Source organism: Pseudomonas sp. GL_117 (assembly GCF_057835125.1).
The window spans coordinates 3,496,103-3,552,804 of sequence record NZ_CM174418.1 but is presented as its reverse complement, the minus strand read 5'-3'; the positions used below and the strand labels follow the sequence as shown (position 1 = coordinate 3,552,804).

At 61.2% G+C, this 56,702-nt stretch carries 48 protein-coding genes and 2 pseudogenes (1 of these 50 cut by a window edge); 25 read left to right on the top strand and 25 right to left on the bottom strand.

All coding sequences use genetic code 11. From position 1 onward, the window contains the following. Positions 1-7 precede the first annotated feature (7 nt). From AC3ISR_RS15945 to AC3ISR_RS15930, 4 genes and pseudogenes are all read right to left on the bottom strand, one after another. Positions 8-1,354 (bottom strand): 4Fe-4S binding protein, encoded by a 1,347-nt coding sequence (locus tag AC3ISR_RS15945; RefSeq protein WP_463984974.1) that lies wholly within the window; start codon positions 1,352-1,354, stop codon positions 8-10. Continuing rightward, positions 1,351-2,190, bottom strand: a pseudogene (locus tag AC3ISR_RS15940) (FTR1 family iron permease). Before AC3ISR_RS15940 ends, AC3ISR_RS15945 begins: the two are co-directional and overlap by 4 nt. A 9-nt stretch (positions 2,191-2,199) precedes the next feature. Continuing rightward, positions 2,200-2,523 carry a cupredoxin domain-containing protein gene (locus AC3ISR_RS15935; protein ID WP_463984976.1) on the bottom strand — a complete coding sequence of 108 codons (324 nt, stop codon included), beginning with the start codon at positions 2,521-2,523 and terminating at the stop codon, positions 2,200-2,202. Continuing rightward, on the bottom strand, positions 2,523-3,053 hold the full coding sequence (locus tag AC3ISR_RS15930; protein ID WP_463984977.1) for an iron transporter: 531 nt from the start codon (positions 3,051-3,053) through the stop codon (positions 2,523-2,525). Before AC3ISR_RS15930 ends, AC3ISR_RS15935 begins: the two co-directional genes overlap by 1 nt. A gap of 179 nt (positions 3,054-3,232) precedes the next feature. On the opposite strand from AC3ISR_RS15930, the gene AC3ISR_RS15925 reads away from it, so the two are divergent. Next, complete coding sequence (locus tag AC3ISR_RS15925; RefSeq protein WP_226457772.1) at positions 3,233-3,442, top strand: DUF3079 domain-containing protein; 210 nt, start codon at positions 3,233-3,235, stop codon at positions 3,440-3,442. A gap of 14 nt (positions 3,443-3,456) precedes the next feature. Here the strand turns inward: AC3ISR_RS15925 and AC3ISR_RS15920 are convergent, their stop codons facing one another. After that, positions 3,457-3,933 (bottom strand): PA2171 family ribosome-binding persister protein, encoded by a 477-nt coding sequence (locus tag AC3ISR_RS15920; RefSeq protein WP_192300800.1) that lies wholly within the window; start codon positions 3,931-3,933, stop codon positions 3,457-3,459. A gap of 266 nt (positions 3,934-4,199) precedes the next feature. Between AC3ISR_RS15920 and AC3ISR_RS15915 the strand changes: the two genes are divergently transcribed. Further along, the gene (locus tag AC3ISR_RS15915) at positions 4,200-4,406 is read left to right on the top strand and encodes a PLDc N-terminal domain-containing protein (RefSeq protein WP_192300721.1); all 207 of its coding nucleotides are present in this window, start codon (positions 4,200-4,202) and stop codon (positions 4,404-4,406) included. A gap of 51 nt (positions 4,407-4,457) precedes the next feature. On the opposite strand, the gene AC3ISR_RS15910 is transcribed toward AC3ISR_RS15915, so the two are convergent. Further along, positions 4,458-5,243, bottom strand: coding sequence for a DeoR/GlpR family DNA-binding transcription regulator (locus AC3ISR_RS15910; RefSeq protein WP_192300720.1), 786 nt, complete (start codon positions 5,241-5,243; stop codon positions 4,458-4,460). Positions 5,244-5,364: 121 nt separating this feature from the next. On the opposite strand from AC3ISR_RS15910, the gene AC3ISR_RS15905 reads away from it, so the two are divergent. Then, positions 5,365-6,540, top strand: coding sequence for an alpha-hydroxy acid oxidase (locus AC3ISR_RS15905; RefSeq protein ID WP_463984978.1), 1,176 nt, complete (start codon positions 5,365-5,367; stop codon positions 6,538-6,540). 177 nt (positions 6,541-6,717) lie between these two features. On the opposite strand, the gene AC3ISR_RS15900 is transcribed toward AC3ISR_RS15905, so the two are convergent. After that, entirely contained in the window at positions 6,718-7,644 is a 927-nt protein-coding gene (locus AC3ISR_RS15900; protein WP_463984979.1) for an alpha/beta hydrolase, read from the bottom strand. A 162-nt stretch (positions 7,645-7,806) separates the two neighbouring features. Between AC3ISR_RS15900 and AC3ISR_RS15895 the strand changes: the two genes are divergently transcribed. Beyond that, on the top strand, positions 7,807-8,652 hold the full coding sequence (locus tag AC3ISR_RS15895) for an SDR family NAD(P)-dependent oxidoreductase (RefSeq protein ID WP_226457769.1): 846 nt from the start codon (positions 7,807-7,809) through the stop codon (positions 8,650-8,652). Here the strand turns inward: AC3ISR_RS15895 and AC3ISR_RS15890 are convergent. Then, on the bottom strand, positions 8,649-9,800 hold the full coding sequence (locus tag AC3ISR_RS15890; RefSeq protein WP_463984984.1) for a GGDEF domain-containing protein: 1,152 nt from the start codon (positions 9,798-9,800) through the stop codon (positions 8,649-8,651). The two genes, AC3ISR_RS15895 and AC3ISR_RS15890, sit on opposite strands and share 4 nt — an antisense overlap. Before the next feature lie 114 nt (positions 9,801-9,914). Here AC3ISR_RS15890 and AC3ISR_RS15885 point away from each other — a divergent pair, with 114 nt between their 5' ends. Further along, complete coding sequence (locus tag AC3ISR_RS15885) at positions 9,915-10,502, top strand: NUDIX domain-containing protein (RefSeq protein WP_192300717.1); 588 nt, start codon at positions 9,915-9,917, stop codon at positions 10,500-10,502. A gap of 88 nt (positions 10,503-10,590) precedes the next feature. Here the strand turns inward: AC3ISR_RS15885 and AC3ISR_RS15880 are convergent, their stop codons facing one another. From AC3ISR_RS15880 to AC3ISR_RS15855, 6 genes and pseudogenes are all read right to left on the bottom strand, one after another. Beyond that, positions 10,591-10,914, bottom strand: a complete 324-nt coding sequence (locus tag AC3ISR_RS15880; protein ID WP_463984980.1) for a contact-dependent growth inhibition system immunity protein — start codon at positions 10,912-10,914, stop codon at positions 10,591-10,593. 343 nt (positions 10,915-11,257) lie between these two features. Continuing rightward, on the bottom strand, positions 11,258-11,671 hold the full coding sequence (locus tag AC3ISR_RS15875; protein ID WP_463984981.1) for a hypothetical protein: 414 nt from the start codon (positions 11,669-11,671) through the stop codon (positions 11,258-11,260). A 138-nt stretch (positions 11,672-11,809) separates the two neighbouring features. Further along, complete coding sequence (locus AC3ISR_RS15870) at positions 11,810-12,196, bottom strand: hypothetical protein (protein WP_463984982.1); 387 nt, start codon at positions 12,194-12,196, stop codon at positions 11,810-11,812. Next, positions 12,193-12,918: pseudogene (locus AC3ISR_RS15865) on the bottom strand (RHS repeat-associated core domain-containing protein); the annotation flags it as partial. The pseudogene AC3ISR_RS15865 and the gene AC3ISR_RS15870, both read right to left, overlap by 4 nt. A gap of 435 nt (positions 12,919-13,353) precedes the next feature. Then, positions 13,354-13,788: a hypothetical protein gene (locus AC3ISR_RS15860; protein ID WP_192300710.1), complete on the bottom strand. Its 435-nt coding sequence runs from the start codon at positions 13,786-13,788 to the stop codon at positions 13,354-13,356. Further along, on the bottom strand, positions 13,785-18,527 hold the full coding sequence (locus AC3ISR_RS15855; protein ID WP_489324849.1) for an RHS repeat-associated core domain-containing protein: 4,743 nt from the start codon (positions 18,525-18,527) through the stop codon (positions 13,785-13,787). The genes AC3ISR_RS15860 and AC3ISR_RS15855 overlap by 4 nt, the downstream gene beginning before the upstream one ends. A 250-nt stretch (positions 18,528-18,777) precedes the next feature. Between AC3ISR_RS15855 and lexA the strand changes: the two genes are divergently transcribed. The 7 genes from lexA to AC3ISR_RS15820 all read left to right on the top strand — a co-directional run bounded on the left by lexA (position 18,778) and on the right by AC3ISR_RS15820 (position 29,194). Then, positions 18,778-19,395 carry a transcriptional repressor LexA gene (gene lexA / locus AC3ISR_RS15850; protein WP_192300805.1) on the top strand — a complete coding sequence of 206 codons (618 nt, stop codon included), beginning with the start codon at positions 18,778-18,780 and terminating at the stop codon, positions 19,393-19,395. Beyond that, on the top strand, positions 19,395-20,009 hold the full coding sequence (imuA, locus tag AC3ISR_RS15845; protein ID WP_192300806.1) for a translesion DNA synthesis-associated protein ImuA: 615 nt from the start codon (positions 19,395-19,397) through the stop codon (positions 20,007-20,009). The genes lexA and imuA overlap by 1 nt, the downstream gene beginning before the upstream one ends. A 7-nt stretch (positions 20,010-20,016) precedes the next feature. Beyond that, positions 20,017-21,432: a Y-family DNA polymerase gene (locus AC3ISR_RS15840; RefSeq protein WP_192300807.1), complete on the top strand. Its 1,416-nt coding sequence runs from the start codon at positions 20,017-20,019 to the stop codon at positions 21,430-21,432. Next, on the top strand, positions 21,429-24,500 hold the full coding sequence (locus AC3ISR_RS15835) for an error-prone DNA polymerase (protein ID WP_463984621.1): 3,072 nt from the start codon (positions 21,429-21,431) through the stop codon (positions 24,498-24,500). The genes AC3ISR_RS15840 and AC3ISR_RS15835 overlap by 4 nt, the downstream gene beginning before the upstream one ends. A 109-nt stretch (positions 24,501-24,609) precedes the next feature. Next, positions 24,610-26,310: an ATP-binding protein gene (locus AC3ISR_RS15830; RefSeq protein ID WP_463984620.1), complete on the top strand. Its 1,701-nt coding sequence runs from the start codon at positions 24,610-24,612 to the stop codon at positions 26,308-26,310. Positions 26,311-26,318: 8 nt separating this feature from the next. After that, the gene (gene uvrA / locus AC3ISR_RS15825) at positions 26,319-28,826 is read left to right on the top strand and encodes an excinuclease ABC subunit UvrA (protein ID WP_463984619.1); all 2,508 of its coding nucleotides are present in this window, start codon (positions 26,319-26,321) and stop codon (positions 28,824-28,826) included. A gap of 143 nt (positions 28,827-28,969) precedes the next feature. After that, a complete protein-coding gene (locus tag AC3ISR_RS15820; protein WP_192300811.1) occupies positions 28,970-29,194 on the top strand; it encodes a DUF465 domain-containing protein in 225 nt (74 codons plus the stop codon). Positions 29,195-29,360: 166 nt separating this feature from the next. Here the strand turns inward: AC3ISR_RS15820 and hglS are convergent, their stop codons facing one another. Then, the gene (gene hglS, locus AC3ISR_RS15815; RefSeq protein WP_463984618.1) at positions 29,361-30,737 is read right to left on the bottom strand and encodes a 2-oxoadipate dioxygenase/decarboxylase HglS; all 1,377 of its coding nucleotides are present in this window, start codon (positions 30,735-30,737) and stop codon (positions 29,361-29,363) included. 289 nt (positions 30,738-31,026) lie between these two features. On the opposite strand from hglS, the gene AC3ISR_RS15810 reads away from it, so the two are divergent. Continuing rightward, positions 31,027-32,436 carry an OprD family outer membrane porin gene (locus AC3ISR_RS15810; RefSeq protein WP_192300813.1) on the top strand — a complete coding sequence of 470 codons (1,410 nt, stop codon included), beginning with the start codon at positions 31,027-31,029 and terminating at the stop codon, positions 32,434-32,436. Positions 32,437-32,505: 69 nt separating this feature from the next. Continuing rightward, entirely contained in the window at positions 32,506-35,142 is a 2,637-nt protein-coding gene (locus AC3ISR_RS15805) for an MGH1-like glycoside hydrolase domain-containing protein (protein WP_489324371.1), read from the top strand. A gap of 147 nt (positions 35,143-35,289) precedes the next feature. Here AC3ISR_RS15805 and AC3ISR_RS15800 read toward each other — a convergent pair whose 3' ends face one another. Both AC3ISR_RS15800 and AC3ISR_RS15795 read right to left on the bottom strand, forming a co-directional pair. After that, on the bottom strand, positions 35,290-35,604 hold the full coding sequence (locus tag AC3ISR_RS15800) for an SCP2 sterol-binding domain-containing protein (RefSeq protein WP_192300815.1): 315 nt from the start codon (positions 35,602-35,604) through the stop codon (positions 35,290-35,292). A gap of 56 nt (positions 35,605-35,660) precedes the next feature. After that, a complete protein-coding gene (locus AC3ISR_RS15795) occupies positions 35,661-36,371 on the bottom strand; it encodes a histidine phosphatase family protein (protein WP_192300816.1) in 711 nt (236 codons plus the stop codon). Positions 36,372-36,566: 195 nt separating this feature from the next. On the opposite strand from AC3ISR_RS15795, the gene sohB reads away from it, so the two are divergent. Continuing rightward, positions 36,567-37,592 (top strand): protease SohB, encoded by a 1,026-nt coding sequence (sohB, locus tag AC3ISR_RS15790; RefSeq protein WP_463984616.1) that lies wholly within the window; start codon positions 36,567-36,569, stop codon positions 37,590-37,592. Positions 37,593-37,683: 91 nt separating this feature from the next. Here sohB and AC3ISR_RS15785 read toward each other — a convergent pair whose 3' ends face one another. Beyond that, entirely contained in the window at positions 37,684-39,222 is a 1,539-nt protein-coding gene (locus AC3ISR_RS15785) for an MFS transporter (RefSeq protein WP_463984615.1), read from the bottom strand. A 150-nt stretch (positions 39,223-39,372) separates the two neighbouring features. On the opposite strand from AC3ISR_RS15785, the gene AC3ISR_RS15780 reads away from it, so the two are divergent. Beyond that, positions 39,373-40,248: a LysR family transcriptional regulator gene (locus AC3ISR_RS15780; protein ID WP_192300819.1), complete on the top strand. Its 876-nt coding sequence runs from the start codon at positions 39,373-39,375 to the stop codon at positions 40,246-40,248. Between the two features lie 247 nt (positions 40,249-40,495). Further along, entirely contained in the window at positions 40,496-42,052 is a 1,557-nt protein-coding gene (locus tag AC3ISR_RS15775; RefSeq protein ID WP_463984614.1) for a TerC family protein, read from the top strand. Positions 42,053-42,175: 123 nt separating this feature from the next. Here AC3ISR_RS15775 and AC3ISR_RS15770 read toward each other — a convergent pair whose 3' ends face one another. Both AC3ISR_RS15770 and AC3ISR_RS15765 read right to left on the bottom strand, forming a co-directional pair. Then, positions 42,176-42,505: a thioredoxin family protein gene (locus AC3ISR_RS15770; RefSeq protein WP_463984613.1), complete on the bottom strand. Its 330-nt coding sequence runs from the start codon at positions 42,503-42,505 to the stop codon at positions 42,176-42,178. Between the two features lie 75 nt (positions 42,506-42,580). Continuing rightward, positions 42,581-42,829, bottom strand: a complete 249-nt coding sequence (locus AC3ISR_RS15765; protein ID WP_192300822.1) for a hypothetical protein — start codon at positions 42,827-42,829, stop codon at positions 42,581-42,583. A 333-nt stretch (positions 42,830-43,162) separates the two neighbouring features. On the opposite strand from AC3ISR_RS15765, the gene AC3ISR_RS15760 reads away from it, so the two are divergent. From AC3ISR_RS15760 to AC3ISR_RS15725, 8 genes are all read left to right on the top strand, one after another. Continuing rightward, positions 43,163-44,011: a transporter substrate-binding protein gene (locus AC3ISR_RS15760; protein ID WP_463984612.1), complete on the top strand. Its 849-nt coding sequence runs from the start codon at positions 43,163-43,165 to the stop codon at positions 44,009-44,011. A 52-nt stretch (positions 44,012-44,063) separates the two neighbouring features. Then, a complete protein-coding gene (locus tag AC3ISR_RS15755) occupies positions 44,064-44,726 on the top strand; it encodes an amino acid ABC transporter permease (protein ID WP_192300824.1) in 663 nt (220 codons plus the stop codon). Between the two features lie 11 nt (positions 44,727-44,737). Further along, positions 44,738-45,400, top strand: a complete 663-nt coding sequence (locus AC3ISR_RS15750; RefSeq protein ID WP_017737241.1) for an amino acid ABC transporter permease — start codon at positions 44,738-44,740, stop codon at positions 45,398-45,400. Continuing rightward, positions 45,397-46,179 (top strand): amino acid ABC transporter ATP-binding protein, encoded by a 783-nt coding sequence (locus AC3ISR_RS15745; protein WP_192300825.1) that lies wholly within the window; start codon positions 45,397-45,399, stop codon positions 46,177-46,179. Before AC3ISR_RS15750 ends, AC3ISR_RS15745 begins: the two co-directional genes overlap by 4 nt. A gap of 16 nt (positions 46,180-46,195) precedes the next feature. Beyond that, a complete protein-coding gene (locus AC3ISR_RS15740; RefSeq protein WP_078742925.1) occupies positions 46,196-46,585 on the top strand; it encodes a RidA family protein in 390 nt (129 codons plus the stop codon). 168 nt (positions 46,586-46,753) lie between these two features. After that, a complete protein-coding gene (locus AC3ISR_RS15735) occupies positions 46,754-47,518 on the top strand; it encodes an IclR family transcriptional regulator (protein ID WP_192300826.1) in 765 nt (254 codons plus the stop codon). 9 nt (positions 47,519-47,527) lie between these two features. Further along, positions 47,528-48,736: an amino acid deaminase gene (locus AC3ISR_RS15730; protein ID WP_192300827.1), complete on the top strand. Its 1,209-nt coding sequence runs from the start codon at positions 47,528-47,530 to the stop codon at positions 48,734-48,736. Between the two features lie 132 nt (positions 48,737-48,868). Then, positions 48,869-49,774, top strand: coding sequence for a sugar kinase (locus AC3ISR_RS15725; RefSeq protein ID WP_192300828.1), 906 nt, complete (start codon positions 48,869-48,871; stop codon positions 49,772-49,774). A 120-nt stretch (positions 49,775-49,894) separates the two neighbouring features. Here the strand turns inward: AC3ISR_RS15725 and AC3ISR_RS15720 are convergent, their stop codons facing one another. The 5 genes from AC3ISR_RS15720 to AC3ISR_RS15700 all read right to left on the bottom strand — a co-directional run. Beyond that, positions 49,895-50,170 carry a peptidylprolyl isomerase gene (locus AC3ISR_RS15720; protein WP_046383114.1) on the bottom strand — a complete coding sequence of 92 codons (276 nt, stop codon included), beginning with the start codon at positions 50,168-50,170 and terminating at the stop codon, positions 49,895-49,897. Positions 50,171-50,215: 45 nt separating this feature from the next. Next, positions 50,216-52,711, bottom strand: coding sequence for a PAS domain-containing protein (locus AC3ISR_RS15715; RefSeq protein ID WP_489324370.1), 2,496 nt, complete (start codon positions 52,709-52,711; stop codon positions 50,216-50,218). Between the two features lie 144 nt (positions 52,712-52,855). Then, positions 52,856-54,808, bottom strand: a complete 1,953-nt coding sequence (locus AC3ISR_RS15710) for an acetoacetate--CoA ligase (protein ID WP_192300830.1) — start codon at positions 54,806-54,808, stop codon at positions 52,856-52,858. A gap of 185 nt (positions 54,809-54,993) precedes the next feature. Then, positions 54,994-55,767, bottom strand: a complete 774-nt coding sequence (locus AC3ISR_RS15705; RefSeq protein WP_463984610.1) for a 3-hydroxybutyrate dehydrogenase — start codon at positions 55,765-55,767, stop codon at positions 54,994-54,996. A 7-nt stretch (positions 55,768-55,774) separates the two neighbouring features. After that, positions 55,775-56,702: the 3' portion of a GntP family permease gene (locus tag AC3ISR_RS15700; RefSeq protein WP_192300832.1), read on the bottom strand. 464 nt of this gene lie beyond the right edge of the window; the window shows 928 of its 1,392 coding nt (coding positions 465-1,392); its start codon lies beyond the right edge, outside the window; the stop codon is at positions 55,775-55,777.

Genomic DNA, 56,702 nt, shown 5'->3' with positions numbered 1-56,702 from the left:
GCCTAACTCAACTGGCCCAGCCCCAGAACTGCAGCCACCAGCCATAACCGATCAACCCGGTACTCATCAGCACACACAGCCACGCCCGCCCGCGAGGCAGGCCCTTGAGTTGTTGCCACGCCAACCACAGGCACCAGCCTATCGCCGCCAGCAATATCACCGCCCGCAATGGTTGCACCCATGCCAGCAGCCATCCTTCGTAGCGCAGCAATTTCACCGTGGTCGCCGACAATCCCAAAAACAATCCCGCACCACCCAAGGGCGTGAGGGTCAGGGCCAGGGGCCGAAACAGTGCGCGATCGCCCGCCAAATACGCGGCCAGGCGCAACAGCAGCCAGCCGCCGCCACCGAATAGCAGTGAACTGCCCGCCAGGTACAGCAGGATGCACAGACCATCCAGCCAACTGAAGCTGTCGTTGAGTTGCGGGTAGTGAGTGAGCAGCCACCAGGGTGCGTTGTCTTGCAGCGGCCATAGCCAGTCGCGGCTGATCAACCATTCGGCGAGGTGTTGCTTGAGGGCGATGAACCAGGGGCTGACGGTCCATTGGAAGGCGCCCATGGCCAGGCCGATCACGCCGAACAACAGCAGGCGTGCGTCCCAGGGGTTGGCCGGTTGGCGTGGGGCCTGGAGGATTTCCTGGTTGCACGAGCGGGCGATCAGTTGCACGGCGCCGCGTTGGCCGCTGCAACGCCCGCAAGCGTGGCAATCGCTGGCGCCTTGCAGGCGGCGAATGTCCAGGAGCGGCGCACAGTTGGGCAGTGGCAGGCGCGGTGCGGTGTTGGCTTTCCAGCGTTGTTCATCCACCGCGAAGTGCACCGGCGCCAGGCGCGCGAGCAGGGCGAACACGCCGCTGACCGGGCACAGGTAGCGGCACCACACGCGCTTGCCGCGCACGAACAGCAAGCCGACCACCACGGCGGCCAGGGTCGAGCCGCCGAGGATCAGCAGCGCGGCCTGGGCGTAGTCATACACGCTGATGAGTTGGCCGTAGACGGTGGTCAGGCAAAACCCCACGGTGGGCCAGCCGCCCCAGCGCAGCCAGCGCGGAATGCCGAGGCCGCGCCCGTGGGTGCTGGCCCATTCGCTCAGCGAACCTTCCGGGCACAGCACGCCGCACCACAGGCGCCCGAACAGCGCCATCGACAGCAACACGAACGGCCACCAGATCCCCCAGAACACGAACTGCGCGAGCAGCGTCAGGTTGCCCAGCGCACGCGCCTGGCTGTCCGGCAGTGGCAGCAGCGCCGGCACCACCAGCAGGGCGGCGTACACCAGCACCACAGCCCATTGCACGGCACGGATCAACCGTGCGTGACGGCGCATGCCATCGCCCAACTGTTGCAGGCGGCTCATGCTACGCGCCGCGCCCGGCGCAGGCCGCCGCCCACCAGCAGCCAGTAGCCGAGCAGCACCAATACGCTGACCAGGCTCGGCGCTGCGCGGTAGCCGGCGAAGTCGGCGAGCAAGGCGCCCAGGCCGTGGCTGTCACTGAGCAAGGCGCTGCTGTCCCAGCGGCTGTCGCCAAAGGCCGCATAGACCCAGTCGGGCATGTCCATGGCCAGCAGTTGCCCGCTGATACGGTCCACCGCTGCCACCAGCAAGGCACCGCCGAGCAGCAACAGCAACGCTTCGCTGAGGGCGAAAAATCCCGACCAGGAGATGAACCGTCGGCTGCCGCGCAACAGCAGCACCGTGAGCCCGGCCAGCACCAGGCCGAGCACGCCGCCGATGGCGAACAACCCCAGCGCCTCGTCGTGCAGGCGCGCACCGGCACCTTACAAAAACACCACGGTCTCACTGCCTTCGCGGCTGACCGCCAACAGCGCCAACAGCAGCACCCCCCAGCCGCCGTGACTGGCCAGGCGCTGGTCGGCTTCACTCACCAGGCGGTGTTTGAGGGTGGGCGCGTGGCGATGCATCCAGAACACCATCTGCACCATCAAGCCGCTGGCGATCAGTGTGAGCGCCGCTTGCAGCCATTCGCCCTCGGCACCGCTCATGGTTTCGCCAGCCCACAGCATCAACCCGGCCAAACCGGCGGAGCCGAGCAGCCCCAGCAGCACCCCGGCCCACAGGAAACGCGCCAGGCGCGAATGACCGGCCTGACGGCTGATCCAGGCTTGCAGGATGCCGATCACCAACAGCGCCTCGACGCTTTCGCGCCACACAATGAACATCGATTGATTCATCAACGGCTCCTAGTCGGCGCGGATGCTGCCTTCGGGCAGATGGGGATTGAACTCGTCGAAGAACGGATACACGCCGGGCTGGAGCGGGTGGATCACCACGAAGGTGGTCACGCCGGGCGACAACACCTTCTCCACCCGCAAGGGCGTGCTTTCAAATTCCGCCGGGCCCTGGCCGATATTCTTGAGCACGATCTTGAAGCGCTCGCCAGCCTTGACGGCCAGTTGTGGCGGGTTGAAGTGACCGTCCTGCAGGCTCAGTTCATACACCGGCAACGGCGCCGCCAACGCCGTGCCATTCAGCAGAACGCCGCCCAGCCACAGGGCAGGGCGCATCAATAGCCGCCTTTTTTGCCGATGCCGGCATAGACGAATTCGTAGTGCACTTCACAGCGTTCGAACCACGGGGCGACCCCGGTTTCCTTGTCGGTGTGCAGGCCCAGGGAGTGGTGGCCGGAGGGCGGCAGCACGGTGAAGGTGAGGGTGTATTTACCGGGGCCTTGCAGCTTGACGTTGTCGCCGTAGTGCGGCCCGTCGTTGGCGACCATGGCGTGGAAATCGCCGTTGATGGGTGTTTCGCTGCCGTGTTTTTTCAGGGTGAACGACAGGTTCAGATAGGGGACGAAACTGCCTTCCTGAAAGCCCTGGGCATTGTCCGCGGTGGCGCGCACATCCGCTTCCAGGTGCACATCGGAATCGGCCGTGGCGCGCATCATGCCGGCGGGTGCCATCTCGATCGGTTGCAGGTACACCGCGCCGATTTCAAGCCCTGGGCAGTGTTGCGGTTCGCCGATCGGGTATTCCTTGGCGAGTGCCGCCGAGGTGCTCAGCAGCAGGGCGATGGGCAGCAAAGAAGAGGTACGCATGGAGGCTTCCTGACGGGTGGGGAGAGGGAGCCCGAGTCTAGGAAGGTCTGGCGTGAATAATAATGATTCTTGTCAAGTTTCGAGGATATTTCATGATTGCCGGGCTTGATGCCGGTCAAGGCCAGGTGAGTGCCATCCAGGTACGTTGCAGGCATAGCCAGCCGCCAGGGAACCCGATCATGGCCAAGCCTTTCCCACTGCACCCCAAGCACCCCGAGCGTATCTGCTGGGGCTGTGACCGCTACTGCGCCGCGACCGACCTGGCCTGCGGCAACGGGGCCGATCGTACAATGCACCCGGCGGAGATGCTGGGTGATGACTGGTATGAACATGGCGACTGGGGCGTTGTGCCCGAGCCGCCAGTCACCGATGAGCCGTCAGCTGCCTGAGCAGGTTTGCGCGGTTAAGCCGCCATTGGCTTGCTGGACTGCAATTTCTTGTGCGCCGCTTTCATCGCTTCCATTTCGGCGCCCAGCTCTTCAAGGCGCGCCTTGCCCAGCAGCTTTTTCGCCTGCGGGAACATCTCGGTTTCTTCTTCCTCGATGTGGTGCTCCAACAGTTCCTTGACCACTTTGACGCGTCCGGAGAATTCTGTGGTTGAAGGTTCGGTCTGTTTAAGGTCGGGCAATACCAGGGAGTCGACGGTGCGGTGCTCTTCCTTGGCCTCGTGATACATGATGTCCTGTTCCTTGCCACCGGCTTTCCTGAAAGCCGGGTAGAGGATTTCTTCCTCAAGTTTGGTATGCAAACTGATTTCCGCCTCCAGCTTGGCCAACAGTTCAGTGCGTTTTTTTACCCCGCGTTCAGTGGACTCACTCAATTGAGTCAACAGGGCCTTTACGCGTTCGTGGTCGGCTTTGAGCAGATCAATGGCATTCATGGGTGATACCTCACAGGAGAACCAGGGCGTGTCGAAATGCACGCCTCGTCCCGTACTGGAGTGCATCAGTCGTACCAACCTGAGCGGTTTTAAAATAGTCAGGTAATTCAATTGGATACGGGTTCTGTGAAAGCCAGGCTGTCGTGCAGGTTGCATGGTTGACCGCGTGGCACGTTGCATTCCACAACCCCCGGTTTTTTGTGCAAAGTTTTATGAACCCTGGCGGCCGTTGCTTGACCTAACGCACACGACCTAGGAGGTGAAGCATGGAAATTCAATACATTTGGATCGGTTTGGCAGTGATCCTGCTGCTGTTGGAATTGTGGGCAATCAATATCGTTTTGCGCAGCACAGGGGGCTGGGAGTCGAAAGGATTATGGTTGGTGATTCTGATTTTTGTGCCGCTGTTTGGGCTGATCGCCTGGGCGATGTTCGGGCCGAAACGCGAGATGCCACAACAGGGTAAAAATTGAACCAGGACCGTATAGAAAACAGGCGCCATTGCGGCGCCTGTTTTCGTTGTGCTATTCGACTTCCACTCGCAGCACTTGCAACCCCAACTGTTCATACGCCTCCACACTCGGCACATGCCACTCGGTGATCAGTGTGTGAATACGGCTGCACGGCGCCACCACAAAGGGCTCCACCGCACCGAGCTTGTCGGCCATGGTCACCGCCACCACATGGGAGGCGCTATCGAGCAGGGCCTGTTTGACCGCCACTTCATCGAAATGCAGCGAGCTGATCCCGACCTGCGGGTGCAAGGCGCAGACGCCGGTAAACAGCACGTCAGCCTTGACGCTCTGAATCAGGCGCACGGCTTCCTGGCCGCTGGTGGACAAGGTCGCCGGGTTGAGCTGGCCACCCGCGAGGATCACGTTGACCTGCGGATGGTCCGCCAGCGCGATGGCGATCATCGGCGACGGGGTCACGACGGTCAGGCGGATCGAGCGTGGCAGTGACTGCGCAATCTGCAATGTGGTGGAACCGGAGTCGAACAGCACGATCTGGCCGTCTTCCACCTGTTCTGCGGCCAGTTGCGCGAGCCGGCGCTTGGCCTGATTGGTCTCGCCGACGCGGGTGAAAAAGTCCTTGCCGGTGTCCTTGGGCCGGGGCAGGGCGCCGCCGTGCACCCGTTGCAGCAAGCCGGCGGCGGCGAGTTCGCCGAGGTCACGGCGGATGGTGTCCTGGGACACGGCAAAGTGCTCTACCAATTCCGACGCGGTGACCTTGCCGTCGCGCTCCAGCAGTAACAGGATCTTCTGTTTGCGCAGGGAAGGCAGGTCGATGGCTTCATGGGTGTTGTGCATGTTTGTGCGCTTTTTTGCGGGTTTATGCGAGACTAGTCGCCCGCCGTTGCAAACGCAATGGCTGGTTGCATAGCCGATGGGCGGTTACTCTCTGTGCTCAGTTCAGGGAGAGGTCACTCAGATGTCGTTGATCACCACCATCGAAGATTTACGCAAGCTGGCGCAAAAACGGGTCCCAAGGATGTTCTACGATTACGCCGATTCCGGCTCCTGGACTGAAAGTACTTATCGCGCCAACGAAAGCGATTTTGCCCACATCAAATTCCGCCAACGGGTGGCGCGCAACATCGATGAACGTTCGATCCGCGCGACCATGATCGGCCAGGACATGGCAATGCCCGTTGCCTTGGCGCCGACCGGCCTGGCGGGCATGCAACATGCCGATGGCGAGATCCTCACGGCCCGTGCGGCCGCTGCATTTGGCCTGCGCTATACGTTGTCGACCATGAGCATCTGCTCCCTGGAAGACATCGCTGAACACGTCGGCCAGCCGTTCTGGTTCCAGCTGTACGTGATGCGTGACCGCAGTTTTATCGAGCAATTGATCGAACGCGCCAAGGCTGCCGGAGTGGACGCCCTGGTGTTGACCCTCGACCTGCAGATCCTCGGGCAGCGCCACAAGGATTTGATCAACGGCCTGTCGGCGCCGCCCAAGCTGACCCTGGCGAATATCCTCAACATGGCCACCAAGCCGCGTTGGGTGATGGGCATGCTCGGCACAAAACGCCGGGGCTTCGGCAATATCGTCGGGCATGTCAAAGGCGTGGCGGACATGAGTTCGTTGTCGTCGTGGACCGCCCAGCAATTCGACCCGCGCCTGAGCTGGGACGATGTGGATTGGATCAAGAAGTGCTGGGGCGGCAAGTTGATCATCAAGGGCATCCTTGATGTGGAAGACGCGCGGCTGGCGGCCAACGCCGGTGCGGACGCGCTGGTGGTGAGCAATCACGGTGGCCGCCAGCTGGATGGCGCGCCGTCGAGCATCAGCCAATTGCCGGCGATTGTCGACGCGGTGGGTGAGCGCATCGAAGTGTGGCTCGATGGTGGTATCCGTTCCGGCCAGGACGTGCTCAAGGCGATGGCGCTGGGCGCAAAAGGCACCATGATCGGTCGCCCGCATTTGTACGGTTTGGGGGCGTTGGGCGAGGCGGGCGTGACCAAGGCTCTTGAGATCATCGCCCGTGAACTGGACGTGTCGATGGCGCTGTGTGGCTATAACGATATACGCGATGTGAATCGCGAGATTTTGCTGCCGGGTACATTTCCCGAAAGCCTTTGCTCAGCAAAAAAATCGTAAAAAAGTAAAAAGAGTTGTCCACGAAAACCGTGGGTATCTCTGTGGATAACTTTGCAAGACCCCGGCGGGTATGGCGATTTAACCAAAGGTTAATATTTGATCAACTGCCGGCGCGGGCCAGTATGGCCAGGGTTGGCGCTTGACACGCAAGCGCGAACCCAGTGCCGAAAAGCCGTTTTATGAGTCGCCGTTGCGGCCTGTGGAGTGTGTCACCACCTGGGCTGGCATCTTCGCTTGCATCAATTTGTCCAACGCCTGGCCGTAACTGCGACCGGCCAGGCTCATGCTGTTGTTATGGCTGGCGCCGGGCACCAGCATCAGGCGCTTGGGTTCCTGGGCGGCCTTGAATAACTGCTCGCTGAAACGCGGCGGCACGTAGCGATCATCGAGGCCATGCACCACCAGCAGCGGCATGCGGATGTCGGCAATCTTGTCGATGGAATCGAATTTCTGCGACAGCAACCAACGCACCGGCAACGACGTGTTCGCCACCGCCGTGGCCACATCTGCCAACGAAGTGAACGTGGACTCGATCACCAGTCCCCGTACCGGCAACGGCAGCTGCTTGCCCAACTCCGCTGCCAGGTCGATCGCCACCGCGCCACCGAGGGAGTGCCCGTAGATCAGGCGTTTGCTCGGGTCGGGTTGCAGGGTCTGGAAACGTTCCCAGGCGATGCGCGCATCTTCGTACACCGTGGTTTCCGACGGCAGCTCGCCGTGGCTCTGGCCGAAACCGCGATAGTCGATGGCCAGCACCGAATAGCCCAGCGCGTGCAATTGCTCGATGCGAAACAACTGCCCGGTGAGGTTCCAGCGCACGCCGTGCAGGTAAAGGATGGCGGGGGCGTCCTTCTTGGCTGCCGGGTACCACCAGGCGTGGATGTTCTGTCCCGACTTGAAGCTGGCGGGCTTGAGCTCGAATTCCTGCACCGCCTTGGGCAAGCCGGTGTACCAACCGGCGGTACCCGGTTCGATGCGAAACACCAGCTCGCGCTCTTTGTGTTGCAGCACGCTGCAACCCACCGGCAGGCCGATGATCAACAACGCCATGCACAACAGGGAGAAGCGACGCAGGCGTGGGCGCGACAGAAAACGTGACGACATGAAGGTTCCAGGGCGAAGGTGAAGCAGGGGTTTTAACAGATGGCCTGGGTAGGCAGGAATTAATTCGACCGCCGCGCACGAGTATTTCTTGCAAAGTGTTACCGCGTTGAACAAAACGTGCAGAGATTGTTAGGGTGGGCCGCCGAACAGGAGAGCACACACATGGATTTCACAGGCAAAACCGCCATTGTCACCGGCGGCGCACGCGGGTTGGGACTCAATTACGCGCGGGCACTGGCCCTGGGCGGTGCACGGGTGGTGATCAGCGACATCGGTGCCGACAGCGCGGGCGAAGGCAGCGATGCGACGGTTGTCCAGGCTGCGGCGCAAGCCTTGCAGGCGCAAGGCCTTGCCGTTATCGGCCATGGCGGTGACCTGTCCACGAACGAGGGTTGCCGGCAGTTGGTTGCTTACACCCTCGAGGCCTTCGGCCAACTCGACATCCTGATTCACAACGCCGGCTGGGTGGGTTACCAGAACATCGCTGACCTCGACGCCGCGTTCCTGCAACGTGCCATGGACATCAACCTCTATGCCCCGCTGTGGTTGTGCAAGCACGCCTGGCCGCATCTGCTGCGTTCCCCCGCGCCACGCATCATCCTCACCACCTCCGACCGCGCGATGTACGCGCAGTATGAGCAAACCGGCCTGGTGGCCTACAGCGCCGGCAAGATGGCACAACTGGGGATCATGAACGCATTGAGTCATGAGGGCCTGGAGGGGGGCGTCAAAGTCAATGCGATCTCGCCGGTGGCCAAGACGCGCATGTGGGGGGTGACTGAAGAACCGGACGAACTCAAGCCGGAGTGGGTGACACCAGGGGTGTTGTTCCTCGCCTCCACGCAGTGTGCAGACACCGGCTACATCCTGCGCGCCAGTAACGGCCAGTTCACCGCCACGCGTTTTACGGAAAACCCCGGAGTGGACTACCCGCGCAACCTGGCCCGGATCAAGGCGGGCAGCGCTGAAGAAGTTGCCGCGGCCTGGCCGCGTATCAAACAGGCTTAGACGCTCGCCACCAACTGAACCCGGTTGCGGCCCTGGGCCTTGGCCCGGTACAGCGCCTGGTCGGCCTGGGACAGCAGGTGCGAGAGCGTATGACCGGCTTTGTCAGTGGTGGCAATACCGATGCTCACGCTGAGGAACCCCGGTGCCAGCAGGTCCAACTGCGCAAAGGCCTGACGGATGCGCTCAGCGACGTCGAACGCGATAGCGTCATCAGTGTCGGCCAGCAGGCAGGCGAACTCTTCACCGCCGATACGCGCGAACACGTCGCTCTTGCGCAACATGGCCTGAGACACCTGGGCGAATGCGATCAGCGCCCGGTCGCCCATGGGGTGGCCGAAGCTGTCGTTCAAGCGCTTGAAGTGGTCCAGATCACACAGTAACAGCGCCACGCTTTGCTGGCGCCGGTCGCTGTCCTCCAGCAGTTGTTCCCCCTTGAGCATAAACGCGCGGCGATTGCCGATACCGGTCAATGCGTCACTGAAGGCCGCCGCCTTGAAGCGCAGTTCGGCACGCTCCTTGACCATCGCCAGCGTGACGTAGGCAATGCCAATGGCGTACAGCATGGACTCGAACAACATGAACGAGAAAAACGGTACGCCTTCACCGCCCGAGGTTTGGCCACTTTTGATCGGCAGGCCGGTGTCGGCGAAGGCGCGGATGACATAGAACCCGGTGTGCCACAGGGTCAGCACCAATGCCGGTGCGTAGGCCACTTCCAGGGTGTCGCGCTTGCGCCATAACTCCAGTGCCGACAACACGCCGTAACTGGCGGCCAGCAGCGAATACAGCGTCACCCGCGCCGACAACGAGCCATAGAACTGCGGCACCAGACACATCAGCATCCACAGTCCACAACCGGCGAAGATCCCCGGCACATTGGGCTTGCGCTGCACAAACGCACGCATGGCCGTCCAGTTCATCGCCGCGCTGAGCAGTAACACTACATTGCCGATGATCAACGCGACAAAGTCCATGCCCGCGCCGCGCACCACAACCAACCCGGTGCCCAGTGCCGCCAGCAACAGCATGCTCCCCAGATAACCCAGGGTCGGCTCGCGGCCGCGGCTCCAGGCATGCGCGGTGAGCAGGCCCATCAGGCAAAACACGAACACGGCCACCATCAATAGCGTCGGAATGTGCAGCATCATTTGCTTGAACCCGGAGAAAATCCCTAAGGAGCGCGATTGTATCTGCATGCAACCGGCTTGACGCTGGCCTCGCCATCGCGACATGCTCGCGTTCCTTTGAGCAAAGGCCTGACCATGGACAACAGCCCCGTTCGCATCACCGCCGAAGAGACCCTTTCGAAAAACTGGTACCTGCTTAAAAAATACACCTTCGACCTGCGCCGCCGCGACGGCAGCTGGCAAACCCAGAACCGCGAGGTCTACGACCGCGGCAATGGCGCGACCATCCTGCTGTACAACCGCGAGCAACGCACGGTGCTGCTGACCCGCCAGTTCCGCATGCCCACCTTCGTCAATGATTACCACGGCTACCTGATCGAAGCCGCCGCCGGGTTACTGGACAACGCCAGCCCGGAAGAGCGTATTCGCCTGGAGGCGGAGGAAGAGACGGGGTATCGAGTCGGCCATGTAGAGAAGATCTATGCGGCGTTCATGAGCCCGGGGTCTGTGACGGAGCGGATTCACTTCTTTTTCGGTGAGTATCAACCGTCCGATCAAGTGGGGGCAGGCGGTGGATTGGAGGAGGAGGGCGAGGATATTGAGGTGCTGGAGTTGGGGTTTGAGCAGGCGCTGGGGATGGTGCAGAGTGGGGAGATTGTGGATGGGAAGACGATTATGTTGTTGCAGTGCTTGGAGTTGCGGATGTTGAAGGAGGGGTGGTGAAGCGGTGAGTTTTGGCTCCCACGGATTGTTTTGTTTAAGTAGTTCAATCGGTGGGAGTTGGTTTGTTCTCGAGGAAGGAATTCCTACTTTATTCTTGACGAATATTTTTGTGTTTTAAATATTCGTTGAAGATCTCGATTATGTGCTCAAGCCATAACCTCCCTGACTTCCACTGAGATGCATAGTGGTAGTAGCAGTACTGCTCATGCAGCAGGTTTTTTTGAAGGTCTAATTCATTTGCATGTGAATTTATCAGCTCTAAAATTTCTCCTTTTACGGTAATGATTGTTTCCCTAGGTGAGTCGTGCAGGAATGCGTTAACCACTTCGTCGGCCGAGGAGTGTTCCTCTGTCCAGTCTTGGTTGAAGTACGCCCCCAGAAATTGCTGGAGTTCTGTCAGTGGCTTATTCATTGAACTATTGGGTATCCGGTCAGTAGTAGAAAACTTAGCAAAGGGCGGAAGTCAGCACCTTCAACTCACTGGTGTTGAGCTTTTTTCTCAATGGATAAGTTTTCTAAGGCTGCATCAGTTTCTGTTTCTAAATATCTCATTGAGGAACACCCACTCGGGACCGGCTAACGGGTAATGGTAGTGAGCGAGCTTGCTCGCGCTGGGCTGCGAAGCAGCCCCAACAAGGACAGTCCGGACCGGATTGAATAAACGCGTTGCCTGGGTGGGGGCCGCTGCGCGGCCCGGCGCGAGTAAGCTCGCTCACTACAAACGATGTAGTGTCAGGGGGGGGCGTGTTTATCATTTAGTTAAATTTTTCATAGTCTTGTGCGCCTAACGAAGCCAACCATTTTTTAAAGAATTCAGCTTGTTCTTGAGGATCATTCGTAAGGTTCTCTTCTTCGTAGTCAAATAAGTGAACAATGTTTTCGTTGGTTGCTTGTTTGCCTAAAGTCATTTCATATGCGACCAACCCTGCGCTCATTTGGGATGCCATTCTGGATGGTTTGACATTTATTTTTGCGCCCTTGCATAGAAAGGTTATATTCGGAAACTCTGCTCTAATATTAGCTAGGCAGTCGTAGATGTCTTTGCCTGTGTAGGTTTTTTTAAAATTATCAGCTTCTGAAAATGTCATTGTAAGGTTTGCAGTGTCGTATTTTACGGTGACTTCTGTTTTTTCGTTGTTGATTATTGAGCTTATTTTCTGTGTGTCCATTTTATCCCCTGTTTTGGCTTGGAATTGAATAGCCTTGATTCATGGCGTCGGGTATCCGGTGGTCGAGTTGGAAACCAAATTATGGCGCGCTGCACGAGCAAGCGCGCTCACAGTAATTGATGATTGGTGATTAAGTAGTCACTCCTGTAGCGATTCAGCCCACCGCTGACAGAAGTTATGTTGTTCTTGTATGTCGTTAGTGAGATCTTTTTCCTCGTAATTGAAAATATGTACAAGCTCACCATCGGGCTGTCCCATGGTCAGTTCGTAAGCAACCAAGCCATTTGACATCTGCGAGGACATTCCTGACGTATGGACGTTGATTTTTGCGCCTTTGCATAAAAATTTTATATTTTTCAGGTCAGCTCTTAATAAACCGAAACTATCGTACAGGTCGAGAGCTGAATAGGCTTTTCTTACTCCATTCGCAAGCAGTAGAGTAAGGGTCGGTTTTCCACCCTCATATTCGATCACTGCATTTTCACGGATGCCGTTGTTGATGATGGTTATCTCACGTGATTTCATGGGTACTCCCTATTCGGGTTCAATATTGTGTATCCCTTATAGGTGACGTCTTCATTGACTGGAGATGCACCTAAAATGTCTTTGGGTGCGATACGGCCAGGGATGGCAATTTCTAATTCTTTTTTGTGCTTCGATTTTACGCCCAGCTCTTTGTTTACGTCCCTTCCCGGGATTTTTTTAAGCGTGTAAAGAAAACCCTCCTCGAACCCAAACCCTGTAGCAAATACTAACGCTTGTTTCCTCGAAGTGGAGGTTGGAACAAAGTATCTGGGAGGGCTGGCCTTGTTTAAGGCGTGTAAGTAAAGATCTGTGCTCGTTCCTCTGCTCTCAAATCTTTTTTCAAATATTTCATCTGGCTCTCTTGAGTCTCCGCGGTACAGATAACTCTTCGATTTCTGGGTCGCTGGAACTGGTGGGGACTGCTCATTAACTTTTGCTTGCTTGGTTGGGGTCTGTATTTTTGATTGTGGCTTGCAATCATCCCCACCCGGACACGTGCTCAAACCTAACGCATCCACCCACCCCGTAGGATTGGGCACATACCGATACCCATTAATCCCACCCGCCAACTTCACCGGGTCCGGCGTCAGATAACGCCCAATATCCGGATTGTAGTAGCGATGCCGGTTGTAGTGCAGCCCGCTTTCCGCGTCGAAATATTAGCCTTGAAAATGCAGCGGGTTGTCGATTATTTCCACATCTAGACGGGTGATTTCGCCGTAGATCTGTGGGAGAGGCCTACTGGGAGCGGCTGTAATGTTCAAATATTTGTTGGATACAGGAGTGCTCTGGTTGTCCTTATCTCAACAAATCCTGTTTTTCTAGGGGGCGCCTCGTCAAGCTCAATGAGTTCTATGTGGTAGTGCTCTCCATGATGTCTTGGCGCATAGGGGCCTTTATCTCCTGGATGGCTTTCAAACCTTATTCGAGTGAGCGAACTTGCTCGCGCTGTGCGCAGCAGCCCCAACAAGCACGACTCGGACCTGATTGAAAAACGCGTTGCCTGGGGTGGGGGCCGCTGCGCGACCCAGCGCGAGCAAGCTCGCTCACTACAGGTTTGGTGGTGTTACCAGGTTGATGGGTCTTCTTGGCTGGTTTTTGGCAGGTCTTCTCGCCATCGCTTCAATAGCGAGTTTGTAAACTGAGAAGGGTTGTAGTTAGTTTTTTTCGTTGACACTCTGTTCTGGAGGGTCAACTCTATCGGCACCTATCGAAGTTATCCATTTTTTATAGAATTTATCCTGCTCGTTTGGATCATTCGTGAGGTTGTCAACCTCATAGTCGAATATATTAACTAAGTCTTTTCGCGTTGTGCGTTTTCCTAGGGTTAATTCGTATGCGACCATTCCACCACTCATTTGTGAGGCCATGCTCGACGGTTTAACGTTTATTTTTGCTCCTTTGCATAGGAATTGTATGTGAGGGAAGTCGGCCCTGACTTTTGCCAGGCAAATGTATATATCTGCCGCTTCGTAAATCTTGGAGAAGTTATCTGCTTCAGAAAATTTCAGCTTCCCATGACCAGAGTCATATTTGAAGGTTACGTATGTTTCCATTCCGTTTATTATGGCTTTGACTTTTTGTGTTTTCATTTTGTGCTCCTATTTGGGTTCGGAATCGAATAGCCCACGTAGCTGCCGTCACGCTTAATGGGGGTTGCACCCAAGATGTCCTTTGTGTCGATTTTGCTTTGTATAGCAATCTCTGCTTCCGCGTCAAAAGGCGCGAGTTTTCCTAGCTCTTTATTTACGTCTCTTCCGGGAATTTTTTTCAGTGCGTAGAGAAACCCCTTTTGAGTTCCGTATCTAGTCGCAAAATCGATTCCGATCATTTTAGATGGAGACGTGCTTATGAAGTTGCTTGGGGGGTTGTTGCTATCCAAGGCGTGTAAATACAAGTCATTGCTATCGCCCTTGCTCTTGAACCCATATTGAAAAACATGTTCAGGTTGTTTGTCGTCTCCACGATATAGATATTCGGTGCTATTTGTAGGTTGTCCAGGCTCCCCCTTGTTTACTGTTGATGCTTCCGTGGGGGCTACTGCTTCAGCTTTGGGTTTACATCCATCGCCGCCCGGACACTTACTCAACCCTAACGGATCCACCCACCCCGTAGGATTGGGCACATACCGATACCCATTAATCCCACCCGCCAGCTTCACCGGGTCCGGCGTCAGATAACGCCCAATATCCGGATTGTAGTAGCGATGCCGGTTGTAGTGCAGCCCGCTTTCCGCGTCGAAATATTGGCCCTGGAAACGCAGCGGATTATCGATTATTCCCACATCGAGACGGGCTATTTCCCCGTAGGCACGGTAGTGCGCAGACCAGACGATTTCGCCGTCGGCGCTTGTCAGTTCTTGGGGTGTTCCAAGGTGGTCCAGTTGGTAGTGGTAAGGCTTGGTTTTTGTAGGACCGAAACCTTCCAGCAGGGCCAGCGGGCGAAAACTGTCCGGTTCGTAGAGGTAGCTGCGATGCCGCTCCGCATGGTGTTCGGCGATCAGTTTGTCGCCTTGCCAGAAGAACTCCGTTGTCACGCCTTCAACGGTTTTGCTGATGCGTCGGCCAAACGGGTCGTAGCGGTAGCTGGCGCTTTTCCCGTTGGCGGTGGTGACGCTGATTAATCGATGCTGACAGTCGTAGCGATACTCGGTGACAAGCTGCTGACCCTTGCCGCGACGCTCACGGATCAAATTGCCAAACGGGTCATAGTCGTAGTGCCGGTCCCCCTGGATCATCAACCGATTGCCCGCCACCACGTCCGGGCCGGTGCGGTTTTGCATGAGCAGGTTGCCGGCCGGGTCGTGTACGAAACGTTCCTGGTGGTCCTGGGAATGGTCGGCGCGGGTGAGGCGATTGAGTGGGTCGTAGCTGTAGTGGTGTTCGCCTTTGCGGGTGTCGAGAACGCGGTTCAGGTTGCCGGATTTGTCGTAGTCGTACTGCCGCCGGTAGAGGTGGTTCTGCTGTTGGGTGACGGTGTGGGCATGTAGCCGTTGCTGGTCGTCGTAGTGGTAGTGACTTAGCAGTTGGCCTTGCTGGCGTTGACGTTCCTGGCCGGATTTGAACAGGTGTGAGGTGAGCGTTTGCCCATTCAACTCGACGGTTGAAAGGTGTCCCCCCTTGGCACGGTTGAACACCACCCGGTTGTTGTCCGGCAGGCGCAGGTGGTGCAAGTGGCCGCAGGCATCGTAGGCATAGCGCAAGGTGCCCCAGCCTTGGTGTTCGGCAGTGAGTCGGTTTTGTGCGTCGTACTCGTAGGCCAGCGCCCAGTGCCCGTCGTCGACGCTAAGCAGGTTGCCTTGGGGGTCGTAGGCGTAATCCACTACACCGCCGTCGGGCAGGGTTTTTCGTACGAGGCGCCCGGCGAAGTCGCGCTCGTAACGGGTGATCAGCTGACTGCCGTCATCGCCGTGTTCGGTCTTTTCTTGCAGGTTGCCGTTGAGGTCGTAGGCATATGTCGTGCGCTGGCCGTCAAAGCCGATTTCCTGCTGGATCAGGCCGTTGGGGTAGTACTGCAACCCATAGGTTTCACCGGCTTCGTTTTCGATCGCGGTCAGCAGCAACCGGGTGTTGTCGTAGCGGTAGTTGACCTGGCTGCCATCGGCGTTGATCCGCCGGCTGATCAGGTGCAGGCCATCCGCATATTCATAGCGGGTGATGTGCCCCAGTTCATCGCACTCGGCGGTGACTTTTCCGTAGGCGTTGTAGCTGTATTCGCGGGTGGCGCCGTTCGGCAGTACCACGCGAATCATCCGACCCACGCTGTCCCACTGATACCCGGTCAGCGCGCCATGTTCATCCTCGCGGGAGACCAGGCGGCCTACGTCGTCATAGCGATAGCGCTTGATGCCGCCGTTTGGCAGTTGTTCTTCAACCCGCTGTCCGCGCTCGTTCCACACCAGCCGATGGCAACTGTTATCGGGATACCAAACCCCCGTCAGTTGCCCATGTTTGTTGTAGCTGTAGTCCGTGACATGGCCGTCAGGATCAGTCCGGCGGGTGACATCGCCCTGATCGTTACGCTCGTACTTCCAAACCGCGTCGCCACGCCGGACTACCCGTACGAAGCCGTTGTCATGCTCGTAGGAAGTCGGTTGATCATCCCCGGGAAACACCGCGACCAGGCGTCCGGCGTCGTCATATTGATAGGCGGTCACCGCGCCGAGCGGGTCCTGCTCGACTGTCAGGCGGCCCTTGTCGTCGTAGGATTTGTAGTGCGTTGCGCCCTCCGGATCGACCCGCTGCACCAGCCGTGCACGCCCGTCGTGGACGTAAACCTCCTGGCTGCCATCGGCGTTGAACAGCGTGACGCGGCCGTCGTCGTCCCAGGCATAGCGCGTGTCCATCTGGGAAAAGCTCGCCCAATGCCGGACACAGCGCGCCGCCTTGCCGGAACGTTCCCACGCCCAGAAGAAACTCGCCCCACCGGCCAGGCCACGTTCAAGAATGACGTGGTTGTCGTCGTAGCGATAAACCTCGCTTTCGCCTACGGCGTTGGTTGCCGAAACCAACCGGCCGATGTCGTCATAGGTGTAGGAGACAACGCTGTACTCTGTCACCCAAACGTAGGGGCCAGCCCCCTCGGCGCGCTGAATCTGGTAGTCCACCGCAACAATGCGGTGCGAGGCGTAGCGCAAAAGCAGCGAACGGCCGACACCGTTGTCCAGCCGCTCGATGCGCCCCAGCACATCCCGGCAAATGCGCAGCCGGTTGTCATACGCATCGCTGATGGCTGTCAGCAAACCGTCTTGAAAGTGGTAGAAACGTGAGGCCTGGGCCAGTACCCATTCACCGGGCAAATCACCCAAATAAATGGCCGCTTCGGCCAGGCTATTGGTGATCGCGGGCCGAGAGGCCGTCGGCAAGGGCAACAGCGTCGAGCGGTTTTCATGATCGGTCCACACCACCGAATCACCGGAAACCACCAGCCGGTGGGCCAGCGCATGACTCCAGCCAAACCCCAGCCCGCAGTCCATTTCCACGGCACTGGTGCGATACAGCCGCGTCCACTCGAACGACAACACCCCGTCCAGCACACCGTCGGTGAGGGTCAGCAACTCCTCCCCGGTGACCATTGACACCGGGCAGCCATGGGTCGCGGTTTTATCCGCAGCCGCAGCGGCATCGCCGTTGGGGTTCTTGCCCGCAGCGGGCACATCATCGACAGGTTCCTGCCGCACCAACGTCGTGTGCTGCCTGGACTTGCTCCGCACCGCCGTCACCGGGTTGGAAACCAGCTCGGTCCCGGCCTTCAACTGCGCACTCGGCACCCCCGAAATCGGCGTCGCCGGACTGCCCAACAACACCGGTTTGGCTGCTTCGACATGCTCCGCCAGCCGAGACTTACCGAACTGCCCAGCCACATGCTCCAACCAACTGCGCGCCCGCTGGGACTTGATACCGCCCAGCACCTTCGCGCTCATGCGCACCACCACGCCCATCCCGCCAGTCGCAAGGCACAGCACCAGATTGATCAATACTTCGGCGCCGATCTCCCCCAGCAGCTCGTTCATATACGGCGGGGGCAGCAGGCGCATCCAACTGACCAGCGCCGACAGATAAACAAACAGCAGCGGCTCGTCGCTCAACACCAGCAAACCCTTGGCGATGGCGTCGGTGCCGGCTTTCAGCAGCTGTTCGAACTGGAGGTCGGTCAGGTAATGCAACAGTTGTTCGGCGTGGGCCAGCGGGTCTGCCAGCCACTGGAACAGTTGCTTGAGGGTGTCCCAGAGTGAATACAGTGCCTCGCCAAACCCGCGTGCATAGGCCTCGTGCAGCGATAGGTAGCGCTGCAGGAAGTTGGCTTCGGAGTAGTCCTTCCACAGCGGTTTGAAGGTGGTCTTCCATTCGCTGCGCAGCCAGTCTTCCAGCGGCGCGATCACTGCCTGATACGAGGCGTACAGCGCCTTGAAATGTGCCGTGGAGAGGTTGGGATAGAAGCTGACCTTGTAGCGCTGGTTGCGCTCACACTCGGTGATTTCGAGGATGCCGCTGGGGCCGATGGTCTTGTGAATCGGCTCGCCCAGTGGGCCGCCATTGGGATCAACGCGTTGCAGCATCACCGGCGTGTTGCCGATGGGCACGAATCGCGCAGTCTGGAACATGTGCACCAGGGTCAACGTGCCATTGGCCGGGCAGGTTGCGGTGGTGCTGCTGGGGAGATTGGAGCGGCTGGCGGGTTCGACGAGTGCCACCTCGTTGCCGACTTTAAATACCTGTTCAACCTCCAACGCCGAAACACTGAAGGCGCTTTGCGTCCAGGCGTCATAGGTATTGAGGCAGCGGTTGAAATCGCTGATAACCGCGTCGACGTCCCGCGATTTGGCATCCATGGCCGCCAGCACCAGGTAGCCAATCGCCTGGCTGGTAGCGGAAATCACGACACGGCCCCCTTGATCAGGGCATCCAAAACAACATCCATCTGCAATCCCTCGCATGGTGAAAATCAGGCGAAGGACTTTGCAGAGGTTCTCAAAGCAGGGGAGTAGAGCTAATCCGGCGGTTGCGTGGGAGGTTTCGACAGGGCGGGTCTGATGCCACTCGACTGGTGGCTATTGTCAGAAATTTCTCACAGGAGTACAAATGTACTCCATGACGACTCTGACTCCCCGCCGCACCGCCATCCTGACCTTTATCCGCGACCGTATCGCGCAACAAGGCCAGCCCCCCAGCCTCGCCGAGATCGCCGAGGCCTTCGGTTTTGCCTCGCGCAGCGTGGCGCGCAAGCATGTGCTGGCGTTGACCGAGGCCGGTTTTATCGAGGTCAACCCGAACCAGGCGCGTGGTATTCGCTTGCTCAACCAACCGGCGCGCCCGGAGTGGCTGGATGTGCCGGTGCTCGGCCGGGTGGCCGCAGGCTTGCCCATCGGCGCCGATGCCGAAGTGCACAGCCGCCTGCAACTGGACCCAGCCACCTTCAGCAAAACCCCGGATTACCTGCTGCGGGTGCAGGGCGACTCGATGATCGAAGACGGCATCCTTGACGGCGATCTGGTCGGCGTACGCCGCAGTGCCGAGGCCTTGAACGGGCAGATTGTGGTGGCGCGCCTGGACGGCGAAGTGACCATCAAGCGTTTCGAACGCAGCGGCGACAGCGTGCGCCTGTTGCCGCGCAACCCCGCGTATCAACCGATCGTGGTAGGGCCCGACCGCGACCTGGCCATCGAAGGGGTGTTCTGCGGCCTGGTGAGGCAAGGCTGATGGGTGCCGTCGTTGCGCTGGACACGCTGTTCAATGGCGGCCGCGTGTGGAAAGGCCGGCCCGCCGCGCCACCGTCCAGCGTGCATCCCACCGGGCTGGCGGGGTTGGACGCGGTGTTGCCCAGCGGCGGTTGGCCGGAGGCGGCGTTGAGTGAAATCCTCATGGCCAAGGAGGGCGTCGGCGAGTTGCAGTTGGTGCTGCCGACCCTGGCACGCTTGTCAAAGGCCGGCGAGCGCATTGTGTTGGTGGCGCCGCCCTACACGCCGTATCCCCATGCCTGGCAGAACGCCGGGGTGGATCTGCGTTTGCTCTCGGTGATCCAGGCCGAGGAGCGCGATGCGCTGTGGGCGGTGGAGCAGTGTTTGCGTTCCGGCAGTTGCGGCGCGGTGTTGTGCTGGCCGCGCAAGGCCGATGACCGTGCGCTGCGGCGCTTGCAGGTGGCGGCGGAAACCGGGCAGACCCTGGCGTTCGCCTGGCGCTCCTTGAACGAGGCGATCAACTCATCGCCCGCCGCGTTGCGCCTGGCGGTTGAAGCGAAGCCCGCGCAAGTGCGGGTGCTCAAGTGCCGCGGCGGCCTGGCCCACCCGGCGCCGATTGCCCTGGCCGGGCACTGAGGTTGGCATGCGCTGGGTGTGTATTGTCTTTCCGCAATTGGCGCTGGACGGGGTGCAGCGTGCGCACCCCGAGCCGGACCAACCCCTGGCCCTGTTGGCCGGCACGCCGCAGCGGCGCGTGTTGCAAACCGTCAATGATGCGGCCCGAGCGTTGGGGCTGCGTCCTGGACAATCCCTGACCGCCGCCCATGCCCTGGTCCAGACGTTTGCCAGCGCCGAATACGACCCCGCCGAGATCGAACGCTGGCAGCAATTCCTGGCAGCCTGGGCCTATCGGTTCAGCTCCCAGGTCAGCCTGTATTACCCGCGGGCCTTGTTGTTTGAAATCGAGTCGAGCCTGGGCTTGTTCGGTCCGTGGCCGCAGTTCGAAGCGCGCTTGCGCCAGGAACTGACCGAGCTGGGTTTTCGTCACCGCATCGTCGCCGCGCCCAACCCGGCAGCGGCGCGGGTGCTGGCCAATCTCTACGATGGCCTGGCGGTGGCCGATGACCGCGCCTTGATGCAAGCCCTGGCGCCGCTGCCGATTGACCGCGCCGGCCTCGACCCGCAAGCGGCCACGGCCTTGTCGCGCATGGGCCTGCGCACCCTGGCCCAGGTGCAGGCGTTGCCCCGGCACACCTTGGCGCGGCGGTTTGATGCCAGCCTGCTCAAACACCTCGATGCCTTGACCGGGCAGCGCCCGCTGGCCCTGGCGTTCTATCAACCGCCGGATCAGTTCGATGTGCGCATCGAGTTGAATTTCGACGTGCAATCCCACCAGGCGCTGCTGTTCCCGTTGCGGCGCTTGACCGGCGATCTGTCCGCCTTCCTCTGTGGGCGCGACAGTGGCGTGCAGCGTTTCGACCTGCACCTGGAGCATGCCCAGGCCCCCGACAGCGTGATCAAGGTCGGCCTGCTCAGTGCCGAACGTGAACCGGCGATGCTGTTCGAACTGGCGCGCGGCCGCCTGGAGCAAGTGCAGGTGACATCCCCGGTGCGCGGCTTTCGCCTGGTGGCCCAGGACCTGCCGGTGTTCGTGCCACAGCGCCAGGACCTGTTCGACGACCGCCCGCAACAGACCCTGCCGTGGGAGCAACTGCGCGAACGCCTGCGCGCCCGGCTGGGGGATGACGCGGTGCAGGGCCTGCGCTTTCACGCCGACCATCGCCCCGAATGCGCCTGGCAAGCGGCGGCCGACAGTCGCCCCAGCCCACCCCTGAACAACGTCCGGCGCCCCGGCTGGTTGCTGAGCGAACCGACCCTGCTGGCCGAGCCGGGCATCCAGATCCTCATGGGCCCGGAGCGCATCGAATCCGGCTGGTGGGACGGCGCCGACATCCGCCGCGACTACTACCTGATCCAGACCCGTGCCGGTCAACAAGGCTGGGCCTACCGCACCGTGGGCCAGCGCGATGGGCTGTGGCTGCAAGGCTGGTTTGCATGAGTTACGCCGAGCTGCATTGTCTGTCCAATTTCAGTTTCCAGCGCGGCGCGTCTACGGCGCTGGAGTTGTTCGAACGCGCCAAACGCCAAGGCTACAGCGCCCTGGCGATCACCGATGAATGCACCCTGGCGGGCATTGTGCGCGCCTGGCAGGCGGCCAAAGCGGTACAGTTGCCGCTGATTATCGGCAGCGAGATGCGCATCGAGAACGGCCCGAAACTGGTGCTGTTGGTGGAAAACCTCAGCGGTTACCAGCAGCTGTGCCGCTTGATCACGGTGGCCCGCCGGCGTGCCGAGAAGGGCCGCTACCGCCTGCTGCAAGAGGATTTCGACCAGCCGCTGCCCGGCCTGCTGGCACTGTGGATCGCCGAAGATCGCACCACCCAGGCCGAGATCCAATGGCTGCGCCGCACCTTCGCCGAACGCCTGTGGCTGGCGGTGCAGCTGCATTGCGGCCAGGACGATGCACGCCTGCTGGAACAGCGCCTGCAACTGGCCGCCAGCCTGCAACTGCCTGCCGTGGCCTGTGGCGATGTGCACATGCATGCCCGTGGCCGCCGCGCCCTGCAAGACACCATGACCGCGATCCGCCATCACGTGCCGGTGGCCGAAGCCGGCACGCGCCTGCATCCCAATGGCGAACGGCATCTGCGCAGCCTCGACGCCCTGGCCGCGTTGTACCCGCAAGCCTTGCTCGACGAAACCGCAACCATCGCCCGGCGCTGTACCTTCGACCTCAGCCAGTTGCGCTACCACTACCCGCGCGAATTGGTGCCCGCAGGCCATGACGCCCGCTCCTGGCTGCGCGCCGTGACCGAAGAGGGCATCGCCCGGCGCTGGCCAGAGGGCGTGGATGCGAAGACCTTGCAGCAGATCAACAACGAGCTGGAGCTGATCAGCGAGCTGGGCTACGAAAGCTACTTCCTCACCGTGCACGACATCGTACGTTTTGCCCGCAGCCGTTCGATCCTGTGCCAGGGCCGGGGCTCGGCGGCCAACTCGGCGGTGTGTTTCGCCCTGGGGATCACCGAGATCAACCCGAGCCTGATGAACATGCTGTTCGAACGCTTTCTGTCCAGAGAGCGCAATGAGCCGCCGGACATCGACGTGGACTTCGAACACGAGCGCCGCGAAGAAGTGCTGCAGTACGTGTTCCAGCGCTATGGCCGTACCCGCGCGGCGCTGACGGCGGTGGTCAGCAGCTACCATGCCGCCGGCGCGGTGCGTGACGTGGCCAAGGCCCTGGGTTTGCCGCCGGATCAGATCAACGCCCTGGCTGACTGCTGCGGACGCTGGAGCGACGCTGCGCCGCCACTTGAGCGCCTGCGTGAAGGCGGCTTCGACCCCGACAGCCCGCTGCTGCGTCGGGTACTCACACTGACCCAGCAACTGATCGGCTTCCCCCGGCACCTGTCCCAGCACCCTGGCGGTTTTGTGATTTCCGAATACCCGCTGGACACCCTGGTGCCGGTGGAAAACGCGGCGATGGCCGAGCGCACCATCATTCAATGGGACAAGGACGACCTCGACGCGGTAGGCCTGCTCAAGGTGGATATTCTCGCCCTCGGCATGCTCAGCGCGATCCGCCGCTGCTTCGATCTGCTGCGCCGCCATCGTCACCTCGACCTGGCCTTGGCGACCATTCCCAAGGAAGACCCGGCGACCTACGCGATGATCAGCAAGGCCGACACCATCGGCGTGTTCCAGATCGAGTCGCGGGCGCAGATGTCGATGTTGCCCAGGCTCAAGCCCAAGACTTTTTATGACCTGGTGATCGAGGTGGCGATCGTGCGGCCGGGGCCGATCCAGGGTGGCATGGTGCATCCATACCTGCGGCGGCGGAACAGGGAGGAAGAGACCACCTATCCCTCGCCGCAATTGAAAGCGGTGCTGGAGCGGACCCTGGGCATCCCGCTGTTTCAGGAGCAAGTCATGCAGATCGCCATGGTCGCTGCCGATTACGGCCCCGGCGAGGCGGACCAGTTGCGCCGTTCCATGGCCGCCTGGAAACGCCACGGTGGCCTGGAGCCGCACCAGGAACGGCTGCGCACCGGCATGCTGAAAAACGGCTACAGCGAGGCGTTCGCCGCGCAGATATTCGAGCAGATCAAGGGCTTTGGCAGCTATGGCTTTCCGGAGTCCCACGCGGCCAGTTTCGCCTTGCTGACCTATGCCAGTTGCTGGCTCAAGTGCCATGAACCGGCGGCCTTTGCCTGTGCGCTGATCAACAGCTGGCCCATGGGGTTCTACAGTCCGGACCAGATCCTGCAGGATGCGCGGCGACATCGGTTGCAGATCCGTCCGGTGGATGTGCAGGCCAGTGACTGGGATTGCAGCCTGGAACCTATCGAGGGCGCGCAGCCGGCGATTCGCATGGGCTTGCGCATGATCGCGGGGTTTCGCGAAGAGGAGGGGCGGCGCATCGAAGCGGCGCGTCAACGTCGCCCGTTCAACGATATTGCTGACCTGGACGAGCGCGCAGGCCTGGACGCCCGTGCCCAGGCGTTGCTGGCGGATGCCGGTGCCTTGCGCGCCTTGGCGGGCAACCGGCACACGGCGCGCTGGGCGGTGGCCGGGGTGCACAAGCAACTCGGGTTGTTTGCCGGCTTGCCCAGCCCGGATGAAGACGTGGTGGAACTGCCCGCGCCCACGGTGGGGGAAGACTTGCAGGCCGACTACGCCACCGTCGGCACTACCCTTGGCCCGCATCCGCTGGCGTTGCTGCGTGATGAATTGCGCAGACGGCGCTGCCGCAGCTCCAGGGAGCTGATGGCGGTGGAGCATGGGCGCAATGTCAGCGTCGCGGGTCTGGTGACCGGCCGTCAACGTCCAGGCACGGCGAGCGGGGTGACCTTCGTCACCCTGGAGGACGAGTTTGGCAACCTCAATGTGGTGGTCTGGCGCGACCTGGCCGAGCGCCAACGCCAGGCACTGGTGGGGTCGCGGCTGCTGAAAGTGGACGGACGCTGGGAAGCGGTGGGCGAGGTGCGGCACTTGATTGCCGGGCGGTTGACCGACCTGACACCGCTGCTGGAAGGGATTCACGTGCGCAGTCGGGATTTTCACTGAGACGGGTGGTAGGTGCGTTGTTTAACGCCTAACGTACATAGGTTGAAACCATCTAAGTTTGCTGCGCTCCAAAACTTGCCGATGTCTTCTTTGCGTACTGAGCCAACCGATGCAGTTTTTATCCAACCCCCATGGCTGTGAAGGCTGGGCCGGTGAAATGGCCCAGCGGATCCGTGCCTTCGATTGGTCGGCCACCGACCTGGGCCCCATCGACCGCTGGTCCACCAGCCTGGCCTGCAACGTACAGATGATGTTGGCGTCCCCCGTGCCGATGGTGATGCTGTGGGGGCGCCTGGGTTACATGATCTACAACGACAGCTATTCGCGGTTCGCCGGCGGTCGCCACCCGTACCTGCTGGGCACGCCGGTGGAGCTGGGCTGGCCGGAAGTCGCCGACTTCAACCGGCACGTGGTGGACACCTGCCTGGCGGGCGGCACCTTGTCGTTCAACAACAAGGACCTGGTGCTGCTGCGCAACGGTTTGCCGGAAACCGTGTGGCTGGACCTCTATTACAGCCCGGTCGCCGGCGACAACCAGCAACCGGCGGGCGTATTGGCGATTGTGGTGGAGACCACCGAACTGGTGCAGTCCGAGCGGGTGCGCCAGGAACTCACCCACAACCTCGAACAGCGCGTGGCCGCCGAAGTACAGGCGCGCTCCGCCGCCGAGGAGCAACTGCGCCAGTCGCAGAAGCTGGAAGCCATTGGCGGCCTTACGGGTGGCGTGGCCCATGACTTCAACAACCTGTTGCAAGTGATCGCCGGCAACCTGCACCTGCTGGCCCGCCATGAACCGGACAATGCCCAGGTGCAGCGCCGTGTGGCGGCGGCGATTGCGGCGGTGGAACGCGGCGCCAAGCTGTCGGCGCAACTGCTCGCGTTTGCCCGGCGTCAACCGCTGTCGCCAGCGGTGCACAACCCGCAACGCATTTATGCGGGCCTGGGTGAGTTGCTGCAACGGGCGCTGGGGGAAACCATTCATATCGACGTGCAAATGCCCGAGGACGCCTGGCTTATCAACGTCGATCGCAACCAGTTGGAGAACGCGCTGCTCAACCTGGCGATCAATGCCCGCGACGCGATGAAAGGCGAGGGTGTGATCCGCATCACAGGTGAAAACATCATCCTCAACCCCGGCGATTGTGCGGGCAAAAGCATCAAACCTGGGGAGTATGTGCGCCTGGCGGTCACCGACACCGGGGTGGGCATGTCGGCGCTGACCCTCAAGCGCGCGTTCGAGCCGTTCTTCACCACCAAGCGTGAAGGCCACGGCACCGGCCTGGGCCTGAGCATGGTGTTCGGGTTTGTGCGCCAGAGTGGCGGGCACGTGGAGATGTGGAGCGAGGAGGGCAAGGGCTCGGTGGTGCAGATGTATTTCCCCCACAGCCTGGAGCCGGAAAGCCTGGACGTGCACATCGATCAACTGCCCCACACCGGCGGGCAGGAAACCATCCTGGTGGTGGAGGACAACGAAGGCGTGCGCCTGACCGTGGTCGAATTGCTGCAGCAATCGGGCTACACCGTACTCACTGCCGAAGACGGCGACCGCGCCATGCAGGCCTTGCAAGGCGGATTGCTGCCAGACCTGATTTTTACCGACGTGGTCATGCCTGGCCGCGTCAAAAGCACCGACCTGGCCGCCTGGGCCCGTGCACAACAACCCAGCGTGGCGGTACTGTTCACCTCCGGCCACACTCGCGACATTCTTTCCAGCAATCACTTGCTGAGCCCCGACATTCACCTGCTGAGTAAGCCCTACAGCCCCGAAGCCCTGACGCAACGGGTGCGCAGCGTGCTCACCGCGAGATAAGGTTGACCATGACTTCACAGCGCAACACCCCTCAATTCCACGGTTTCGTGCGGGTGCGTGGCGCCCGCGAACACAACCTGCGCAACGTCGACGTGGACATCCCGCGGGATGCCCTGGTGGTGTTCACCGGGGTGTCGGGCTCGGGCAAGTCGTCCCTGGCGTTTTCCACGGTGTATGCCGAGGCGCAGCGGCGCTATTTCGAATCGGTGGCGCCGTATGCGCGGCGGCTGATCGACCAGGTCGGCGTGCCGGATGTGGACTCCATCGAAGGCCTGCCGCCCGCCGTAGCCCTGCAACAACAGCGCGGTACGCCAAGCGCGCGCTCGTCGGTGGGCAGCGTCACCACCTTGTCGAGCCTGATCCGCATGCTCTACTCCCGCGCCGGTAGTTATCCGCCGGGGCAGGCGATGCTGTATGCCGAGGATTTTTCGCCGAACCTGCCCCAAGGCGCCTGCCCGCAATGCCACGGCCTGGGGCGTGTGTATGAAGTGACCGAGGCGCTGATGGTGCCCGATCCGTCGCTGACCATCCGCCAGCGCGCGGTGGCGTCCTGGCCGTTGGCGTGGCAAGGCCAGAACCAGCGCGACATCCTCGTGACCCTGGGGTATGACGTGGACATCCCGTGGCGTGAGCTGCCGAAAAAGCAGCGCGACTGGATCCTGTTCACCGAAGAAACCCCCACCGTGCCGGTGTATGCAGGGCTCACCCCGGAGCAGACCCGCGAGGCGTTGCAGCGCAAGCTGGAGCCGAGTTACCAGGGCACCTTCAGCGGGGCGCGGCGTTACGTGCTGCACACCTTCACCCACAGCCAAAGCGCGCTGATGAAAAAGCGTGTGTCGCAGTTCATGCAGGGCAGCGCCTGCCCCTTATGCGAGGGCAAGCGGCTGACAAAGGCGGCGCTGTCGGTAAAGTTTGCCGGGGTGGACATTGGCGAGTTGTCGCAACTGTCCTTGACCCAGCTGGCCGAGCTGTTGCGGCCGGTGGCGGCGGGGCAGGACAGCATGCAACTGTCGGTGGAAAAGCGCCTGGCCGCCCAACGCATCGCCCAGGACCTGCTGGAGCGGGTCAGCACCTTGACCGAGCTGGGTTTGGGCTATTTGTCCCTGGAGCGCAGCACGCCGACGTTGTCGTCCGGCGAGTTGCAGCGCTTGCGGCTGGCGACGCAATTGGGCTCGCAGCTGTTTGGTGTGATCTATGTGCTCGACGAGCCGTCGGCGGGGCTGCACCCGGCGGATGGCGAGGCATTGTTCACCGCGCTCGCACGCTTGAAGGCGGCGGGCAACTCGTTGTTTGTGGTCGAGCATGACCTGGAAACCATGCGCCGCGCCGACTGGCTGATCGATGTGGGCCCGGCGGCGGGCGAGCATGGCGGGCAAGTCCTGTACAGCGGGCCACCGGCCGGCCTGGCGCAGGTTGAAGCGTCACAGACCCGGGAATACCTGTTCGCGGAAAAAAGCGCCTTGCCACGGGTGCGTCGCGAGCCCGGCGGCTGGCTGAAACTGGAAGGCGTGACGCGCAACAATCTCCGCGCGCTGAGCGTGGACTTCCCGCTGGGCTGCTTTACCGCGGTTACCGGGATTTCCGGGTCGGGCAAGTCCAGCCTGGTCAGCCAGGCCCTGCTGGATCTGGTGGGCAGTGGCCTAGGGCGCAGCGTGGAAAGTGATGAAGAACAGAGCCTGGAAGACGCCGCCCCGCAAACCAGCGGTGGGCGCATCAGCGCCGGGCTGGAGCAGATCCGTCGCCTGGTGCAGGTGGACCAGAAACCCATCGGCCGCACCCCGCGTTCCAACCTTGCGACCTACACTGGCTTGTTCGATCAGGTGCGCAAACTGTTTGCCGCGACACCGGCGGCGAAAAAACGTGATTACGATGCCGGGCAATTCTCCTTTAACGTCGCCAAGGGCCGTTGCCCGAACTGCGAGGGAGAAGGGTTTGTCAGCGTGGAATTGCTGTTCATGCCCAGCGTCTACGCACCGTGCCCGACCTGCCATGGCGCGCGCTACAACCCCGAGACACTGGCCATCCAATGGCAAGGCCTGAATATCGCCCAGGTGCTGGGGTTGACGGTGGAACAGGCCGTTGACGTATTTGCCGAGCAACCGGGGGTACTGCGGTCGTTGCAGGTTTTGCGTGACATCGGCCTGGGTTACCTGCGCCTGGGACAGCCGGCGACTGAACTGTCCGGCGGCGAGGCGCAACGCATCAAGTTGGCCACCGAACTGCAACGCAATGCCCGGGGCGCGACCCTGTACGTCCTGGACGAACCCACCACCGGCCTGCATCCGCGGGATGTGGACCGCCTGCTCAGCCAACTCAATCAGCTGGTGGAAGCGGGGCACAGCGTCGTGGTGGTGGAACATGAGATGCGTGTGGTGGCGCAAAGTGACTGGGTGATCGACATCGGGCCGGGGGCGGGAGATCTGGGGGGGAATGTGGTGGCGTGTGGCACGCCGCAGCAAGTGGCCAGAAGCAAGACCAGCCGCACCGCGCCGTTCTTGACCCGGGAGCTGGCCTGAGCATCAGCCTTCGCGAGCAAGCCCGCTCCCCCAAAAGCCCGCCCCAGAATTTTGAACAGTGTCGTGACCGCAAACATGACACCCCCCTTGCAATGGTCTAGCTTCAAGGGCGTAAGCCATTGATCAACATGCGGAGGTACGTCATGCCAGTGAAACACGACCTGTATCAGGACTTGGGTTGGAGCAAGGAAGCCGTTCATGAACGCAGGGCGGGCGACAAGCGTCTGGATGCGCTGCTCACTCAATACGACGATGCCGACAAAGAGGTTCTGAAGGCGGAAGCGGCCAGTGCCAGCGATGAGGATGTGGAGAAGCTGAAGAAGAAACGGTTGTTGGTCAAGGATAGGATTGTGGAGCAGTTGGGCTGAATGAAGCCTCACGCCCTACAGAAGGGGCGGACATATTTGTTCAGATTAATCTTACGGACAGCGACCCTGTCGCTGCCTATGATGCCCGTCACCCACCCGGCTCTTGGGGCTCTGGGGGCGAATACGGCGTAAGGATTACGCTGGTGAGCCGGGCGGGTATCTTGTTTCAGGCGAGCAGCGCCTGAGTGCATTCCTCAATCGAGCGCTGCTGCGTCTCGCCATACAGCTCCAACTCGTCAATCGTCCGGCGCCCCAACGCCTTCTCGAACTCCGCCTTGTTTGAATTGGCCGCGTAATGACTCTGCGCGGCATCCCCAAGGTTCGACTGAAAAATCCCCGCCGCGCTCACCGGCAGGAAGTCTTCGTACACCAACGGTTCCACTGTCACATGACCGGCCGCGATCAGTGCCTCCAGTGTGCGTGGTTGATCGGCTTGGCCACGGGCCGCCAGGCCGGCATCGGTGGCGAAGTAGCGAAAGTAGGCGAGACCCTGTTCACGCATGTGTGCGTGGTTGTCGGGGAAGGCCTGGAAGTGCTGTTCCATCAGTTGCATGTAGCGTGCGGCGTTGCCCTCGTTGGGAAACGCGCCCAGCTCATCGCGTGCGGCATTCAATAACTGGTCATACAGCGCGCGGCCTTTGGGGGTCAGGGCTACGCCGCGTTGTTCGATTTCGCCGAAGCGGGCGCTGTGGCTGCCTCTGGCGTCGGTGAAGGCGATGGCTTCGTCGAGGGCCTTGAAGCTGGTCTGGCGCAGCAGGATCGGGCACTGGCGGCGCGGCGGGCCTTCGATCACAGCCTTGGGCGTGATGCCCTTGCCGGGCATGGCGGCCTGGACTTGGTCGATGTCCAGGGTGCGCGGGGTCAGGTGGTTGATGTGCGGGCCCTTGAACGCCACCACGTCGGCGATCAGGCGGTGCTGGTCGCTGAGTTGCTGGTACTGCGCGCGGGTGACAGTGGCGGTGTGATGCCAGCGGAAAGTTTCCAGGGCCTGGAGGATAAATTCCTCGGCATCCACGGCGTTGAGGCCGCCAGCCTTTTCCGCTTGTTCGATCAGCGCCAGGGCGCCAGGGGTGAAGATTGAGCGCTTGGCCAGGGCGGTTTCGGCGAAGGCGCGCAGCTCGGGGTTTTCGATCAGTTCCAGGCGCAGCAGCGAGGTGAACACACGGAACGGGCTGGTTTGCAGCGCCTGCTCATGCACGGCGCGGAACGCGGTGGAATGCACCGGCACGCCGGCTGGGGTCAGGTCGTAGTAGCCCACTGGTTGCATGCCCATCACTGCAAACAGACGGCTGATGGTTGCCAGTTCGAAGGCGGTGCCCAGGCGGATGGCGCCGTGACGTTCCATGTCCAGGCGCTGGATTTCGCCGGTGCGTTGCAGTTGTTGCGCCAGGTCCGGCTGGGCCTCAAGCACGCGGGTGTTGGTCTCGGCCACCAGCGCCATCAGTGCGCCATACAGCGGAACTTCATCTCGGTACATGTCGGACATGGCCTTGGAAAAGCCCTTGCGGATCTCGTCGGGGCTGACATGTGCGGTGCTGGGCATAGAAAAATTCCTGATGACGATGGTGGTGGACGTAGCCGATGCCAGGATTTTGTTGGGCAGGGGGTGTGTGCGCAAACGAAGAATCTTCAGGACTTCATTCTGCAAATGAATGAGATGACGTGAATATGACAAAAAACCGCCAACGAAGAGTTTCATTTTCCGACGGTTTTCCTAACTAATTCTTCACGGAGTCGGCCCCATCCGGCATGAAAGAATCGTCACGTTCGCAGGGATGAAAACGCCGTTTCGCACATCACACACATAAAAAAATGTTCAGGGGCCGTCATTAATGAAAATTTCTACACTGGCGTTATCCATCACCGCCGCCGTTCTTGCACAACAGGCTTGCGCAGATGATTTCGGGCTCGGTTCGCTGGGCACCGGCAACGGACACAGCGGTTTCCTTGAGGACAGCCATGCGTCCGTGAGTTCGCGGACCATGTACTACAGCGCCGATAACCGTTCGGGGACCAACAACGATCTGCGTGAAGCCGCCACCGCGCTGCGCTTTGACTACAAGTCCGGTTTCACCCAGGGCACCGTGGGTGTCGGTTTCGACGTGATGGCCTTTGGCGCCCTGCGCCTGGACGGTGGCGATGGCCATACGGCGGGCGCAGGCCTGGCGGGCAATGGCAACAGTTTCTTCCCTACCAAGAACAACGGCACCGAACCCGCCGATGCGTTTGGACGCGCGGCAGGCAATGTGAAGTTCCGCATTTCCCAGACCGAGTTGCATGTCGGTGGCGGCCTGGCGCCGGTGTTGCCGATCCTGGTGTCCAACGATAGCCGTGTGGCCCCGCAAACCTTTGACGGCGGCATCCTCACCTCCAGCGATATTCCCAACGTCACCTTCACCGGCGGTGAACTGAACCGCGTCGAAGGCCGTGCCTCGAGCAATTCCACAGGTTTGAGCGTGGCGGGTGGCCAGCGCGACAGCGACAGCTTCAAGTTCGGTGGGGTGGACTACAAGCCGTTTGGTTCCTCCGACAACGTCATCGCGAAAAACCTGACGTTGCAGTACTACTACGCCCAACTCCAAGACTTCTACAAACAGAACTACTTCGGCCTGGTCCACGTATTGCCGCTGGGCAATGACCAATCGTTCAAGACCGACCTGCGCTACTTCGACAGCAGCAGTGACGGCAAGAACGGCCAGAGTGGCTACCAGTTCAACAACAACGGTGGTTACGCCAAGCACGCCAACGAAGTGGACAACAAAACCTACAGTGCGGCCTTCACCTACCAACTGGGCGGCAGCAGCCTGATGCTTGGCCATATTGGCGTGGGCGACGACGGCGGCTTTGTGTGGGTGAACCAGGGCAGCCTGGCCGACCCGCATGCGCAGGGTGCTGGCGGCAGCGATTTCTACCTGTTCACCGACGCCGTGGTCGGCCAGTTCTCCCGTGCGGGCGAGCAGGTCAACTTTGGCCAGTACTCGTATGACTTCAAGGCCTACGTGCCCGGCCTGAAGGCTTCCGTGGCTTACCTGGATGGCCGGGACATCAAGTCCAAGGTGGCTGGTGGTCCTGACCAGAAAGAAAACGAAGCCGACTTCCGTCTGGACTACGTTGTGCAGGCCGGTCCTCTGAAAGGTTTCGGGACGACTTTGCGGACCGGCACCTACCACGGCAAGAACACAGGCACTGCCGATCAGGATCAAACCCGCCTGATCTTCAACTACACCTACGCGATCTTCTAAACCTTCATGTGCATACGGGTGTGGATGGGTCCTACACTGCTCCCTACCTTGTAGGCGCCGGAGGACCGCATGACGGCCACGCCCGTAACCCGAATAACCGACACCACCGAAGGCCAGCGCCTGGCGACTCAGGACGCCGAGCGCTGGCGCGAGTGGGGCCCGTATTTAAGCGAGCGCCAGTGGGGCACGGTACGCGAGGACTACAGCGCCGACGGCGACGCCTGGGCGTATTTCCCACACGAACATGCGCGCAGCCGTGCCTACCGTTGGGGCGAGGATGGCCTGGCCGGTTTCAGCGACAACGCGCAACGCTGGTGCCTGGGCCTGGCGCTGTGGAACGAGCGCGACGCGATCATCAAGGAACGTCTGTTCGGCCTGAACAACGCCGAGGGCAACCACGGCGAGGACGTCAAGGAACTGTACTTTTTCGTCGATGGCGTGCCGAGCCATGCCTACATGCGCATGCTGTATAAATACCCGCACGCGGCCTTTCCCTACGCCGACTTGATCGCCGAGAACGCCCGCCGTGGGCTGGGCGATGCCGAATACGAAATCCTCGACACCGGGGTGTTTGAAGACAACCGTTACTGCGATGTCAGCGTCGAATACGCCAAGCATCAGCCCGACGATATTTTCATGCGCGTCACCGTGCACAACCGTTCGGATCAGCCGACACGCTTGCAGGTATTGCCCCAGGCGTGGGCGCGCAACGACTGGAGCTGGACCTTTGATGCGCCAGTGCCGCGCCTGGTGCTCGACGGCGAACAGGTGCTGGCGCGTCATCATGAGCTGCCGGATCGTTACCTCAGTGCCTGGGGCCAGGATGGGGTGGAGTGGTTGTTCTGTGAGAACGAGAGCAACCACCCTCGTTTGGATGGGCTACCGGCGCCGGGGCCTTTCAAGGACGGGATCAACGATTATGTGGTGGGCGGCGTCCAATCGGCGATCCGGCGGGACAGCGGCACCAAGGTCGCTGCGCGGTTCGTCCTCGAATTGGCAGGCTTGCAAAGCACAACCCTCTACCTGCGTTTTGCGCCGGTGGCCGCGCCTGAGGTCAATGCGCGCAAGCTGTTTGAGCTGAGGCGCCAGGAGGCCGACGATTTCTACGCAGCCTTGCAACAGGGCATCGCGTCTGAGGATGCACGCAACGTACAGCGTCAGGCACTGGCCGGTTTGTTGTGGTCCAAGCAGCTGTATTATTTCGACGTCAACCAATGGCTCGACGGCGACCCCGCCCAGCCCGCGCCGCCGGCCGAGCGGTTGCATATCCGCAACAGTCATTGGCGGCACCTGTCCAACTTCGACATCCTGTCCATGCCCGACACCTGGGAGTACCCCTGGTATGCCTCCTGGGACCAGGGCTTCCAGGCGGTGGCGATTGCGCTGATTGATCCGGCCTACGCCAAGAGACAATTGTTGCTGCTGGTCAAAGACCGCTTCATGCACCCCAATGGTCAGTTGCCGGCGTATGAGTGGCGCTTCGACGACGCCAACCCGCCGGTACATGCCTGGGCCAGTTGGCGCGTGTATCAGCAGGATAAGGCGCTGACCGGCGTAGGCGACATGGACTTCCTGGAGCGGATCTTCCACAAGCTGCTGTTGAATTTTTCCTGGTGGGTCAATCGCAAGGATGCCGAGGGGCGCAACCTGTTCCAGGGCGGTTTCCTCGGCTTGGACAACATTGCCTTGTTCGACCGCTCGGCCGCGCTGCCGCCGGGGTATCAGCTGGATCAGGCGGATGGCACGGCGTGGGTCGCGGCATATGCCCTGGACTTGATGCGCATGGCTCTGGAGCTGGCCAGGCGAAATGTGGTGTACGTCGACATCGCGGTGAAGTTTTTCGAGCACTTCCTGTATATCGCTGGCGCCATCAATCGCGTGGATGAAAGCGCCGAAGGTCTGTGGGATGAGCAGGACCTGTTCTTCTACGATGTGCTGCGCCGCCCAGATGGCAACAATGAACCGGTGCGCCTGCGTTCGATAGTCGGGCTGATGCCGCTGTTTGCGGTGCTGGTGCTGGAGCAGCGCGAGCATGAAGGTCTGGAAGGGTTGCGCGAGCGTTTGTTGGGCTTTATGAAGCACCGCCCGGACCTGGCCAAATTGGTCTCGCGCTGGAACGAGCCGGGGCAGGGCAATCGCCTGTTGCTGGCATTGCTGCGCGGCGAGCGCACCAAGGATCTGCTGCGGCGCATGCTGGATGAACGTGAGTTTTTGTCGGCGTTTGGTGTGCGCTCCCTGTCCAAGGCGTTCGCCGAGCAACCGCTGGCCCTGAAGATGAATGGCAACACCCTGTGTGCCAGCTACCAGCCTGGTGAATCCGATTCGCGGTTGTACGGCGGAAATTCCAACTGGCGCGGGCCGTTGTGGATGCCGGTGAATTACATGCTGATCGAATCGCTGCGGGAATTTCACCGCTACTACGCCGACAACTTCTCCGTGGAGTACCCCACGGGCAGTGGTTATCTGGCGTCGCTTGAGGACGTGGCTGACGGGCTCAGTGAGCGGCTGACGGGGTTGTTTCTACGCGATGAAAATGGCCTGCGGCCATCGATGGCGGGGTATGCGCAGTTGCAGGCGGACCCGGCGAGTTGTGACCTGGTGTTGTTCCATGAGTATTTCCATGGAGAGACAGGGCGCGGCCTGGGGGCATCGCATCAGACGGGGTGGAGTGCGTTGGTGGCGTTGTTGCTGCAACCGAAAGCCTAAGGTCTGTGGTGGAGCAAAATGTGGGAGCGGGCTTGCTCGCGAATGCGGTGTATCAGTCACAGATCGATCAACTGATAGTCCGCATTCGCGAGCAAGCCCGCTCCCACACAAGCCAGCCCCCCACAGGGATTCAGGGTTGCCCGTGAATCAGGAAGGGAACAGCTCGCTCAACTTCATTGCCAGCATCATGTCGCCTTCGGTGCGCAGCTTGCCACCCATGAAGGCCTGCATGCCGTCGGTGGAACCGTCAACGATGCCTTCCAGGGTTTCGCTGTCCATGACCAGCGTTACTTGTGCGTCTGGGTTTTCGCCTTCCTGCAGTTCGCAGGTCTTGTCTTTGACGATCAGCGAGAAGTTCTTGGTGTCGTCGATGCGGAAACCGAATACCAGGTCCAGGCCGTCAGCGGCGCTTGGGTTGAATTTGGCTTTCATTGCTTCTACAGCTTTGGCTACGTCAGTCATGGTTTCGATCCTTTTATGGTGAGTCCAGTGACCTTGGGGTCACGGTTGGCCGCAGCTCATCGGAAGGTGATGAGTTGCGGCGCCTTCAACAGTTGCAAGTGGGAGTGGCTGTTGAAGGAAGCCAGGGCCACCTCGCGACCGCGGAATTTCAGCTGGTTGAGCGAGGTGTTAACAATTTGCCAGTTCAGTTCGAAGGCCTGGGCAGCGGGCATCCGGGTAATCAGGTGGAGCAGGGCGGTGATGGTGCCGCCGGAGGTGAACACGGCGATTTTCTGCGCGTTGTCCGCCGCTTCAAGAATGCGTTGCAGGCCCGCCTGGACCCGCTCGACAAACCCCAGCCAGCTTTCCAGGCCCGGCGGATCATAGGTGCCGGCCAGCCAGCGCTCGATGATCAGGGCGAAGATGCGCTGGAATTCGCTGCGGTTCTGCGCGGCATTGCGCAGGATCTCCAGGGCTTCGGGTTCGGTAGTGAGCAGGTCGGGGAGCAGGGCGCGGATGATCGCATCGGCGTCGAACTCGTTGAAGGCGCTGTCTACCTCCAAGGCCGGCACCGGCAGGCCGAGGGCGCTGTATTGATCGAACGCGGCGCTGGCGGTGTGCTGCTGGCGACGCAGGTCGCCGGCGATGCAGCGGTCGAACGTCAGGCCCAGTTCGGCCAGGTGGCGCCCGAGCACTTGCGCTTGTTCCACGCCAACGGGCGACAGGACGTCATAGTCGTCTGCACCGAAGGAGGCTTGGCCATGTCGAATCAGATAGATGCTGCCCACGTCCGTTTTCCCGGTACGTTGAAAGTCTGGCGAGGTTATGGGGATGCCTGCGAGCTGTCAATGGAAAAACATACGCTTGTTTTAAAAGCTCGTTGGAACGCTCCGTTGCTGGCGGTTTGATCACTGGCTCGAACGCGGTGCCGCCGGTATGCTTGGGCAATCCGCGCCTGGCGCACTGCACTTGTAAGGAGAAACATGGATTTCCTGGCCGAATACGCGAGCTTTCTGGCGAAGACCGTCACCCTGGTGGTCGCTATTCTGGTGGTACTGATCAGCTTCGCGGCATTGCGCAGCAAAGGTCGTCGCAAGTCCGCCGGCCAATTGCAGGTCCGCAAACTCAATGATTTCTACAAGGGCCTGCGTGAGCGCCTGGAATCAACCCTGCTCGACAAGGACCAGCTCAAGGCCCTGCGCAAGTCCGAAAGCAAAGCCGAAAAGAAGAACAGCAAGAAAAAGCCCGAGGCCAAGCCACGGGTGTTCGTGCTGGATTTCGACGGCGACATCAAGGCCTCGGCCACCGAGAGCCTGCGCCATGAAATCACCGCGTTGCTCAGCCTCGCCACGCCTAAGGACGAAGTGGTCCTGCGCCTGGAAAGCGGCGGCGGCATGGTGCACAGCTACGGCCTGGCCTCGTCGCAACTGGCGCGGATCCGCCAGGCGGGCGTGCCGTTGACCGTGTGCATCGACAAGGTTGCGGCCAGCGGCGGCTACATGATGGCGTGCATCGGCGAGAAAATTATCAGCGCCCCGTTTGCGATTCTCGGTTCGATTGGCGTGGTGGCGCAGTTGCCCAACGTCAACCGCCTGCTGAAAAAACACGACATCGACTTTGAAGTGCTGACCGCCGGCGAGTACAAGCGCACCCTCACGGTGTTTGGCGAAAACACCGAGAAGGGCCGCGAGAAGTTCCAGGAAGACCTGGACATCACCCATCAATTGTTCAAGAACTTCGTGTCGCGCTATCGCCCACAGTTGGCGATTGATGAAGTTGCGACCGGAGAGGTGTGGCTGGGTGTTGCAGCGCTGGACAAGCAACTGGTCGATGAGCTGCAAACCAGCGACGAATACCTGGCGACCAAGGCCAAGACCGCCGAGGTGTTCCACCTGCACTATGCCGAGCGCAAGAGTTTGCAGGAACGTGTCGGCCTGGCGGCCAGCGGTTCCGTGGACCGGGTGCTGCTGACCTGGTGGAGCCGTCTGACCCAGCAGCGGTTCTGGTAACCCGACCCCTCGGATCCAGGTGATCCCTTGTGGGAGCGGGCTTGCTCGCGAAGGCGGTGTACCAGTCACCGGATTTAGCGACTGACACTCCTCATTCGCGAGCAAGCCCGCTCCCACACACACACGCTCCCATATTGATCGGGTGTCGCATCAACATGCCCACCACCAGCGCCCCTAGCAACCCCAATAATCCTGCGACCCACAACACCCCGCCAAACCCACCGACAAACGCCTGCCGGGCCAACGGTTGCACACTGGCGCGTGCTGGCTCCGGTAACAGCGCCATCGCCGCCGGCATATCGCCCGCCACCACTCGCGACGCTATGCCGGCCACCTGCGCCTGCCACTGGCCACCGATGCTCGCGCTCAACAACTGCTCGCTCTGACTATTGAGCAGCGCGCCATATACCCCAATGGCCAGCATGATCGCGCTGAAACGCATGGTGGTACTCATCCCCGAGGCCATCCCGGCGCGGTCGCGCGGCACGCAGGCCATGATGTTTTTCTGGGTGTCGCCATTGAGCAAACCCGCGCCGGCGCCAGTGATGGCAATCGCCAGGGCGAAGGGCAGGTAGCCCCCCACATTCACTGCCCAGGCGCTGAGCAGATTGCCGCAGCCCACCAGGGTCAAACCGATTGCCATCATGGTCGCAGGCGCAAAGCGTCCGGCCAGGCGTGCGCCGATGCGTGGGCATACCAGCATAGTCAGGGCAAATGGCAGCATGCCCAGGCCCGAAGTGATTGCGGAGAAACCCAAGCCGTTCTGCAGGTAGAACGGCAGTAATGTCATCATCACCTGGGCACAACCGGCGTAGGCAAACATCCCCAGCAACGCACCGATAAAGCGCGGATGGCGAAACAGTTGCAAGTCCACCATCGGTCGCTGTTGCAAGCGTTCGACCAGCACAAACACGCCCAACAGCACTGCACCACCCAGCAGGCGTGCATAGGTCGGCGGGCTGTCCCAACCTATGCGGTTCGCTTCGATCAGTCCCCAGATCAGGCACAACAGGCTGGCACTGAAGGCCAGGCTGCCCCACGGATCGAGCCGGGCGGATTGGGTATCGCGGGATTCCGGGATCGCGCGCAGCACCAGAGCCATCAGCGCCAGGCCCACGGGCAGGTTGAGGTAGAAAATCCAGCGCCAGCCCAGGTACTCGGTGATCAAGCCGCCCAGGGTCGGCGCGGCGGTCATCGCCACTCCCATGCACGCACCCCAGAACGCCCAGGCCTTGGCGCGCTCCACTTCATCGTGGAAGGTATGGCCGATGGACGCCAGTGCCGCGGTCAGCAACAACGCGGCGCCGACGCCTTTGACAGCACGTGCGACATCCAGCAGCAACGCGGTCGGGGCGGCGCCACAGCCTAGGGAGGCGAGGATAAAAATACCCAGGCCCCAGACCAGCGAGCGTTTGCGCCCGAAACGGTCGGCGAGGCTGCCGGCCGGCAACAGCAGCGCGGCGAAGGCGAGCATGTAGGCGCTGACCACCCATTCGATGTCGGCGAAGTTGGCCCCAAGGTCGCGGGCAATACTCGGCAGGCTCACGGCGACGATATTGGTGTCGAGCACAATCAGCGAGCAGACGCCGGAAGCGGTCAACAGGGTCAGGCGCGGGCTGACCGGGTTCATGATCCGATTACCTTGCAGGCAATGAGTGGTTTGAAGTGGATATGCATCGCAAAGGCTCTGTGCTGTTAGGATGGTCCCAGCTTATCGCCAGCACTTGGCGCCTTTGTTAGGCGCCAGGTACAACTTCATTACCTTTGAGCTAACCCTGCGATGGACATCCGCCATTTCCGCTATTTCCTGGCCGTTGCCCGGCACTGCAACTTCACCCGCGCCGCCGAGCAACTGGGGATCGCGCCGCCGACCTTGAGTCGGCAGATCCAGGACATGGAAACCGCTCTGGGTACGCGCTTGTTTATCCGTCAACAGCGTGAGGTCAGCCTGACCGAAGCGGGCACGGCCCTGATGCCGGAAGCCGAAGCTACCGTGCGCCAATTCGAGCTCGCTCAGCGTAAGGCCCAGCGAGCCGGGCGTGGTGAAATCGGCCATATCGAGTTGGGCTATGTGGCGTCCGCGGTGTATAGCGGGCTGTTGCAACGGCAGATGCAGGCGTTCGGCCAGGCATTTGCCGATGTCAGTGTGAATGTGCGCGAGTGCGCCATGGCTACGCTGCCGGGTGCGGTGGCGGATGGGCGCTATGACATCGGCTACGTTCGTTCGCCCATGACCCTGCCCGATGGCGTAGAAGCGGTGCGCCTGGACAGTGAAGGTTTTGTCCTCGCGCTGCCCCAGGATTCCTGGCTGCTGGGCCTGAAGGCCATCGGTTGTGAACACCTGCAAAATGAAACCTTCATCTTGCCCGAGCAGATCAGCGGCACGCTGCATGTCGCGACCCAGGGCGGTTTTGCGCCACGCCTGGGCCCGCAGCCAGGTGGTTTGGTCGCGGTGTTGGCGCTGGTTTCGCTGGGGCAAGGGGTGGCGGTGGTGCCGTCGTCGGTGGTGGGGCATGTGGCCTTGCCGAACGTGGTCTACCGGCCGATTCAAGGCAGTGAGGCGTCGTCGTGGTTGTCGCTGATCCACCGGCGCTTCGAAAAGGCTCCCGCCGTGGCGCGGTTTATCCAGTTGGCCAAGGCGGCCGGCCGGACATGATTACAGATCTTGTAATAGTTTTGCGCTGTAGGAAATTTGCTTTGCGGTTGTACGATTCAAGTCCTTTTCTTGTCGCAGGACTTGCATGAACGCCCTCTCGGAGCCCCCCAGTCGTCTTTCCCCAAGACATCCGCTGCCGCCGTTTCCGCTCAAGCACCCCGTATTTCGACTGCTAGTCTTGTCCCGGTCCACTGACCGCGCATTGCCGTGTCCGGCATTCTGATAATCGAACAAAGAGACTCTATAAATGGAATGGTTAGCGGATCCAACGGCCTGGCTCGGCCTGTTGACTTTGATTGTGCTGGAACTGGTGCTGGGTATCGACAACCTGGTGTTTATCGCCATCCTGGCAGACAAACTGCCGCCGGAGCAGCGTGACCGAGCGCGGTTGATCGGTTTGTCCCTGGCGTTGCTGATGCGCCTGGGCTTGCTGGCGAGTATTTCGTGGTTGGTGACGCTTACCCAGCCGTTGTTCGAAGTGTTCGACAAGAGCTTCTCCGGTCGCGACCTGATCATGCTGTTTGGTGGTGTGTTCCTGTTGTTCAAGGCCACCATGGAATTGCATGAGCGCCTCGAAGGCCATGTGGCCCAGCGTACGGGCAATGTGGCCTACGCGATGTTCTGGCCGATCGTGGCGCAGATCGTGGTGCTCGACGCGGTGTTCTCCCTCGATGCGGTGATCACCGCCGTGGGCATGGTCGATGAGTTGGCGGTGATGATGATCGCGGTGATCATTTCCATCGGCCTGATGATCGTCGCGAGCAAGCCGTTGACCCGCTTCGTCAACGCGCATCCGACGGTGATCATGCTTTGCCTGGGCTTCTTGATGATGATCGGTTTCGCCCTGACCGCCGAAGGCCTGGGCTTCCATATTCCCAAGGGCTACTTGTATGCGGCCATCGGTTTTTCGATCCTGATCGAAGTGTTCAACCAGATTGCCCGTGCCCGCCGCAAGAAGTCGGCGCAAGGTGTGCTGCCGGTGCGTGAGCGCACCGCCCATGCGGTAATGCGTTTGTTGGGCGGTCGCAGCCTGGCGGTGGAAGAGGTCGGTGAAGAGGTGGCCGACTTGCTTGGTGAGCCCGATACCGCCCAGGGCCCGCTGTTTGATCGCCGCGAGCGCGTGATGATCAGCGGTGTGCTGCAATTGGCCGAGCGGCCGATTCGTACGCTGATGACGCCGCGCGCCAAGGTTGATTACATCGATCTGGCGGACGATGCAGAGACGATTCGCCTGAAACTGATGCATTCGTCCTACTCGCGTCTGCCATTGATCCGCAACGGCGCGGTGGATGAACCGCTGGGTTTTGTGCACAAGAAGGAACTGCTCAAGGAATACCTGGCCGGCAACCAGCCGAACCTGGAACACCTGGCACGCCGGGCGATCAACCTGCTGGAGAGTTTTTCGATCCTCAACGCCCTGGAGCAGATGCGCCAGCAGTCCACCCACATCGCCTTCGTGATCAACGAGTTCGGTGACTTCATGGGCGTGTTGAGCATGACCGACATCCTTGAATCCATCGCCGGTGAATTGCCGGATGCCAGCGAAATCGAAGGGCCGGATATTGTCGAGGAGGGCGCCGGGTTCCGTGCCAATGGCGCAATGAACCTGAACCAACTGCGCCAGCGCACCGGCTTTCAGGCGGTGGCGACCGAGGATTGCCAGACCCTCGCCGGCCTGGTGATGAGCCTGCTGGACCGCTTGCCAATGGTCGGCGACAGCCTGGCGTACGAAGGCTGGCGCCTGACCGTGGCCGCGGTCGAAGAGCGACGGGTCACTCAGGTGACGATGGTGCGTGAACCGTAAAGCAGTCCTTGTCTGCGTGTTTTGACACATACAGCGCCCGGTCGGCCCTGAACGGCACCGGGTTGAGGATGTCGCCATCCTCTACCCGGATTCGGCGGAGACTGCCGTCGGGGCGTGCAAGGACTAGGGGGCGTAGCGGGCGAACGTGTCTTCAACGAATTGGTCTTGATCTTCTGGGGCGCCTAAACCCTTGAATGCCTCTTTCAACTCTCCGTTGAGGTAGATCAACCAGGTCGGGGTGCCCTTTACCTCCGGGTGGCGAGGAGTGTTTTCACAGTCAAGCACCATGCTCACGATCTCGGGGTAGTTGGCGGCAATCCTTTCAAACAGCGGCACGGCCTGAGAACAAGCGGGGCAGCGGACTGAAACAAACAGCAAAAATACTGGGCGTGAGCTGCTCAGTACCTGTTGGTAGTCCTCGGCATTGGCAATCGTCGCGGTGGCAAGTCCCATGACAGTCTTCCTCTTGCGCAGCGGTAGTTGTCGCCAACGCTAAATCGAGGATTGAACAGCGTCTACTGTCAACCTTCACAGGTCCCGCTCACGCTCCAAGCGTTCGCGGGCCTTGCGCGCCTGGCTCGCGCATTTCTTGTATTCCAGGTTGTCCCGCGAGGCCTTGGCCTGGCGATAGCCGTGGTGGTTCTGGCTGGTGTAGTTGGTGCTCAAGGTGTCCTTGAGCTTGCGCAGTTCTTCCTTGCAGTCGCGGCGATCGTTGCTGGCGCAGGCGCTGCCGGCCACCAGCAAGGAAAGCAAAACCAGGGTAAGACGAAACTTCATCAGGGCACGGTCCTTGTAGGCGAGCATGTGCAAAGGCTAGCCGAGCGTGGGGATTTTTCCACGGTGCGCGCGCACCGCAACGGTGCGTGGTAACGCTGTTTTGGCGCGCCCGACTGGGGCCCCTCACCGCAGTGTGTGGCCTGGGGTAGCACGGTGGGCGCAGATGCTGGCGTATCGCCGTATTGCCCGCGACGATTTATCTGGCTGATTTATAAAGAATTTATTCCCCGCGTATTTTTCTATTTCAGCGTGTGGCACACTTTCTGCTGTCTATTCCGTTGTTACATACTAAGTTCCGGTATAGCGGAATACACAACTCCTGGAGTGCTTGTCATGCAACACCGACCTTCCGTATTCAAAGCGTGTGTTTTTCTCTTCGCCGCCTCGGCGTCCCTCGCAAGCCAAGTGCAGGCGGCGGACAGCAAGCTCGATGATGTGCTCAAGCGTGGGCACTTGATCGTGGGTACAGGCAGTACCAATGCGCCGTGGCACTTCCAGGGAGCGGATGGCAAGTTGCAGGGGTTTGATATCGACATCGGCCGCATCGTGGCCAAGGGGTTGTTCAACGACCCGAGCAAAGTCGAATTTGTGGTGCAGTCGTCCGACGCACGGATTCCCAACCTGCTGACCAACAAGGTCGACATGAGTTGCCAGTTCATCACCGTCACCGCCAGCCGCGCTCAGCAGGTCGCGTTTACCCTGCCGTACTACCGCGAAGGCGTCGGCCTGCTATTGCCGAACAACAGCAAGTACAAAGAGATTGAAGACCTGCAAGCCGCTGGCGACGGCGTCACCGTGGCGGTGCTGCAAAACGTCTACGCCGAAGAACTGGTGCATCAGGCCCTGCCAAAAGCCAAGGTCGACCAATACGACAGCGTCGACCTGATGTACCAGGCGGTGAACTCCGGCCGCGCCGATGCCGCCGCCACCGACCAGTCCTCGGTCAAATACCTGATGGTGCAGAACCCTGGCCGCTATCGCAGCCCGACCTACGCCTGGAGCCCGCAGACCTACGCGTGCGCGGTCAAGCGTGGCGACCAGGACTGGCTGAACTTCGTCAACACCGCCCTGCATGAAGCCATGACCGGTGTCGAGTTCCCCACCTACCAAGCCTCGTTCAAGCAGTGGTTCGGCGTCGATCTGCCATCGCCGGCGATTGGTTTTCCTGTCGAGTTCAAGTGATTCGTGACAACCGGGGCGCCGCGAACGGCGCCCCTATTAGGTATTGCCGACCATGAACTATCAGTTGAACTTTGCCGCCGTGTGGCGCGATTTCGACACTTTGCTGGCGGGGCTCGGCCTGGGCCTGGAGCTGGCGCTGCTGTCGATCGCCATCGGTTGCGTGATCGGCCTGCTGATGGCGTTTGCCATGCTGTCCAAGCACCGCGCGTTGCGAATCTTCGCCTCGGTGTACGTGACGGTGGTGCGCAACACGCCGATCCTGGTGCTGATCCTGTTGATCTACTTTGCGCTGCCATCGTTGGGCATCCGCCTCGATAAAATCCCGTCCTTCATCATCACGCTGTCGTTGTACGCCGGTGCCTACCTGACCGAAGTATTCCGTGCCGGGCTGTTGAATATTCCCAAGGGGTTGCGTGAAGCCGGCCTGGCCATTGGCCTGGGCGAATGGCGCATCCGGGCCTACATCACCGTGCCAGTGATGCTGCGCAACGTGCTGCCGGCGCTGTCGAACAACTTTATTTCGCTGTTCAAGGACACCTCGCTGGCCGCTGCCATTGCGGTGCCGGAGCTGACCTATTACGCCCGCAAGATCAACGTCGAAAGCTACCGGGTGATTGAAACCTGGCTGGTCACGACGGCGCTCTACGTGGCTGCCTGTTACCTCATTGCCATGCTGCTCCGTTACTTGGAACAGCGTTTGGCGATCCGTCGTTAAGGAGGGTTCCCATGTACGAGTCCCCCAGCTGGTTGCATGAGTTGTGGATCGCCCGGGATACCCTGTGGGCGGGCTTTCAAGCCAGCGTGTATGTGTCGGCGCTGGCGATTATCTTCGGCACCCTGATCGGCATCGTCGCCGGGTTGATCCTGACCTACGGCAAGTTCTGGATGCGGGCGCCGTTTCGCCTGTATGTGGATCTGATCCGTGGCACGCCGGTGTTTGTGCTGGTGCTCGCGTGTTTCTACATGCTGCCGGCGCTCGGTTGGCAAATCAGCGCGTTCCAGGCCGGTGCGGTCGGGTTGACACTGTTTTGCGGTTCTCACGTCTCGGAGATCGTGCGCGGCGCGCTGCAAGCCATCCCCCGTGGGCAACTGGAGGCGGGCAAGGCGATTGGTCTGACATTCCAACAGTCCCTGGCCTACGTGCTGCTGCCACAGGCACTGCGGCAGATCCTGCCGACCTGGGTCAATTCCTCCACGGAAATCGTCAAGGCCTCGACTCTGCTTTCGGTCATCGGCGTGGCCGAGCTGCTGTTGAGTACCCAGCAAGTCATCGCGCGTACCTTCATGACCCTGGAGTTCTATCTGTTCGCCGGGTTTCTGTTTTTTGTCATCAACTACGCCATCGAGTTATTCGGGCGCTACATTGAAAAGCGGGTGGCCTTGCCATGAACCAACCTCAAACAGAGCAAGCACTGCTCAACATTCGCGGCCTGCGTAAACAGTACGGCGACGTGGAAGTACTCAAGGGCGTCGACCTGAGCATGCAGCGCGGCAACGTGGTCACGTTGATCGGCTCCAGCGGCTCGGGCAAGACCACGCTGCTGCGCTGTGTCAACCTGCTGGAAGAGTTCCAGGGCGGGCAGATCACGCTTGACGGCGAGTCCATCGGCTACAGCGAAATCGCCGGCAAGCGCGTGCGTCACCCTGAACGCGTGATCTCCCAGCACCGCGCAATGACCGGCATGGCGTTCCAGCAGTTCAACCTGTTCCCCCATTTGACCGCGTTGCAAAACGTCACCCTCGGCCTGCTCAAGGTCAAGAAGATGGGCAAGGACGAAGCCGTGGCATTGGCGGAAAAATGGCTCGACCGCGTAGGCTTGTTGGAGCGGCGCAACCATTTCCCCGGCCAGCTTTCCGGCGGCCAGCAACAGCGCGTGGCGATTGCCCGGGCGATTGCGATGAACCCCAGCCTGATGCTGTTCGATGAAGTCACCTCGGCCCTCGACCCGGAACTGGTGGGCGAAGTGCTCAGCGTGATCAAGGGCCTGGCGGAAGAGGGCATGACCATGTTGCTGGTCACCCACGAAATGCGCTTCGCCTATGAAGTGTCCGACAAGATCGTTTTCATGAACCAGGGCCGCATTGAAGAGCAGGGCTCGTCGAAGGACATCTTCGAGCGCCCGCAATCGTCGCGCCTGGCGGAATTTCTCAAGAACATTCGTTTTTAATCAGGAGGCTATTTTTATGAGCATTACTCGTTACGGCACCGGCAGCACTGCCGGCGGCGGCCAGCCACGTCCTTTCGCCCGTGCGGTGGAAGCGGACGGCTGGCTCTACGTCTCGGGCCAAGTGCCAGCGGTGGACGGTGAAATCATCAACGGTGGCATCGTCGAGCAAACCCGGCAGACCATGCGCAATGTGGTGGCGATCCTCGAAGAAGCCGGTTACGAACTCAAAGACGTGGTCCGCGTTGGCGTATGGCTGGAAGACCCACGGGACTTCTGGAGTTTCAACAAGGTGTTCGGCGAATACTTCACCCCGGAACACGCACCGGCGCGCGCCTGTGTGCAGGCCAATATGATGGTCGATTGCAAGGTGGAGATCGATTGCGTGGCCTACAAGAAAAAAGGCTAAATGCAGCGATCTGAAGACCCCCGCAGCGCCAATGTGGGAGCTGGCTTGCCTGAGATGACGGAGTGTCAGGCAACCCATGCCTGACTGACCCACCGCTTTCGCGGGCAAGCCCGCTCCCACAGGGGTTCACTGTGCAGCATTACTACTATGACCGGACCGAAAACTGCCATGACCGAAGACACCATCAAACGCCGCGCCAAAGGCCTGGACCGGGCGTTCGATATTCTCGATTTCCTCAAGGAAATCGGCCAGCCCCTGCGCCCGAATGATATTGCCAGCGGCATCGGCAGCCCCAAGTCCACGGTCTACGAACTGGTCGCCTCGCTGCTGGAACGACGCATTCTGGAGACGGTAGGCAAAGACGGTCACGTCTACCTTGGTCGCCAGCTGTATTTTCTCGGCCAGGCGCACCTGCGCCACTTCGACCTGACCCGCGAGGCCGACCACGCCTTGCAGGACATCGTCAGCCAGACCCACGAAACCGCGCAGATGTGCCTGCTCAACGGGCGCAAATACACGGTGGCGCTGATGCGCGAGGGCGAGCGGCATTTCCGTATTTCTTCGGACATCGGCGAAAACGCGCCGATCCCCTGGACGGCCTCCGGGCGCCTGCTGCTGGGGCACCTGAGCGACCAGCAGATCATCGACCTGATCGACCAGGACGATTTCATCCTGCCGGACGGTGAGCGCTTGCCGCTGGAGACCTTCCTGGCACAGATCCGCCAGGCCACCCTCGATGGCTTCTTTTCCTTCGACAGCGTGGCCGACACCTTTACCCACTGTTTTGCCGCCCCGGTGCGGGACGCGCAAGGCATCAGCATTGCGACCCTGTGCATCGTCGCCCCACGGGCCGATGCGCAGAAAAACTACAACGACTATCGCCGGGTGTTGATCGACAGCGCCAACAGCCTGGCCCGTCGCATCAACGAATAGGAGCATTTCATGTCTGCCATCAATGCCGTTGAAAAAGGCGCCGCCGCCGTCGGTGCCCATCTGGTCCGTGACGTCAGCCTGCCGGCCCTGGTGCTGCACCGCGACGCCCTGGAACACAACATCCGCTGGATGCAAACGTTCGTCAGCAACAGTGGCGCCGAGCTGGCGCCCCATGGCAAGACCAGCATGATGCCGGCGCTGTTCCAGCGCCAGATCGCCGCCGGTGCCTGGGGCATTACCCTGGCCAACGCTGTGCAGACCCGTGCCGCCTACGCCGGTGGCGTTCGCCGCGTATTGATGGCCAACCAACTGGTGGGGGCGCCGAACATGGCGTTGATCGCCGACCTGTTGGCGGACAAGGATTTCGATTTCCACTGCATGGTCGATCATCCAGACAACGTCGCCGACCTCGGGCTGTTCTTTGCCGCCCGTGGCCTGCGCCTCAATGTGATGATCGAATACGGCGTGGTCGGCGGCCGTTGCGGCTGCCGCAGTGAGCAGCAAGTGCGCGACCTGGCCAAGGCGATCCAGGCCCAGCCGGCCCTGGCGCTGACCGGTATCGAAGGTTATGAAGGGGTGATCCACGGCGAGCACGCTATCAGCGGTATCCGCGACTTTGCCGCGAGCCTGGTGCGCCTGGCGGTGGATTTGCAGAACAACGGTTCTTTCGACCTGGCCAAGCCGATCATCAGCGCATCGGGGTCGGCCTGGTACGACCTGATCGCCGAGTCGTTCGAAACACAAAACGCCGCCGGCCGCTTCCTCAGCGTGCTGCGTCCCGGCAGTTATGTGGCCCACGACCACGGTATCTACAAAGACGCGCAATGCTGCGTACTCGAGCGTCGCAGCGACCTCAACGAAGGCCTGCGCCCGGCGCTGGAAGTCTGGGCCCACGTGCAATCGCTGCCCGAGCCGGGCTTCGCGGTGGTTGCCCTGGGCAAGCGCGACGTGGCCTACGACGCCGGGTTGCCGGTGCCGCTCAAGCGCTACAAGGCCGGGATCGTGCCCGCCGAAGGCGAGGATGTGAGCGGGTGCAAGGTCACGGCGGTGATGGACCAGCATGCGTTCATGAGCGTGGCGCCGGGGGTTGAGTTGCGTATTGGTGACATTATTTCGTTCGGTACTTCGCACCCGTGCCTGACGTTTGACAAGTGGCAGGTGGGTTGCCTGGTGGATGAGCAGTTGCAGGTGGTCGAGAGCTTGCATACCTGTTTCTAGACCGAGTCGTTCCCTTCGCGAGCAAGCCCGCTCCCACAGTTGACGGTATTCACAAATAGAAATCTGTGAACCCAATCCAATGTGTGTGGGCTTGCTGGCGAAGAGGCCATCAGCCACACCCGAGACCCCATCATGACTGCTCACCCCCACATCGCCCTCATCGGCGAATGCATGATCGAACTGCAACACCGCGCCGATGGCAGCCTGCACCAGAGCTTCGGCGGCGACACCCTCAACACGGCGGTGTACCTGCGCCGCGAGCTGGGCAGCCTGGGCCGCGTCGATTACGTCACCGCCCTGGGCGATGACAGCTTCAGCGACGCCATGTGCCAGCAATGGCGCGACGAAGGCCTCGGCCTGGACATGGTCCAGCGCCTGCCGGGACGTTTGCCGGGGTTGTACTGCATCCAGACCGACGCCAGCGGCGAGCGCAAATTTCTTTACTGGCGCAACGAAGCCGCCGTGCGCGACTGCTTCACCACGCCTGCCGCCGCGCCGATCCTGGCGGCCTTGCCGGGCTACGACGTGGTGTATTTCAGCGGCATTACCCTGGCGGTGCTCGGCGAAGTCGGCCGCGAGCGCTTGCTGCAAGCCCTGGTCGAAACCCGCCGGCGCGGGGGCAAGGTGGTGTTTGACAACAACTACCGGCCGCGTTTGTGGGCCGGCGTCGAAGCGGCGCGTGTGGCCTATCACAAGGTATTGGCCGAGGTGGATATGGCCTTGCTGACCGAAGATGACGAGCGCGGGTTGTTTGGTTATGCCAGCAGTGAGCAGGTGTTCGCGGCGTATCCGGGGATTGACGAAGTGGTGCTCAAGCGTGGCGCGCAGGAATGCCTGATCCGTTTCAAGGGCGAGCACTTTGCCGTGCCGGCTGTGGAGGTCGGGAAGGTGGTGGATACGACGGCGGCAGGGGATTCGTTCAGTGCGGCGTATCTGGCCAGTCGCTTGAAGGGCGGTTCGCCGGAGCAAGCGGCGGTGGCGGGGCATGGGTTGGCGAGTCGGGTGATTCAGGTGCCGGGGGCGTTGATCCCTCGGTGAATGGCCGCCTGCGGCGGATCGCGGGCAAGCCCGGCTCCCACATTCGAGCGCATTCCTTCAAACAAAACGCGGCCGCCTGTGGGAGCTGGCTTGCCTGCGATAGCGGCCTCAAGCCAACCCTCAATCCCGGTAAAACACCTGCACCAGGTGATACCCAAACTTGCTCTTGACCGGCCCATGCACCACCCGCAGCGGCTTCTTGAAGATCACCGCATCAATCGCCCCGACCATCTGCCCCGGCCGGATCTCGCCCAAATCCCCACCGCGCTTGCCCGATGGGCAGGTGGAGTACTTCTTGGCCAGCACGTCAAAGGCTTCGCCCTTGGCAATGCGCTGTTTGAGTTGTTCGGCTTCTTCGCTGGTTTTCACCAGGATATGACGGGCTTGGGCTTTCATTGATCTCTACCAGGTACGTGCAACGGCGCGCGATTATGCCTGAACTCACTCGACGACGCTGATCATGCTGCGGATTTTCGTGGCCAGCAGGTCGATGGAAAACGGCTTGGCCACCATGTCCATGCCGTCCTCCAGGAAGCCTTGGCGCTCGGCGGCCTTTTCCGCGTAACCGGTCATGAACAACACGCGCAGGCCCGGGCGGTGCTGGCGGGCGATCTCGGCCAGTTGCCGGCCGTTCATGCCCGGCAGGCCGACGTCGGTGACCAGCAGGTCCACGCGCAGATCCGATTCCAGCAGCGGCAAGGCGGTGCGTGCATCCGCCGCCTGATGCGCGGTGTAGCCCAATTCGCCGAGCACATTGACCACCAGCATGCGCACCGCCGCGTCATCTTCGACCACCACCACGGCTTCACCCGCCAGGGCCACCGGCGCTTCACCGACGCTGGCCGGCAGGCTGCTTTCCAGCGCGGTGCCATGCAGGCGCGGCAGGTACAGACGCACGCAGGTGCCCTGGCCCGGTTCACTGTGGATGGTCACGTGCCCGCCGGACTGCTGGGCAAAGCCGTAGATCATCGACAGCCCAAGGCCGGTGCCCTGGCCGATGGGTTTGGTGGTGAAGAACGGGTCGAACGCCTTGGCGAGGATTTTCGGCGCCATGCCGGAGCCGTTGTCGCATACGCCGAGCATCACGTAGTCACCGGCTTTGACGGGTTCCAGGGTGGTGATGTCGGTGCCGTCGAGGTAGCTGTTGGCGGTTTCGATCAGCAGTTCACCGCCGTCGGGCATGGCGTCGCGGGCGTTGATCACCAGGTTGAGCAGAGCGTTTTCCAGCTGGCTGGCGTCGGTGTTCACCGGCCAGATGTCGTGGCCCAATTGCACCTTGAGGTTGATATGGGCGCCCTTGGTGCGGCGGAACAACTCTTCGAGTGACGCCACCAGCTGGTTCGGGTCGAGCGGACGGCGGTCCAGGGATTGGCGCCGTGAGAAGGCCAGCAAACGGTGGGTGAGGGCGGCGGCGCGATGGGCGGAGGACACGGCGGCATCGGTAAAACGGCCGATGTCTTCACTGCGCCCGGCGGCGATGTAACGCTGCATCAGGTCCAGGCTGCCGATGATGCCGGTGAGCATATTGTTGAAATCGTGGGCAATGCCGCCCGTGAGCTGGCCGACCGCTTCCATCTTTTGCGCATGGCGCAGCGCATCTTCGGCGCGCTCGCGTTCGAACATTTCGTTTTGCAGGCGCTGGTTGGCCTCGGCCAATGCCTGGGTGCGCTGGGCCACGCGCTCTTCGAGGTTTTCGTTGAGGTGGCGCAGGGCTTCCTCGGTGACTTTGCGTTCGGTCTCGTCGATCACAAAGATGTAGAAGCCGTTCACCGAGCCGTCGTTGCTGAAGCGCGGCAGGTACTTCATCAGCGCATGGCGCGGGCGCCCGTCGCGGTGTGGAGTGATGGTCAGGAAACTGCATGCCTTGCCGTTGAGCGCGGCGTTGATCTGGTCCTGGCGCCCGGCATACACCTCGTCGCCGAGCACTTCGCGGATGGTCTTGCCGTACAGCTCCTGGGGCGTCATGCCGTACCAGTCCAGGTACGCGCTGTTGTTCAGGCGAAAGCGTTGCTCGTGGTCGACATAGCCGATCAGCACCGGCATGGCGTTGATGATCAACTGCAGCTCGGTCTGGCTTTGGCGCAGGGCCTGTTCGGTGTGCTTGCGTTCGGTGAGGTCCAGGGCGGCGCCGAGAAAGCGCGCCGGGCGGCCCTGATGGTCCTTGTAGCAACGCCCGCGGGCGAACACCCAGCGCACGGTGCCGTCGGCTTGTTGCAGGCGGTATTCCTCGGCGTACTCGGTGCCGAAGGTGATGCAGTGCTTGATGCTGCGCGTCACCATGCCACGGTCTTCGGGATGCACGCCGTGCAGGTAGTCGCTGATCGGCAGCAGCTCGGCTGTATCCGGGTCGACGCCGTGCAGGTTGGCGAAGTGGGCGTCGGCAATAAAGCGGTCTTCGGCGATGTCCCAATCCCAGGTGCCGACGGCGTCCGTCGCTGCCAGCGCCAGTTGCAGGCGTTGCTCGGTGTTGTGCTGGGCCTTGCGGCGCTCGTTGGTTTCGATGGCGGTGACCAGGATGCCGGCCACGCTGCCACTTTCATCGCGGATCGGGCTGTAGGTCAGGTCCAGCCAGATTTCCATGTCGCGGTTGTTGCGTTGCAGGACGAAGGGCTGCTCGCTGAACGTGCGCACCTGGCCGCTGAGCACCGCGTCGTAGATCGGTGCGGTAAAGCTGTGCAATTCCGGCCAGGTCTGGTGCGCCGGCTGGCCGAGCGCCTGTGGGTGCTTGTTGCCTGCCAGGGCGGCGAAGCCGTCGTTGTACAGTTGGGTCAGTTGGCTGCCCCACAGCAGGAGCATCGGCATCGGCGAGTGGACGACAATATCCACCGCCGTACGCAGGCTTTGCGGCCAGTTTTTGGCTTCACCGAGAGGGCTTTGCGCCCAGTCCAGCCGTGCGATCAATGCGCCGGCTTCGCTGACGGTGGATGTTCCATTCATGAAAAAGCCCTGAGCGTAACGCTTTGAAATATGACAAACGCCGATTATCCCGTGACAAGGGAACGGCTGACTACCCCTCGGAAAATAGCATGCATTGGGGGTTTGTCTTCAAATGAGTGGGTCAGGGCTGAAACCTTTCATCTTTCAAGCCAGCTCAGGCCGGTCGCGAAACTGCTCCAAGGCCTCGGGATTGGCCAGCGCATCGGTGTTTTTCACCGGCTCGCCGTGTACCACATTGCGCACTGCCAATTCGACGATCTTGCCGCTGATGGTGCGCGGGATGTCGGTGACGGCGAGGATCTTTGCCGGTACATGGCGTGGCGTGGTGTTGGCGCGGATGACGTGGCGGATCTGCTGCTCCAGCGCCTCATCCAGGGCGATGCCGTCGCCCAGGCGTACAAACAGCACCACCCGTACGTCATCCTGCCAACGTTGGCCGATGGCCAGGCTTTCCATGACTTGCGGGACTTTTTCCACCTGGCGATAGATCTCCGCCGTACCGATTCGCACGCCGCCGGGGTTGAGCACGGCGTCGGAGCGCCCATGGATCAGCAGGCTGCCGTTCGGGCGTTGCTCGGCGTAGTCGCCCTGGGCCCAGACGCCAGGGAACTGGCTGAAATACGAGGCGCGCAGCTTCGTCTGGTGCGGATCGTTCCACAAGCCGATGGGCATCGCCGGGAAGTGCCGGGTGCAGACCAACTCGCCTTTTTCACCGATCAACGGCTGGCCGCGGTCGTTCCATACTTCAATGGCCATCGCCAGGCTCTTGCACTGCATCTCGCCACGGCGCACCGGCAGCACCGGGTTGCCGATCACAAAGCAGGACACAATATCGGTGCCGCCAGACATGGACGACAGGCACAGCTCGCCCTTGATCTCGCGGTACACATAGTCGTAGCTCTGCGGCGAGAGGGGCGAGCCGGTGGAGATCAAGCCTTTGAGGCTGCGCAAATCGTGACTCAAGCGCGGTTGCAGACCGGCCTTTTCCAGGGTGGCGAGAAACTTGGGGCTGGTGCCGAACACGCTGATCTTTTCGGCATCGATCAAGTCGAGCAAGCGCTCGGGCCCAGGGTGGAACGGCGAACCGTCATACAGCACCGCTGTGGCGCCGATGGCCAGTACCGACACCAGCCAGTTCCACATCATCCAGCCGCAGGTGGTGTAGTAGAACAGGCAATCCTCACGGCACAGATCGGCATGCAGGCCGTGTTCCTTGAGGTGCGTGAGCAGCACGCCGCCGGTGCCGTGGATGATGCACTTGGGCACCCCGGTGGTGCCGCTGGAATAGAGGATGTACAGCGGATGATCGAACGGCACCGCGACGAATTGCGGATCGCCGCCGGGTCGGTAGAAGTCGTCCCACAGGGCCACGTTGGCTCCGCTCCGGTAGTCCTCGACCCGCGCCTGGGGCTTGGCGTACGGCACCACGATCAGTTGCTCCAGGGACGGCAGGCGTTCGAGGATTTCATTGAGCTTGGCGCTTTGATCGATATCTTTGCCCGCATAGCGATAACCGGCGCAGGTGATCAGCACCTTGGGTTCGATCTGGCCGAAACGGTCGATCACGCCCTGGGTGCCGAAATCCGGCGATGAGCATGACCAGATCGCGCCAAGGCTGGTGGTGGCAAGCATGCCCACCAGGGTTTGCCAGGTATTGGGCATGCACGCGGCGACGCGGTCGCCCTGGGTCACGCCGATGGCCCGCAGGCTTGTTTGCAGGCCCGCGACGTGTGCGGCCAGTTCGGCGTAGGTCAACTGCTCGCGCTGGCCGTCTTCGCTGATGGCGACCACGGCGGGGTGATCGTCGCGGCGGCGCAGCAGGTGCTCGGCAAAATTCAGGGTGGCGCCGGGGAACCATTGGGCGCTGGGCATGGCGCTTTGTTCAATCAGTACGGCACTGGGCGGGCTGCGAAACTGCACGTCGAAAAAGCTGACGATGGCCTGCCAGAAGTCGGGGCGCTGGTCGATGCTCCACTGGTGCAGGGCGGGGTAGTCGTTGAGTTGCACGTTGTAGTGGCTGTTGATGTAGCGGCGGAACTGGTCCATGCGCGTATTGGCGATGCGTTCCGGGGAGGGTTGCCAGAGGATGTCGGACATTGCGAGATCTCTTGTTCTTGTTTGAGTCTGCCAGGCAACACAGGCCCAATGTGGGAGCGGGCTTGCTCGCGAAGGCGGAGTATCAGTCACAGATGCTTGGGCTGAACCACCGCCTTCGCGAGCAAGCCCGCTCCCACACAAGCCCTTGCCTACATTTGTATCTCCAGTGTTGTCCAGGTTTGCGTTTATTGGGCCAACCAGCCGCCATCGATGTTCCACGCCGCGCCACGCACTTGGCTGCCGGCTTCGCTGCACAGGAACAGCACCAACTCACCCAACTGCGGCGGCGTCACAAATTCCAGCGACGGCTGCTTCTCCGCCAGCAAATCATGCTGCGCTTGCTGCGGGTCCACGCCCGTGGCGATACGATCATCAATCTGCTTCTGCACCAGCGGCGTCAATACCCAGCCCGGGCAGATGGCATTGCACGTCACGTTACTGGTCGCGGTTTCCAGGCCCACCACCTTGGTCAGGCCGATCACGCCGTGCTTGGCCGCCACATAGGCCGCCTTGCCCACCGAACCGACCTGGCCGTGTACCGAGGCGATGTTGATGATGCGCCCCCAGCCCTTGGCTTTCATGCCCGGCAGGCTCAAGCGGGTGCTGTGGAACACCGACGACAGGTTGATGGCGATGATCGAATCCCAGCGCTCGGTGGGGAAGTCTTCCACCGCCGCCACATGCTGGATGCCGGCGTTGTTGACCAGGATGTCGACGCCGCCGAACTCGCGCTCGGCGTAGGCGAGCATGTCGGCGATCTGCGCCGGGTCGCTGACGTCGGCCGGGTGATGCCCGACCTTGCCGCCGAACGCCTGCACCTGGGCGATCACCGCGCTGGCGTCGCCGAAGCCGTTGAGGATCAGGTTGGCGCCGGCTTTGGCCAGGCTCAATGCGATGCCCAGGCCGATGCCGCTGGTGGAACCGGTGACCAGGGCGGTCTTGCCGTTCAATGTCGTCATGGAAACCTCACACAATGCCAGTGGCGTAGAAAGTACCGATCACCACGAACACCGCGAGGGTCTTGATAATCGTGATGCCGAAAATGTCCTTGTAGGCTTCGCGGTGGGTCAGGCCGGTGACCGCCAGCAGCGTAATCACCGCGCCGTTGTGGGGCAGGGTGTCCATGCCGCCGCTGGCCATGGCGGCGACGCGGTGCAGCACTTCAAGGGGGATATTGGCCGCATGGGCCGCTGAAATAAAGCTCTCGGACATGGCTGCCAGCGCAATGCTCATACCACCCGACGCGGACCCGGTGATACCGGCCAGCAGCGTCACGGTGATCGCTTCGTTGACCAGCGGGTTGGGAATGCCCTTGAGCCAGTCTGCCAGTACCAAAAAGCCCGGCAGCGAGGCAATTACCGCACCGAAGCCGTATTCCGAGGCGGTGTTCATCGCCGCCAGCAACGCGCCGCTGACCGCACTTTTGCTGCCTTCGGCAAGCTTGCTTTTGATCGCGGAGAAGCCGAACACCAGCACCACGATAATCCCCACCAACAACGCTGCCTGCACCGCCCAGATCGCGGTGAGCTTGGCGATCTCGGTGGTCACCGGCGCGCTCATGCCCGGCAGCGCGAGGCTGTGGGTCTTGCCGTACCACTGCGGGATCCAGTGGGTGAACAGCAGGTTCATCACCCCCACCAGGATCAGCGGCGACAGCGCGATCCACGGGTTGGGCAGCGCCAGGTTTTCGGCGGTTTCCGGCTCATTGCGCAACTCGGTGCCATACCCTTCACCGGCGCGCTGCGCCTTGTTGCGCTGGCGCGCCAGGTAGAGCATGCCGGCGCAGAACACGAAGACCGTGCCGATCAGGCCCAGCCACGGTGCGGCCCAGGCGGTGGTGTTGAAAAAGGTGCTGGGGATGATGTTCTGGATCTGTGGCGTGCCGGGCAGGGCG

Bases quoted from the DNA above. Each gene is read 5' to 3' on its own strand.
- AC3ISR_RS15945 (WP_463984974.1), bottom strand. From the start codon at position 1,354: ATGAGCCGCCTGCAACAGTTGGGCGATGGCATGCGCCGTCACGCACGG.
- AC3ISR_RS15935 (WP_463984976.1), bottom strand. From the start codon at position 2,523: ATGCGCCCTGCCCTGTGGCTGGGCGGCGTTCTGCTGAATGGCACGGCG.
- AC3ISR_RS15930 (WP_463984977.1), bottom strand. From the start codon at position 3,053: ATGCGTACCTCTTCTTTGCTGCCCATCGCCCTGCTGCTGAGCACCTCG.
- AC3ISR_RS15925 (WP_226457772.1), top strand. From the start codon at position 3,233: ATGGCCAAGCCTTTCCCACTGCACCCCAAGCACCCCGAGCGTATCTGC.
- AC3ISR_RS15920 (WP_192300800.1), bottom strand. From the start codon at position 3,933: ATGAATGCCATTGATCTGCTCAAAGCCGACCACGAACGCGTAAAGGCC.
- AC3ISR_RS15915 (WP_192300721.1), top strand. From the start codon at position 4,200: ATGGAAATTCAATACATTTGGATCGGTTTGGCAGTGATCCTGCTGCTG.
- AC3ISR_RS15910 (WP_192300720.1), bottom strand. From the start codon at position 5,243: ATGCACAACACCCATGAAGCCATCGACCTGCCTTCCCTGCGCAAACAG.
- AC3ISR_RS15905 (WP_463984978.1), top strand. From the start codon at position 5,365: ATGTCGTTGATCACCACCATCGAAGATTTACGCAAGCTGGCGCAAAAA.
- AC3ISR_RS15900 (WP_463984979.1), bottom strand. From the start codon at position 7,644: ATGTCGTCACGTTTTCTGTCGCGCCCACGCCTGCGTCGCTTCTCCCTG.
- AC3ISR_RS15895 (WP_226457769.1), top strand. From the start codon at position 7,807: ATGGATTTCACAGGCAAAACCGCCATTGTCACCGGCGGCGCACGCGGG.
- AC3ISR_RS15890 (WP_463984984.1), bottom strand. From the start codon at position 9,800: ATGATGCTGCACATTCCGACGCTATTGATGGTGGCCGTGTTCGTGTTT.
- AC3ISR_RS15885 (WP_192300717.1), top strand. From the start codon at position 9,915: ATGGACAACAGCCCCGTTCGCATCACCGCCGAAGAGACCCTTTCGAAA.
- AC3ISR_RS15880 (WP_463984980.1), bottom strand. From the start codon at position 10,914: ATGAATAAGCCACTGACAGAACTCCAGCAATTTCTGGGGGCGTACTTC.
- AC3ISR_RS15875 (WP_463984981.1), bottom strand. From the start codon at position 11,671: ATGGACACACAGAAAATAAGCTCAATAATCAACAACGAAAAAACAGAA.
- AC3ISR_RS15870 (WP_463984982.1), bottom strand. From the start codon at position 12,196: ATGAAATCACGTGAGATAACCATCATCAACAACGGCATCCGTGAAAAT.
- AC3ISR_RS15860 (WP_192300710.1), bottom strand. From the start codon at position 13,788: ATGAAAACACAAAAAGTCAAAGCCATAATAAACGGAATGGAAACATAC.
- AC3ISR_RS15855 (WP_489324849.1), bottom strand. From the start codon at position 18,527: ATGGATGCCAAATCGCGGGACGTCGACGCGGTTATCAGCGATTTCAAC.
- lexA (WP_192300805.1), top strand. From the start codon at position 18,778: ATGTACTCCATGACGACTCTGACTCCCCGCCGCACCGCCATCCTGACC.
- imuA (WP_192300806.1), top strand. From the start codon at position 19,395: ATGGGTGCCGTCGTTGCGCTGGACACGCTGTTCAATGGCGGCCGCGTG.
- AC3ISR_RS15840 (WP_192300807.1), top strand. From the start codon at position 20,017: ATGCGCTGGGTGTGTATTGTCTTTCCGCAATTGGCGCTGGACGGGGTG.
- AC3ISR_RS15835 (WP_463984621.1), top strand. From the start codon at position 21,429: ATGAGTTACGCCGAGCTGCATTGTCTGTCCAATTTCAGTTTCCAGCGC.
- AC3ISR_RS15830 (WP_463984620.1), top strand. From the start codon at position 24,610: ATGCAGTTTTTATCCAACCCCCATGGCTGTGAAGGCTGGGCCGGTGAA.
- uvrA (WP_463984619.1), top strand. From the start codon at position 26,319: ATGACTTCACAGCGCAACACCCCTCAATTCCACGGTTTCGTGCGGGTG.
- AC3ISR_RS15820 (WP_192300811.1), top strand. From the start codon at position 28,970: ATGCCAGTGAAACACGACCTGTATCAGGACTTGGGTTGGAGCAAGGAA.
- hglS (WP_463984618.1), bottom strand. From the start codon at position 30,737: ATGCCCAGCACCGCACATGTCAGCCCCGACGAGATCCGCAAGGGCTTT.
- AC3ISR_RS15810 (WP_192300813.1), top strand. From the start codon at position 31,027: ATGAAAATTTCTACACTGGCGTTATCCATCACCGCCGCCGTTCTTGCA.
- AC3ISR_RS15805 (WP_489324371.1), top strand. From the start codon at position 32,506: ATGACGGCCACGCCCGTAACCCGAATAACCGACACCACCGAAGGCCAG.
- AC3ISR_RS15800 (WP_192300815.1), bottom strand. From the start codon at position 35,604: ATGACTGACGTAGCCAAAGCTGTAGAAGCAATGAAAGCCAAATTCAAC.
- sohB (WP_463984616.1), top strand. From the start codon at position 36,567: ATGGATTTCCTGGCCGAATACGCGAGCTTTCTGGCGAAGACCGTCACC.
- AC3ISR_RS15785 (WP_463984615.1), bottom strand. From the start codon at position 39,222: ATGAACCCGGTCAGCCCGCGCCTGACCCTGTTGACCGCTTCCGGCGTC.
- AC3ISR_RS15780 (WP_192300819.1), top strand. From the start codon at position 39,373: ATGGACATCCGCCATTTCCGCTATTTCCTGGCCGTTGCCCGGCACTGC.
- AC3ISR_RS15775 (WP_463984614.1), top strand. From the start codon at position 40,496: ATGGAATGGTTAGCGGATCCAACGGCCTGGCTCGGCCTGTTGACTTTG.
- AC3ISR_RS15770 (WP_463984613.1), bottom strand. From the start codon at position 42,505: ATGGGACTTGCCACCGCGACGATTGCCAATGCCGAGGACTACCAACAG.
- AC3ISR_RS15765 (WP_192300822.1), bottom strand. From the start codon at position 42,829: ATGAAGTTTCGTCTTACCCTGGTTTTGCTTTCCTTGCTGGTGGCCGGC.
- AC3ISR_RS15760 (WP_463984612.1), top strand. From the start codon at position 43,163: ATGCAACACCGACCTTCCGTATTCAAAGCGTGTGTTTTTCTCTTCGCC.
- AC3ISR_RS15755 (WP_192300824.1), top strand. From the start codon at position 44,064: ATGAACTATCAGTTGAACTTTGCCGCCGTGTGGCGCGATTTCGACACT.
- AC3ISR_RS15750 (WP_017737241.1), top strand. From the start codon at position 44,738: ATGTACGAGTCCCCCAGCTGGTTGCATGAGTTGTGGATCGCCCGGGAT.
- AC3ISR_RS15745 (WP_192300825.1), top strand. From the start codon at position 45,397: ATGAACCAACCTCAAACAGAGCAAGCACTGCTCAACATTCGCGGCCTG.
- AC3ISR_RS15740 (WP_078742925.1), top strand. From the start codon at position 46,196: ATGAGCATTACTCGTTACGGCACCGGCAGCACTGCCGGCGGCGGCCAG.
- AC3ISR_RS15735 (WP_192300826.1), top strand. From the start codon at position 46,754: ATGACCGAAGACACCATCAAACGCCGCGCCAAAGGCCTGGACCGGGCG.
- AC3ISR_RS15730 (WP_192300827.1), top strand. From the start codon at position 47,528: ATGTCTGCCATCAATGCCGTTGAAAAAGGCGCCGCCGCCGTCGGTGCC.
- AC3ISR_RS15725 (WP_192300828.1), top strand. From the start codon at position 48,869: ATGACTGCTCACCCCCACATCGCCCTCATCGGCGAATGCATGATCGAA.
- AC3ISR_RS15720 (WP_046383114.1), bottom strand. From the start codon at position 50,170: ATGAAAGCCCAAGCCCGTCATATCCTGGTGAAAACCAGCGAAGAAGCC.
- AC3ISR_RS15715 (WP_489324370.1), bottom strand. From the start codon at position 52,711: ATGAATGGAACATCCACCGTCAGCGAAGCCGGCGCATTGATCGCACGG.
- AC3ISR_RS15710 (WP_192300830.1), bottom strand. From the start codon at position 54,808: ATGTCCGACATCCTCTGGCAACCCTCCCCGGAACGCATCGCCAATACG.
- AC3ISR_RS15705 (WP_463984610.1), bottom strand. From the start codon at position 55,767: ATGACGACATTGAACGGCAAGACCGCCCTGGTCACCGGTTCCACCAGC.